This is a genomic window from Hydrogenophaga sp., from assembly GCF_041913525.1.
Taxonomy (GTDB): Bacteria; Pseudomonadota; Gammaproteobacteria; order Burkholderiales; family Burkholderiaceae_C; genus Hydrogenophaga.
The window spans coordinates 332,937-381,839 of the sequence record NZ_JAYSFD010000003.1; the positions used below are offsets into that span (position 1 = coordinate 332,937).

Here is a 48,903-nt window from a genome sequence, read left to right on the forward strand (position 1 = left end):
AGGAGCTCAAGGCCAACCTCGCCAACAGCAAGCCCTACAAGCAGTGGATCGAGAACCTGCGCATCCGCCTGGACGACGTCGAGCACCCGGTGGCCGGCGAAGACGCGCAAGAGCAGCCGGTGGCCAACACCGAACCGCAATCCTCTGGCTCTGAGAAGGTGTCGCCTGAGCTGCTGGACCTGCAGCAGGCTTTTGGCTTCACCCAGGAAGACATCAAGTTCCTGATGAGCCCGATGGCCGCCAATGGCGAAGAGGGCATCGGCTCCATGGGCAACGACAGCCCGCTGGCGGTGCTGTCCGACAAGAACAAGCCGCTCTACAACTACTTCAAGCAGCTGTTCGCCCAGGTGACCAACCCGCCGATCGACCCGATCCGCGAAGCGATCGTGATGTCGCTGGTGTCCTTCATCGGCCCCAAGCCCAACCTGCTGGACATCAACCAGGTCAACCCGCCGATGCGCCTCGAAGTGAGCCAGCCGGTGCTGGACTTCGCCGACATGGCCAAGCTGCGCAACATCGAGCAGGCCACCAAGGGCAAGTTCAAGAGCGCCACGCTGGACATCACCTACCCCGCCAACTGGGGCCGTGAGGGCGTGGAAGCCAAGCTGGCCTCGCTGTGCGCCGAAGCCGTGGACGCCATCAAGAGCGGCAGCAACATCCTCATCATCAGCGACCGCGCCGTGAGCGCCGAGCAGGTGGCCATCCCCGCGCTGCTGGCGCTGTCGGCCATCCACCAGCACCTGGTGCGTGAAGGCCTGCGCACCACCGCCGGCCTGGTGGTGGAGACCGGCTCCGCCCGCGAAGTGCACCACTTCGCCGTGTTGGCGGGTTACGGCGCCGAAGCCGTGCACCCCTACCTGGCCATGGAAACGCTGGCCGCCCTGCACAAGGACCTGGGCGCCGATTTGTCGGCCGAGAAGGCCATCTACAACTACGTCAAGGCCATCGGCAAGGGCCTGTCCAAGATCATGTCCAAGATGGGCGTGAGCACCTACATGTCGTACTGCGGCGCCCAGCTGTTCGAGGCCATCGGCCTGAACAGTGAGACCGTGGCCAAGTATTTCACCGGCACCGCCAGCCGCGTGGAGGGAATTGGCGTGTTCGACATCGCCGAAGAGGCCATCCGCATGCACAAGGCCGCCTTTGGCGATGACCCGGTGCTGGCCACCATGCTGGAAACCGGTGGCGAGTACGCCTGGCGCGCCCGAGGCGAAGAGCACATGTGGACGCCCGACGCCATCGCCAAGCTGCAGCACAGCACGCGCGCCAACAACTGGAACACCTACAAGGAATACGCGCAGATCATCAACGACCAGAACCGCCGCCACATGACGCTGCGCGGTCTGTTCGAGTTCAAGATCGACCCGTCCAAGGCCATCTCCATCGACGAGGTGGAGCCGGCAAAAGAGATCGTCAAGCGCTTCGCCACCGGCGCCATGTCGCTGGGCTCCATCTCCACCGAGGCCCACGCCACCCTGGCCGTGGCCATGAACCGCATTGGCGGCAAGAGCAACACCGGCGAAGGCGGCGAAGACGCGCTGCGCTACCGCAACGAACTCAAGGGCATTCCCATCAAGCAGGGCCAGACCATGTCCGACCTGCTGGGCAACATCTTTGAGGTGGACTACCCGCTGCAGGAAGGCGATTCGCTGCGCTCGCGCATCAAGCAGGTGGCCTCGGGCCGCTTCGGTGTGACCGCCGAGTACCTGTCCAGCGCCGACCAGATCCAGATCAAGATGGCCCAGGGCGCCAAGCCGGGTGAGGGCGGCCAGCTGCCGGGCGGCAAGGTGTCCGACTACATCGGCAAGCTGCGCCACAGCGTGCCTGGCGTGGGCCTGATCTCCCCGCCGCCGCACCACGACATCTACTCCATCGAAGACTTGGCGCAGCTCATCCACGACCTGAAGAACGTGGCCCCGCACAGCTCGATCTCGGTGAAGCTGGTGTCGGAAGTGGGCGTGGGCACCATTGCCGCTGGCGTGGCCAAGTGCAAGGCCGACCACGTGGTGATCGCTGGCCACGACGGTGGCACTGGCGCCTCGCCCTGGTCGTCCATCAAGCACGCCGGCTCGCCCTGGGAAATCGGCCTGGCCGAGACCCAGCAGACCCTGGTGCTCAACCGCCTGCGCAGCCGCATTCGTGTGCAGGCCGACGGCCAGATGAAGACCGGCCGCGACGTTGTCATCGGCGCGCTGCTGGGCGCCGATGAGTTCGGCTTCGCCACCGCACCGCTGGTGGTCGAGGGCTGCATCATGATGCGCAAGTGCCACCTCAACACCTGCCCGGTGGGCGTGGCGACGCAAGACCCCGAGCTGCGCAAGAAGTTCTCGGGCAAGCCCGAGCACGTCGTCAACTACTTCTTCTTCGTGGCCGAAGAGGCTCGCCAGATCATGGCGCAGCTGGGCATTCGCACCTTCGACGAGCTGATTGGCCGCGCCGACCTGCTCGACATGAAGCAAGGCATCGCGCACTGGAAGGCCCGTGGCCTGGACTTCAGCCGCCTGCTGGCCACCCCGGCCGTGCCGGCCGACGTGCCGCGCCTGCACACCCAGAACCAGGACCACGGTCTGGAGAAGTCGCTCGACAACGTGCTGATCGCCAAGTCGCGCCCCGCCATCGACAAGGGCGAGAAGGTGCAGTTCATCGAGCGCGCCCGCAACGTGAACCGCTCGGTGGGCGCCATGCTGTCCGGCGCGGTCACCAAGGTGCACCCCGAAGGCCTGCCCGACGACACCATCCGCATCCAGCTTGAGGGCACGGGCGGCCAATCGTTTGGCGCATTCCTGTGCAACGGCATCACGCTGTACCTGATTGGTGACGCCAACGACTACACCGGCAAGGGCCTGTCGGGCGGCCGCGTGGTGGTGCGCCCCAGCCTGGAGTTCCGTGGTGAGGCCGCGCGCAACATCATCGTGGGCAACACGGTGATGTACGGCGCCACCACGGGCGAGGCCTTCTTCAGCGGCGTGGCCGGTGAGCGCTTTGCCGTGCGCCTGTCGGGTGCCACCGCCGTGGTGGAAGGCACTGGCGACCACGGTTGCGAGTACATGACCGGCGGCACCGTGGTGGTGCTGGGCAAGACCGGGCGCAACTTTGCCGCTGGCATGAGCGGTGGCGTGGCCTACGTCTACGACGAAGACGGCCTGTTCGCCAAGCGCTGCAACACCGCCATGGTGTCCCTGGACAAGGTGCTGCCCGCGGCAGAGCAGGAAGCCACGGTTGACCGCGCCATCTGGCACCGTGACCAGACCGACGAGGCCCAGCTCAAGAAGCTGCTGGAAGACCACAACCGCTGGACCGGCAGCAAGCGTGCCCGCGAACTGCTCGACCACTGGGAAACCGCTCGCGCCAAGTTCGTGAAGGTGTTCCCCACCGAGTACAAGCGCGCCCTTGGCGAGATCAACGCTCGCAAGGCCGCCGCCGCGGCCACCAGCAAGGCCCAGGGCAGCGCCAAGAAGACCGCCGCCGCCAAGTAAGCAACCACGCCACGAAAGACACGCATCATGGGAAAAGTCACTGGCTTCATGGAATATGAGCGTCTCGAAGAGGGCTACAAGCCCGTCGCCGAGCGCGTGAAGCATTACAAGGAATTCGTCATCGGCCTCGATGACGCGCAGGCCAAGGTTCAGGCGGCGCGTTGCATGGACTGCGGCACCCCGTTCTGCAACAACGGCTGCCCGGTCAACAACATCATTCCTGACTTCAACGACCTCGTGTACCGCAGCGACTGGCGCAACGCCATCACTGTGCTGCACAGCACCAACAACTTCCCCGAGTTCACCGGCCGCATCTGCCCGGCGCCTTGCGAAGCCGCCTGCACGCTCAATGTGAACGACGACGCGGTGGGCATCAAGTCGATTGAGCACGCCATCATCGACAAGGCCTGGGAAAACGGTTGGGTCAAGCCGCAGCCCGCGCAGCACAAAACGGGAAAGAAGGTGGCGGTGGTCGGCTCTGGCCCGGCCGGCTTGGCCGCGGCCCAGCAGCTTGCCCGCGTCGGTCATGACGTGACCGTGTTCGAGAAGAACGACCGCGTCGGCGGCCTGCTGCGTTACGGCATTCCCGACTTCAAGATGGAGAAGTCGCACATCGACCGCCGCGTGGCGCAGATGGAGGCCGAAGGCGTGGTGTTCCGCACCGGCGTGCTGGTGGGCAACATGCCGGCCGACACCAAGGTGACGAACTGGGCCAAGGAAACCATCTCGGCCGAGCAGCTCAAGAGCGAATTCGACGCTGTGCTGCTGACCGGTGGCGCCGAGCAGAGCCGCGACCTGCCCGTGCCCGGCCGTGACCTCGACGGCGTGCACTTCGCCATGGAGTTCCTGCCGCAGCAGAACAAGGTGAACGCGGGTGACAAACTCAAGGGACAGATTCGCGCCGACGGCAAGCACGTCATCGTGATCGGCGGTGGCGACACCGGCTCCGACTGCGTGGGCACCAGCAACCGCCACGGCGCGGTCAGCGTCACCCAGTTTGAGGTCATGCCCCAGCCGCCCGAGCAGGAAAACAAGCCCCTGGTGTGGCCCTACTGGCCGCTGAAGTTGCGCACCAGCTCCAGCCACGAAGAAGGTTGCGTGCGCGAGTTCGCCATCTCCACCAAGGAGTTCGTGGGCAAGAACGGCAAGGTCACCGGTCTGAAGACGGTGCATGTCGAGTTCAAGGACGGCAAACTGGTCGAGATCCCTGGCACCGAGAAGGAGTACAAGGCCGACCTCGTGCTGCTGGCCATGGGCTTCGTGAACCCGGTGGCGTCGGTGCTGGACGCTTTTGGTGTGGACAAGGACGCCCGCGGCAACGCCAAGGCCTCGACCGAGTTCACCGGCGGCTACGCCACCAACGTGGCCAAGGTGTTCGCCGCTGGCGACATGCGCCGTGGCCAGTCGCTGGTGGTATGGGCCATTCGCGAAGGCCGCCAGGCCGCGCGGGCGGTGGACGAGTTCCTGATGGGCTTTTCCGACCTGCCGCGTTGACCTGTCGGGCCCACGGGCCCATTGGGATACCCGATGACTCGGGTTTCCCCGCATCCCTTATCATGAACAAGCCGGGTGAACTGCCCGGCTTTTCATTGATGCGCTCCAACCAATCCCCCTCTTTGGTGGAATTGCGCGGCGTCACCTTCGGGTACGGCCCTCGCGTGATTCTCGACAACATTTCGCTGACCGTGCCGCGAGGCAAGGTCACGGCGCTCATGGGCGCGTCTGGCGGGGGCAAGACCACGGTGCTGCGCCTGATTGGCGGGCAGATCCGCGCGCAAAGCGGCCAGACCCTGTTCGACGGTCATGACATCACGACCATGGGCCAGCATGAGCTGTACGCGGCGCGTCGCCGCATGGGCATGTTGTTCCAGTTTGGCGCGCTGTTCACCGACATGAGCGTGTTCGACAACGTGGCCTTCCCGCTGCGCGAACACACCCAGTTGCCCGAGGCCTTGGTGCGCGACATCGTGCTCATGAAGCTCAACGCGGTGGGGCTGCGCGGTGCGCGCAACCTCATGCCCAGTGAGCTGTCGGGCGGCATGGCTCGTCGGGTGGCCCTGGCGAGGGCCATCGCGCTTGACCCCGATCTGGTCATGTACGACGAGCCCTTTGCCGGCCTTGACCCCATTTCGCTGGGCACGGCCGCGCGCCTGATTCGCCAGTTGAATGACGCGATGGGGCTGACCAGCGTGGTGGTGTCGCACGACCTGGACGAGACCTTTCACATTGCCGATCAGGTGATCGTGCTGGCCAACGGCAAAATCGCCGCGCAGGGCACGCCCGACGAGGTGCGCCACAGCGAAGACCCGCTGGTGCAGCAGTTCGTGAATGCCTTACCCGACGGCCCGGTGCGTTTTCACCACCCAGCGCCCGATCTCGCCACCGATTTCGGCAACGGAGGCCACCTGTGAACGCCCTGCATCCCGCTCGCGTGGGCCGCGCCGTGCGTCAGCACATCACGGCCATCGGCTTTGCCACGCGCCTGTTCCTGCGCCTGGTGGCCTTGTTCGGCCCGGCCATGCGCCGTTTTGGCCTGGTGCGCGACCAGGTCCATTTCCTGGGGAACCACTCGCTGGCCATCATTGGCGTGTCGGGCTTGTTCGTGGGCTTTGTGCTTGGGCTGCAGGGTTATTACACGCTGCAGCGCTACGGTGCCACCGAAGCCTTGGGCTTGCTGGTCACCTTGTCGCTGGTGCGCGAGCTGGGGCCGGTGGTCAGCGCACTGCTGTTTGCCGGGCGGGCCGGCACGTCGCTCACGGCCGAGATCGGCCTGATGAAGGCCGGTGAGCAACTCAGTGCCATGGAGATGATGGCGGTGGACCCGGTGCGCCGTGTGCTGGCGCCGCGCTTCTGGGCCGGTGTCATCACCATGCCGCTGTTGGCAGCGGTGTTCAGCGCCGTGGGTGTGATCGGCGGTTGGGTGGTGGGCGTGCTGCTCATTGGCCTGGACGGGGGCGCCTTCTGGAGCCAGATGCAGGGCGGCGTGGACGTGTGGGACGACGTGGGCAACGGCGTCATCAAGAGTGTCGTGTTCGGTTTCACCGTCACCTTTATTGCTTTGCTGCAGGGCTACCTGGCCCAGCCCACGCCCGAGGGCGTGTCCCGCGCGACCACCCGCACGGTGGTGGTCGCCTCTCTGGCGGTGCTTGGACTCGACTTCGTCCTCACCGCCATGATGTTCAGCATCTGACCGCGGCAATTTGCGGAGTAAATGGCTATGCAATCTTCCAAAAACGACTTCTGGGTGGGCTTGTTCGTGCTGATCGGCGCGGCCGCTGTCCTGTTCCTGGCGCTGCAATCGGCCAACCTGCTGAGCCTGAATTTCGAGCCCACCTACCGGGTGACGGCTCGTTTCGACAACATCGGCGGTCTCAAGCCCAAGTCGGCCGTGCGCAGTGCCGGTGTGGTGGTGGGGCGGGTCGAGTCCATCGGCTTTGACGACAAAACGTTCCAGGCCAGCGTCACCCTCACGCTCGAATCGCGCTATGCCTTTCCCAAGGACAGCTCGCTGAAAATTCTCACCAGCGGCCTGCTGGGCGAGCAGTACATCGGCATCGAGCCCGGTGGTGACCCGGACAACTTTCAACCGGGAGCGGTCATTACCCAGACCCAGTCCGCCGTGGTGCTGGAAAACCTGATCGGCCAGTTCCTGTTCAACAAGGCCGCCGAAGGCGGCGACAAGGCCCCTGCCCAGTGATCGACGCTGGAGTGAATGCCATGAAATCCTCGACCCTGTCCCTCAAAGTCGCGCTGGCGGCGGCTACCCTGGCGCTGGCCAGCGGCTGCGCCACCGGCCCTGATGCCAACCCCCGTGACCCGCTGGAGCCGTTCAACCGCGGCGTGCAGCGCTTCAACGACGCGGTGGACGAGGCAGTGCTCAAGCCGGTGGCCACCACCTATGTGGACGTAACGCCCAGCCCCGTGCGCACGGGTGTGACCAACTTCTTCGGCAACCTGCGAGACCTGTGGTCGTCCGTCAATGCGGCGCTGCAGTTGCGCCCCCGCGAGAGCGCCGAGAACCTGATGCGCTTTGGCGTGAATACCACCTTCGGTCTGGCAGGTCTGCTGGACATCGCCACCGAGATGGGCATTCCGCGCACCCGCATTGATTTCGGCCAAACCCTGGGGCGCTGGGGCGTGGGCTCTGGCCCTTACCTGGTGCTGCCGTTCTTCGGGCCCTCGTCCTTCCGCGACACCGTCGGCCTGGTGGTGGATTCCAACGCCGACCTCGTGGGCGACGTGGACCGTGTGGCCAACCGCAACAGCCTGTACACGCTGCGGGTCATCGACACCCGTGCGGGCCTGCTGGGCGCGGGCAACGTGCTGGAAGGCGCGGCGCTGGACAAGTACAGCTTCACCCGCGATTTCTATTTGAACCGCCGGCAGAGCCAGATCGACGACATGATCGACAAGGGCATCGGCCTGGGCAACGGCGAGTGAGCCGGGATACGTCTCGCAACCAAATCGGTGGAACGCGACACACGCCCACGCCCTCACATCCCTACTATCGATACCTCGCCGGCGCCCGTGCCGGCGCCTGAAAGGAACCCCATGCTGCAACGCCGCCATTGGATCGCCGCCACCGCCATTTCCTTTGCCAGCCTGGCCCTGCCGGCCTTCGCTGCCGACGAGGCGCCGGACGCTCTGGTCAAGCGCATCTCGGGTGAGGTGCTGGCCACCATCAAGGCAGACCCCGCCATCCAGGCGGGTGACATGAACCGCATCGTCGCCCTGGTGGACGGCAAGATCATGCCCAACGTGAACTTCACGCGCATGACCGCCTCTGCCGTGGGCCGCTATTGGCGCCAGGCCACGCCCGAGCAGCAAAAGCAACTGCAAGACGAGTTCAAGACCTTGCTGGTGCGCACCTACTCGGGTGCCCTGGGCGAGGTGAAAGACCAGACCTTGCACTTCAAGCCCATGCGCATGCAGCCCACCGACACCGAGGTGGTGGTGCGTTCAGAGGTGCGCGGCAAGGGTGAGCCCATCCAGCTCGATTACCGCCTGGAAAAGACCCCCAGCGGCTGGAAGATCTATGACCTGAACGTGCTGGGTGTGTGGCTGGTGGAAACCTACCGCACCCAGTTCGCGCAGGAAATCGGGGCCAAGGGCATTGATGGCTTGATCGCCTCGCTGGCCCAGCGCAACAAAAGCAACAGCGCCAAGGCCAGTTGATCGACATGAGCACCGAAGCGGCCCAACTCCCTGAGCGCCTGACCCTGGAAGAGGCAGGCAAGACCCTGGCCGAGCTGGGCGCCACCCTGGCCCGGCAGGCAGGGCCAGAGGTTTCGCTGGACGCCGCCGGCCTGCGCGAATTCGATTCCTCGGCTGTGGCGGTGCTGCTGGAGTTACGCCGCCAGCTCAGCTCGCAGGGCAAATCGTTGCGGGTGGTGCGCTGGCCCCGGCGCTTGCAGGAACTGGTGGCCTTGTACGGTGTGCAGGAACTGCTGCCCGCCTGAGGCAGTGCTTTCCCCCGGGTCGTAAAATACCCGGTTCTCCGCGCCGCAGATGGTCTGCGAACCGCCGGGGACCCCAGCGGTTTCACCAGCGCATGTCAGCCGTCTCCTTCCAGAACGTTTCCAAAACCTACCGCACGTCGCGGGGCGATTTTCAGGCCCTGAGATCGGTGTCGTTCGACATCGAGCCGGGCGAATTCTTTGGTCTGCTTGGCCCCAACGGCGCGGGCAAGACCACGCTCATCAGCATCTTGGCGGGTTTGGCCAGCCCCACGTCGGGCCGGGTGACGGTGCTTGGGCACGATGTGCAATCTGATTACCGGGCCGCGCGCCGCCACCTGGGTGTGGTGCCGCAAGAGCTGGTGTTCGACCCCTTCTTCAACGTGCGCGAGGCGCTTCGAATCCAGTCGGGTTATTTCGGCATTCGCCACAACGACGATTGGATCGATGAGCTACTGGCGGGCCTGGGCTTGAGCGACAAGGCCAATGCCAACATGCGCCAGCTCTCGGGCGGCATGAAGCGGCGGGTGCTGATCGCGCAGGCCTTGGTGCACAAGCCGCCTGTGATCGTGCTCGACGAGCCCACCGCCGGCGTGGACGTGGAACTGCGCCAGACCTTGTGGCAGTTTGTCTCGGGCCTGAACAAACGCCTGGGCAGCACGGTGCTGCTCACCACCCATTACCTGGAAGAGGCCGAGGCCTTGTGTGGCCGCATCGCCATGCTCAAGCAAGGGCAGGTGGTGGCGCTGGAAAGCACGTCTTCCCTGCTGGCGCGGGCCTCGTCCAACGTGCTGCGCTTCAAGACCGATGGCGCCTTGCCGCCCGAGCTGGCCGCGCAGGCCCGCATCACCGGGCGCGTGGTGCAGCTGCCGGCGGGCGACGTGGCCACTGTCGAGCGCCTGCTGGCCCGCCTGCGCGAGGCTGGCGTGGTGGTGGAGGACATCGAGATTCGCAAGGCCGATCTGGAAGACGTGTTCCTTGACCTGACCGGCAGCCAGTCGGCGGCCAATGCAAGCCGTGAAGAGGTGAAGGCATGAGCGGTTGGCAAACCCTGTTCTACAAAGAGGTGTTGCGCTTCTGGAAGGTGGCCTTCCAGACCGTGGCGGCGCCCATCGTCACGGCCTTGCTCTACCTGATGATCTTCGGCCACGTGCTTGAAGACCGCGTGCAGGTGTACGACTCGGTGAACTACACCGCTTTTCTGCTGCCCGGCCTGGTGATGATGAGCGTGTTGCAGAACGCCTTCGCCAACAGCAGTTCGTCCCTGATCCAGAGCAAGATCATGGGCAACATCGTGTTTTTGCTGCTCACGCCCTTGTCACACCGGGCCTGGTTCGTGGCCTATGTGGGCTCGTCCATCGTGCGCGGCCTGGTGGTGGGCGCGGGGGTGATGGCCGTGGCCTGGTGGTTCGCCAAGCCCTCCCTGGTGGCGCCGCTGTGGATTCTGGTGTTCGCCTTCATGGGGGCGGCCTTGCTGGGCGGCCTGGGCCTGATTGCGGGGCTGTGGGCCGAGAAGTTCGACCAGATGGCCGCGTTTCAGAACTTCCTCATCATGCCCATGACCTTCCTCTCGGGCGTGTTCTATTCCATCCATTCCCTGCCAGCTTTCTGGCAGCAGGTGAGCCACCTCAACCCCTTCTTCTACATGATCGATGGCTTTCGCTACGGCTTCTTCGGCCAGAGCGACGTGTCGCCCTGGGTCAGCCTGGGGCTGGTGGGCGCTGCGCTGGCGGTGGTCAGTGCCATCGCCTTGCACCTGCTGAAGATCGGCTACAAGATTCGCCATTGAGAACCCGCATGACCGCCGAAGAACTGCAATCCATCATCGCTGCCGGCCTGGCGTGCGACCACATTGAAGTGGCGGGCGATGGCCGCCACTGGTCGGCCGTGATCGTCTCGCCCGAGTTCGAGGGCAAGCGGGCGATTCAGCGCCACCAGCGCGTGTACGCCACCTTGGGCGCGCGCATCCACACCGACGAGGTGCACGCCTTGTCAATGAAAACCTACACGCCCGCCGAATGGGCGGCACAAGGCTGAGCATGGACAAATTGCGCATTCGCGGCGGCCGCGTTCTCACGGGTGAAGTGCAGATTTCGGGCGCCAAGAACGCGGCGCTTCCCGAGTTGTGCGCGGCCCTGCTCACCGACGAGGCGGTCACGCTCAGCAACGTGCCTCGCCTGCGCGACGTGGCCACCATGCGCCACCTGCTCGACAACATGGGCGTGCAGACGCAAACCCTGGGTGAGCGTGGCGGCATGGTGCTGCGCGCCGCTGACCCCATCACCGCCGAAGCCCCTTACGACCTGGTGAAAACCATGCGGGCGTCGGTGCTGGTGCTCGGGCCCCTGCTGGCGCGTTTTGGCCATGCGCGTGTGTCGCTGCCTGGCGGCTGCGCCATCGGGTCGCGCCCGGTGGATCAGCACATCAAGGGCATGCAGGCCATGGGCGCCGAGATCGTGGTCGAGCATGGCTACATGGTGGCCCGGCTGCCGCAGGGGCGTTCGCGCCTGCACGGCGCCCGCATCGCCACCGACATGGTCACCGTCACCGGCACCGAGAACTTCCTGATGGCTGCGGCGCTGGCGCAGGGCGAAACCCTGCTGGAGAACGCCGCGCAAGAGCCCGAAATCACCGACCTGGCCGAGATGCTCATCGCCATGGGCGCCAAGATCGAAGGCCACGGCACCAGCCGCATTCACATTCAGGGCGTGGACCGCCTGAAGGGCTGCGAGCACCGCGTGGTGGCCGACCGCATTGAAGCCGGCACCTTTTTGTGCGCCGTGGCCGCGGCGGGTGGCGACGTGCTGCTGCGCCATGCCCGCTCTGACCACCTGGAGGCGGTCATCGAGAAGCTGGTGGCCGCGGGCGCCGAGATTGACGCCGGCTCAAACGCCGCTGGCCCATTCATTCGTGTGCGCTCCAACGGGCGCTTGAAGGCCCAGAGCTTCCGCACGACCGAATACCCTGGCTTTCCCACCGACATGCAGGCGCAATTCATGGCGATCAACTGCATCGCCGAAGGCGCCAGCAAGGTCACCGAGACCATCTTTGAAAACCGCTTCATGCACGTCAACGAGCTGGTGCGCCTGGGCGCCAACATCCAGACCGATGGCAAGGTGGCGGTGATCGAGGGCGTGCCCCGCCTCTCCGGCGCCACCGTGATGGCCACCGACCTGCGGGCCTCGGCCAGCCTGGTGATCGCTGGCCTCGTGGCCGATGGCGAGACCATCGTGGACCGCATCTACCACCTTGACCGCGGTTACGACCAGATGGAAGAGAAGCTGCGCGGCATTGGCGCGGACATCGAGCGCATCAAATGAACGACACCATCACCCTGGCCCTGTCCAAAGGCCGCATCTTTGACGAAACCCTGCCGCTACTGCGCGCCGCCGGCATTGAGGTGCTGGAAGACCCCGAGAAGTCGCGCAAGCTGATCCTGCCCACCAACCAACCCAATGTGCGCGTGGTGCTGGTGCGGGCCACCGACGTGCCCACCTACGTGGAGCACGGCGGCGCCGATCTGGGCGTGACCGGCAAGGACACCCTCATCGAACACGGTGGCCAGGGCCTGTACCAGCCGCTGGACCTGAACATTGCCCGCTGCCGCGTGAGCGTGGCCGTGCGCGCCGATTTCGACTACGCCAGTGCCGTGCGCCAGGGCTCTCGCCTGCGTGTGGCCACCAAGTACACCGCCATCGCCCGCGAGTTCTTCGCCAGCAAGGGGGTGCACGTTGACCTGATCAAGCTCTACGGCAGCATGGAACTGGCGCCCCTGACGGGCCTGGCCGATGCCATCGTTGACCTGGTGTCCACCGGCAACACGCTCAAGGCCAACCACCTCGTCGAGGTGGAGCGCATCATGGACATCAGTTCCCGCCTGGTGGTGAACCAGGCCGCCCTCAAGCTCAAGCAATCCCTCATTCGACCCCTCATTCGCACGTTCGCCGACGCTGTCGACAAGGCCACCTGACCATGAGCATTTCCGCCACGCCCCTTCGCCTGTCCACCCTCGACGCCGACTTCGAGACCCGCTTCGCGGCGCGTCTGCACTGGTCCAGCGAGACGGATCATGCGATCGAGCAGCGCGTGGCGGACATCCTGGCCGACGTGCAGGCGCGTGGTGACGCCGCTGTGCTGGAGTACACCGCCCGCTTCGATGGCTTGAACGCCAGCGAATTGCGTGCGTTGGAGTTGTCCCAGGCCGAACTCAAGGCGGCCTTCGACAGCCTGCCCATCGCGCAGAAGGCGGCCCTGGAGTCGGCCGCGCAGCGCGTGCGCCGCTACCACGAGGCCCAGAAAAAGGCCAACGGCGAGAGCTGGTCGTATCGCGACGAAGACGGCACCCTGCTGGGCCAGAAGGTCACGCCGCTGGACCGTGTGGGCATCTACGTGCCCGGCGGCAAGGCGGCCTACCCGTCCAGCGTGCTGATGAACGCCATCCCGGCCCACGTGGCCGGCGTGCCCGAAATCATCATGGTGGTGCCCACGCCGCGCGGTGAGAAGAACCCGCTCGTCTTGGCCGCGGCTTATGTGGCCGGCGTGAGCCGGGCCTTCACCATCGGTGGCGCTCAAGCCGTGGCCGCACTGGCCTACGGCACGGCCACCGTGCCCAAGGTGGACAAGATCACCGGCCCCGGCAACGCCTATGTGGCCAGTGCCAAGAAGCGCGTGTTTGGTCTGGTGGGCATCGACATGATTGCCGGCCCCAGCGAGATTCTGGTGCTGGCCGACGGCAGCACCCCGGCCGACTGGGTGGCCATGGACCTGTTCAGCCAGGCTGAGCACGACGAGCTGGCACAGAGCATTTTGCTGTGCCCTGATGCCGACTACATCGCCGAGGTGCAGGCCGCCATTGACCGCTTGCTGCCCAGCATGCCGCGCGCGTCCATCATCGCCAAGAGCCTGAACGACCGGGGCGCGCTGATCCACACCCGCGGCATGGAAGAGGCCTGCGCCATCAGCAACCGCATCGCGCCCGAGCACCTGGAGGTGTCCAGTGCCGAGCCGCACCGCTGGGAGCCGCTGCTGCGCCACGCTGGCGCCATCTTCCTGGGGGCCTACACCAGCGAAAGCCTGGGCGACTATTGCGCCGGCCCCAACCACGTGTTGCCCACCAGTGGCACCGCCCGCTTCAGTTCGCCGCTGGGCGTGTACGACTTTCAGAAACGCAGCAGCCTGATTGAGGTGAGCGCGGCTGGCGCTCAGGGCCTGGGCGTGGTCGCTGCAGAGCTGGCTTATGGCGAAGGCCTGCAGGCCCACGCCCGCGCGGCCGAGCTTCGCCTGACCGATGTGCCGCCGATGCGAGGCGCCCAATGAGCATGAACCCCTTGAAATCCATCCGCCAGGACGTGCAGTCCATGCACGCCTATGCCATCCAAGACTCGACCGGCATGGTCAAGCTCGACGCGATGGAAAACCCCTACAGCCTGTCGCCTGAGCTGCAGTCCGAACTGGGTGCTCGCCTGGGCGCGGTGGCCATCAACCGCTACCCCGGTGCGCGCATCGAAGACCTCAAGCTCGAGCTGGCCCATTACGTGGACCTGCCTCGCGGCCATGCCCTGATGCTGGGCAACGGCTCTGATGAGTTGATCTCCTTGCTGGCCATGGCTTGCGACCTGCCGGGCGCCACCATCCTCGCGCCGGAACCGGGCTTCGTGATGTACGCCATGAGCGCCCAGTTGCAGGGCTTGCGCTTTGTGGGTGTGCCGTTGGATGCCAACTTCGAGCTGGACGAGGCGGCCATGCTGGCGGCCATGCGCGAACACAAGCCCGCCATCACTTACCTGGCCTACCCGAACAACCCCACGGCCAACCTCTGGGACGCGGCGGTGATTCGCCGCCTGATCGCCGAAGCCGCCACCTTTGACGGCCTGGTGGTGATGGACGAGGCCTATCAACCCTTCTCCAGCGCCACCTGGCTGGACGAAATGCGCGCGCACCCGGCGGCCAACGCCAACGTGCTGCTCATGCGCACGCTCTCCAAGTTCGGCCTGGCTGGTGTGCGGCTGGGCTACATGATCGGCACGCAGACCCTGGTGCACGAGATCGACAAGCTGCGCCCGCCCTACAACGTGAGCGTGCTCAATGCGGAGTGCGCCCTGTTCGCGCTGGAACATGCCGATGTGTTCGCGGTGCAGGCGGCCGAGATTCGTGAGCAACGCGCTCAGCTCATCGACGCCCTGGCGCGCCTGCCGGGCGTTCAACCCTTCCCCAGCGACGGCAACATGGTGTTGGTTCGCGTGCCCGACGCGCATCGCGCGTTCGAGGGGCTCAAAGCCCAGGGGGTGCTGGTGAAGAATGTTTCTAAAATGCACCCCTTGCTGGCCCAGTGCCTGCGGCTGACAGTGGGCACGCCCGCGGAAAACGCCCAACTCCTTCGCGCTCTCCAGACTGCCCTATGACCAACCCGCCCACCTTTCCCACTCCGGGGCCCACCGACCGCGCGGCCGATGTGCAGCGCAACACCAACGAGACGCAGATCAGCCTGCGGGTCAACCTCGACGGCACCGGCGTGTCCATCCTGTCCACTGGCATCGGGTTCTTTGACCACATGCTTGACCAGATCGCGCGGCATGGCCTGATCGACCTGGAGATTCAGGCCAAGGGCGATTTGCACATCGACGGCCACCACACGGTGGAAGACGTGGGCATCACGTTGGGCCAGGCCTTTGCCAAGGCCGTGGGCGACAAGAAGGGCATCCGCCGCTATGGCCATGCCTACGTGCCGCTGGACGAAGCCCTCTCGCGCGTGGTGATCGACTTCTCCGGTCGCCCGGGTCTGCACATGCGCGTGCCCTTCAAGGCCGGCACCATCGGCGCCTTCGACACCCAGCTCACCTATGAGTTTTTCCAGGGCTTCGTGAACCACGCCGGCGTCACCCTGCACATCGACAACCTGCACGGCGAAAACGCCCACCACCAGGCCGAGACCGTGTTCAAGGCCTTTGCCCGTGCATTGCGCGCGGCCCTGGAGCGCGACCCCCGCATGGGCGACGTGATTCCTTCCACCAAGGGCTCGCTCTGAGCAGGCAGGCGCGATGACTTCCAAAACGGTGGCCGTGGTGGACTACGGCAGTGGCAACCTGCGCTCGGTCTCTCAGGCAGTGATCCATGCCGCGCAGGGCAGTGGGGTAGACGTGATCGTCACCCAGCGCCCACAAGACGTGATGGCGGCCGAACGCGTGGTGCTGCCTGGCCAAGGCCACATGGGCGACTGCATGCGCGAATTGGGTGCCTCTGGCCTGCTTGATGCGGTGTTGCACGCGGCCGCCCACAAACCCTTGTTCGGCGTGTGCGTGGGCATGCAGATGCTGCTGGACCGCAGCGAAGAAGGGCCCACCCAGGGCCTGGGCCTCATTCCCGGCGATGTGGTGCGCTTCCAGCTGGAAGGCCGCTTGCAGGCCGATGGCAGCCGCTTCAAGGTGCCCCAGATGGGGTGGAACCAGGTGTTCCACGAGTTGGGCCGTGGCCCGGCGCACCCTGTTTGGCGCGGCATTGACGAAGGCGCCTACTTCTATTTCGTTCACAGCTACTACGCGCGGCCGGCGTCGGCGCAGCACGTGGCAGGCGAGGCCGACTACGGCGGGCGCTTTGCGGCCGCCATCGCCCGGGATAATATTTTCGCCACCCAGTTTCACCCCGAGAAAAGCGCGGCCCAAGGCCTGGCGCTCTATCGCAACTTCCTCACCTGGAACCCCTGAGGCCTCCCCGGTCCTTAACCCATCATGCTGCTGATTCCCGCCATCGATCTGAAAGACGGCCAATGCGTTCGCCTCAAGCAGGGCGACATGGACCAATCCACGGTGTTCAGTGAGGACCCCGCGGCCATGGCGCGCAACTGGGTCAACAAAGGGGCCCGTCGCGTGCACCTGGTGGACCTCAACGGCGCGTTCGCGGGCAAGCCCAAGAACGAGCAGGCCATCAAGAGCATCCTCAAAGAGGTGGGCTCCGAGGTGGACGTGCAGCTCGGCGGCGGCATTCGTGACCTCGACACCATCGAGCGCTACCTGGACGCCGGCCTGCGCTACGTGATCATCGGCACGGCCGCGGTCAAGAACCCGGGTTTCCTGCAAGACGCCTGCACCGCCTTCGGCGGCCACATCATCGTGGGCCTGGACGCCAAGGATGGCAAGGTGGCCACCGATGGCTGGAGCAAGCTCACCGGGCACGAGGTGGTGGACCTGGCCAAGAAGTTCGAAGACTACGGCGTCGACTCCATCATCTACACCGACATCGGCCGCGACGGCATGCTGTCTGGCATCAACATCGAGGCCACGGTGAAGCTGGCCCAGGCCGTGAGCATTCCGGTCATCGCCTCGGGTGGTTTGTCCAACCTGGACGACATACGCCGCCTGTGCGCGGTGGAAGAAGAAGGCGTGGAAGGCGTGATCTGCGGTCGCTCCATCTACAGCGGTGACCTCGACTTCGAAGCCGCCCAGAAGCTCGCCGACGAGCTCAATGGCTGACGTCGCCCAGGCGGCTTGCCGCCCGGTGCACATCCAGGGCCTGGACGCCCTGCAACTGAGCTTGCCCAACGGCGATTGCGCCACAGTGGCCCTTCACGGGGCCCATGTGCTGTCTTGGGTGTCGGGCGGTGCCGAGCGCCTCTACCTCAGCCCCTTGGCGACCCTGGACGGATCGGCCGCGATTCGTGGCGGTGTGCCGGTGTGTTTCCCGCAGTTCAACCAGCGGGGCGGTCTGGTCAAGCACGGATTCGCGCGACTGTTGGCCTGGACCGCTGATGAGCCCTCCATTGAGAGCGATCGTGCTCGGCTGACCTTGCGCCTGCGGGCCAGCGAGCGCACACGATCGCAGTGGCCGCACGAGTTCGAGGCAACGCTCACCGTTGAGTTGTCTGCTGGTTGCCTGGCGCTCACCCTGGGGGTGCACAACACGGGCAAACAAGCATTCGCCTTCACCGGTGCTCTGCACAGCTATTTCCGGGTGCTTGACATTCATGTCGCGCACCTGGACGGGCTGGCCGAGCCGCTGCACATCCACGGCGAGCATGACCGCGTGTACGCCGCCGCCTCGCGCCCACTGCGCCTGAGCGGTGGCCCATCTCCTCTGCGCATCGAGCAAAGCCCGGAATGGGCCCACACGGTGGTGTGGAACCCGGGCCCGATGCTCTCGGCGGCCATGGCCGACTTGCCTGACGATGGCTTCCGCCACACGCTCTGCGTGGAGGCCGCGCAGGTGTTCGACCCCATTACCCTATCCCCCGGTGCCAGTTGGCAGGCCAGCCAGACCTGCACCGTGACCTGACCTCAGTGGAGCCCACATGCTCGCCAAACGCATCATCCCTTGCCTGGACGTGACCGGTGGTCGCGTCGTCAAAGGCGTGAACTTCGTCGAACTGCGCGATGCGGGCGACCCGGTCGAGATCGCCGCTCGCTACAACGAGCAAGGCGCTGACGAGCTCACCTTTCTGGACATCACCGCCACCAGTGACGGCCGAGACCTGATCCTGCCCATCATCGAGGCGGTGGCTTCTCAGGTCTTCATTCCGCTCACCGTGGGGGGCGGCGTTCGCACGGTAGAAGACGTGCGCCGCCTGCTGAACGCGGGTGCCGACAAGACCAGCTTCAACTCAGCCGCCATCGCCAACCCGCAGGTGATTCGCGAGGCCTCTGACAAGTACGGTTCGCAATGCATCGTGGTGGCCATCGACGCCAAGCGCCGTCAGGGCGACGACCTGGCTCAGCGAGGCGAGGGGTGGGATGTGTACAGCCATGGCGGACGCAAGAACACTGGCCTGGACGCCGTGCAATGGGCGCGCCGGATGGCAGAGCTGGGGGCAGGGGAGATCTTGCTGACCAGCATGGACCGTGACGGCACCAAATCGGGGTTTGACCTGGCGCTCACCCGCGCGGTGTCGGATGCGGTGGACGTGCCGGTGATCGCCTCCGGCGGCGTGGGCAACCTCGACCACCTGGCCGACGGTGTGCAACAAGGCGGCGCCGACGCGGTGCTGGCCGCCAGCATCTTCCACTACGGCGAGTACACCATCGCCCAGGCCAAGGCCCACATGGCCAGCCGAGGCATTCCGGTGCGCCTCTGACACCCGGGCCTCAGGCGCTCGGGGGTTTCTGCTGGCGCTCCAGTCGGTCCTCCAGCTCACCCAGGCTGGCCGCCAGTCCATTACCAGTCTGTTCCACCACCAGCTTCAGTTCCTGAAACTCCGTGCGCATGGATTGCTGCAGCGCGGTGAAGCGCGACGCTTCTGCCTGATCGGCCAGGCCGCGCTGCTCTGCCACGTCCTTCATGGCCCGGCGCAGCTCCATCAAGTGCGTGGTCTGCAGGTAGGCCAACGCCACCGCGAACACCAGCAGCGCCAGCGCCAGCAGGCTCAGCATCGCCAGGCCCAGCGGGGCCTGGATGGTGGCCAGCCCCAGGTTGAGGGAGGTGGGCTGCAGGATCTGTTCCAGGTTCAGGGCCACAAAGGCGACCACCAGGACCAGGAAGAGAACCAGCAGCAAGGAACGGATTTTCATGGGGCACCTCCACTCAAAACGCCATGGTATCGCCCACGCGCCTGGCGACCGCCGTCGTGTCGCGGGTGCGTGGTAGATTCCCAGAATGACTTGGCTTGACGATGTGAAGTGGGATGCGCAGGGCTTGGTGCCGGTGATTGCGCAAGAGGCAGCCTCGGGTGACGTGCTCATGTTTGCCTGGATGAACCGCGAGGCCCTGCAAAAAACGGCAGAACTGGGTCGAGCCGTGTACTTCAGCCGCTCGCGCGGCAAGCTCTGGTTCAAGGGCGAAGAGTCGGGGCACGTGCAGACCGTGCACGACATTCGCCTTGATTGCGACAACGACGTGGTGCTGCTCAAGGTCACCCAGCTGGGTCACGAGCCCGGCATCGCCTGCCACACGGGGCGCCACAGCTGCTTTTATCAGCGGCTGGAAGACGGTGGCTGGAAGGCCGTCGAGCCCGTCTTGAAAGACCCGGAATCCATCTACAAGTGAACGCCATGTCCCTCACCGATGACCTGGACCGCTTGGCGGCCGTGATCGAAAGCCGCAAGCCCGCCAATGGCGGCGACCCTCAAACCAGCTACGTGGCCAGGCTCCTGCACAAGGGGCCGGACGCTTTCCTGAAGAAAATCGGGGAAGAGGCCACCGAAGCCGTGATGGCCGCCAAAGACGCCGATCACGGTGGCGACACGCAGAAGCTGGTGAACGAGGTGGCCGACCTTTGGTTTCACAGCATGATCGCCCTGGCCCACCACGGCCGGGGTCCCGCCGACGTGGTGGCCGAATTGGTGCGCCGCGAAGGCCTCAGCGGCCTGGAAGAAAAGGCCCTGCGCAAGGCCCAGGCCCGCGAATCGGGAGAGTGACCATGAGCGATGTGATCGACGTCGAGGACGCGGATTCCCAAAAGGCCCAAGACCTGAAAAGCATCGGCTGGGTCAGCTACATCCTGCACCTCATCGTGGCCGTGGGTGCCGTCATCCCGGGCACGCAACCCGGGGTGGCGCTGCTCATCGTCGCGCTGGTCATCGATCTGGTGAAAAAGAGCGAAGCCGAAGGCACCTGGCAGGCCAGTCACTTCAGCTGGCGCATTCGCACCGTGATCTGGGCCGCCATCCTCTACCTGCTGACCGCACCGCTGTGGTTGGCCTTCCTGGTGCCCGGCATGATGGCCTGGATCGCCATTTCCATCTGGTTCCTCTACCGCATCGTTCGGGGCATGGTGGCCATGAACGCCAACCAAGCCCTGCCTCGCTGATTGTTGCCATGGCTGATCACGACCCCAACTGCATCTTCTGCAAGATCATCTCCGGCCAGATCCCTTCGCGCAAAGTGCACGAAGACGACGATCTGTACGCCTTTCACGACATCAATCCCTGGGCGCCGGTGCACTTTCTCATCGTGCCCAAGCGCCACATTGCCTCCATGGCCCACATCACGCCAGCGGACGAAAGCGTGATGGGGCGCATCATGACGCTGGCCCCTCGTTTGGCCCTGGAGCAGGGCTGCAACCCATACCCGCATGGCGGTTTCCGCATCGTTTGCAACACGGGCGCCGAGGGTGGGCAGGAGGTGCATCACCTGCACGTGCACGTGATGGGCGGCCCGCGCCCATGGGCCCGTGGCTGAGCACCGCCGGTCGGCATGGTCATCGCCTGGCAAGCCGGTCCAGAACCCTTCGCCCCGCTTAGAATCCCACCCCGTGCGCCTGAGCGCTTGACATCAATTTCTGGAGAATTCCATGGGTAGCTTTTCCATCTGGCACTGGCTCATCGTGCTGTTGATCGTGGTCATGGTGTTCGGCACCAAGAAACTCAAGAACCTGGGCTCTGACCTGGGGGGCGCGGTCAAGGGCTTCAAGGACGGCATGAAAGACGGGCAGGCAGACGCGCCCGCCCAGGCACCCGCCGGTCAGGTCACCCAGAGCAACACTGCCGACAAGACCACCATCGACGTCGAGGCCAAGCAGAAGAGCTGATGCCTCGGCGGCAACGCCAGGCCCTTGCTTGTTCCTAACCCGGGGTCGTTCGCGGCCCCGTTTGTCCCCAGGACGGCCAACAGATGATTGATCTGGGCATTTCGAAGCTCGCCCTTATCGGGGCGGTGGCGCTGGTTGTCATCGGGCCTGAAAAGCTGCCCCGCGTGGCCCGCACCGTGGGTGCCCTGTTGGGCAAGGCCCAGCGCTACGTGGCAGACGTGAAGGCAGAGGTCAACCGCTCCATGGAGCTTGATGAGCTCCGCAAAATGAAGGACTCGGTTGAGAGTGCCGCCCGTGAGGTGAAAACCTCGGTGGAAAGTGGCGCGCAAGATTTTGAGAAGTCCTGGTCCGAGGCCACCGCTGGCCTGGATGTGCACGAGCCCTTGAGCGAGCCTGGCACCTTGGATGCCCTGGGGGCCCTCGGCTCGCCAGCGCACCCCGTTTACCAACACCCCAAAAAGAACTGGCGCCTCAAGCAGAAAGCCATGCCCCAGTGGTACAAGGCTCGTGCTGGCGTGCGCACGAGGGTTCAGTCCGGTGCCGCCCGCGTGGCGCGCTTCCGGCCGCGCCCCACCTCCATCTCCCGCTGATGTCAGATTCCAAAGACCCCCAAGACGAGCTGGCCGGCTCGGAGCAGCCCTTTGTCCAGCACCTTATGGAGTTGCGTGACCGGCTGGTCTACGCCTTTATCGGTCTGGCGGTGTGCATGGCTGCCCTGGCCATTTGGCCCGGCCCGGGGGGGCTGATCGACCTGATTGCCGTGCCCATCAAGGCCCACATGCCGCCTGACGCCAAGCTCATCGCGGTGGGGGTGTTTTCGCCCTTTTTCGTGCCGCTGAAGGTGCTGGCCATGGCTGCCCTGCTGATGTCGCTGCCGTGGTGGATGTACCAGCTATGGGCCTTTGTGGCCCCTGGCCTCTACAGCCACGAAAAGCGCTTTGCCGTGCCTCTTATCGTGCTGGGCAGTGCGCTGGCCTACATTGGCATTGGGTTTGTTCAGTTTTTCGTGCTGGACAAGATGTTTGGCTTCATTCAGAAGTTCACGCCGGCCAGTGTGGCGGCCACGCCCGACATCGCGTCGTACGTGGAGGCGATCCTGTCGCTCTACCTTGCGTTTGGTCTGGCCTTCCAGGTGCCCATCGTGGTGGTGCTGCTGGTGAAGATGGGCCTGGTCACGATTCAGAAGCTCAAGGACTTCCGTGGCTATTTCATCGTGCTGGCTTTCGTGGTGGCGGCTGTGGTCACGCCGCCAGACGTGATTTCCCAGCTCGCGCTGGCGGTGCCCATGTGCCTGCTCTATGAAATGGGCATTTGGGGCGCTCGCTGGTTCGTGAAGAAACCCGCCGAAGAAGAAGAGGGCGAGTCGGCCGCTTGAAGCGAGCCGACCGGGGTCAGCGACTGCCGTTGGCTCGTGCGATGTTTCGGCGCCCCGCCGTCACCTGAATGGTGGTTTCACCTTCGCGGCGCAACACCCCCACTTGCGCGCTCTGGCCGGGTTTGAGTGCGGCCACCGTCGACAGCAAGGCAGGCACGCTGTTCACTGGCCGGTTGTCAATGGACACGATCACATCGCCCGGGCGCAGGCCCGCCTGGGCCGCGGGGCCGTTTTGCAGCACGCCTGAAATGATCACGCCGCGGCCTTTGGCCAAGCCGAAGCTTTCGGCCAGTTCGGGGCTCATCTCTTGAGGCTCCACCCCCAGCCAACCGCGCGTCACTTGACCATCTTTCACGATGGCCTCCATCACGCTGCGGGCTGTGGAGGTGGGAATGGCAAACCCAATGCCCATGGAGCCGCCCGATCGTGAGTAGATGGCCGTGTTGATGCCCATCAGGTGGCCATTGACGTCCACCAACGCGCCACCCGAATTGCCGGGGTTGATGGCGGCGTCGGTCTGAATGAAGTTCTCGAAGGTATTGATGCCCAACTGGGTGCGGCCGAGTGCGCTCACGATGCCGCCAGTGACCGTCTGGCCAACGCCGAAGGGGTTGCCGATGGCCAGCACCGAATCGCCGATTTCCAGCGCATCCGAGTCACCCAAGGTGATCACCGGCAGGTCGGGCAGGGCAATCTTCAGAATGGCGAGGTCGGTCTCAGGGTCGGTGCCGATCACCTGAGCGGGGGCCACGCGGCCATCGTTCAGGCTGACTTGAATCTCGTCGGCCTCTTCGATCACGTGGTTGTTGGTCAGGATGTAGCCGGCCGGGCTGACGATGACGCCGGAGCCCAGGCCGGTTTGTGGTTGTGTGGGTGCCTGATCACCGAAGAAAAAGCGGAACCAAGGATCGGCCGCCTGGGGGTTGTTGGCGGGCGCCTTGCTCGTCACGATGCTCACCACCGTGGGCGCGGCCTTGCGTGCGGCGCCTCGCAGTGACAGAGGGTTGCTGTCGTCAGTGCTGGCGCCAAGGCTCGGTGCCTCAAAGACGGGCACCACCGACGGCATCGAGGCCCGCCGGCCCAGCCACTGCGGCTGAAGCGTGGCGACCACGAAAAAAACCGCGAGCAGGACGGTCACGGTTTGGGCAAAAATGAGCCAGAGGCGTTTCATGGGAAATGGGTTTGCGGCGTGGAAACGGAATTCTCCCGCATATGGCGTCCGCTCTCGGGGGTTCAAGCTGCTTTGATGTGAATCAAGGCGCTTCCAGGTCTTGCAGGCTTCAATGACCGGTCAACCCACAACCCAGGAGGAACCCCATGAAGGCACTGGTGGACCTGTTCTCGACGGATTACGGCCTCTTCAGCATTGGCGTGATTGCGTTCACGATCGGCATGGCGATCTGGTTTTCGCGCTTTTTCAAGCGGAAGATGGCCGAGTCTGAGCGGGCCTCCAAGCAAGGGTGAGGCTGTCAGAATGCGGGGTTGACCCCTTGCGGCCCTGCAGATTCATGACCGATAGCTCCCCTGCCCCTGTTGTTTCGCGCCAAACCCTTTTGGATACCCTGGACGGCCTGCTGCAGCCCGGTCTTTTCCGCGACTACGGCCCCAATGGCCTTCAGGTGGAGGGGCGCGAGCCGGTTCGTAAGTTGGTCAGCGGTGTGACGGCCAGCCTGGCCCTGATTGATGCCGCCATCGCTGCCGGGGCAGACGCCATTCTTGTGCACCATGGTCTGTTCTGGCGCGGCCAGGACGGGCGGGTCACCGGCTGGATGAAACGGCGCCTGTCGCGCTTGCTGGCGAATGAGGTGAACTTGTTTGCCTATCACCTGCCGCTGGATGCGCACCCCTCGCTGGGCAACAACGCCGAACTGGCGCGCGTGCTCGACATTCGGCTGGACGAGGGTGATGCTAGCCGGTTTGGCGACCAGCGACTGGGTTTCATCGGTCAGCGCAGCATGCCGTCGGCGTCTGCTTTGGCGGACGACGTGTCGGCTCGCCTGGGGCGTCAGGTGACGCTGGTGGCCGAGCCTGAGCGGGCTGTGCGTCGCATTGGGCTGTGCACTGGCGGTGCTCAGGGCTATTTCGAGGCCGCGATTGCCGCCGGTGTCGACGTGTTCATCACTGGCGAAATTTCCGAACCGCAGGCGCATTACGCCCGCGAGTGCGGCGTGGCTTACATCGCCTGTGGGCACCACGCCTCCGAGCGCTTCGGCGTGGCAGCCGTGGGCGCGCACGTGGCTGCGCAACTGAGCCTTGAGCACGAATTCATCGACATTCCCAACCCGGCTTGAGGCCATGGCTCTTCCACTCCTTGTCACCATGGGCGATCCGGCTGGCATTGGCCCCGAGATCGTCGTCAAGTCCTTGCTGAGTCGTCCTGATTGGCGCTCCGACACTGTCGTGGTCGGTGACGCGGTCGTGCTCCAGCGGGCGATGGCGCTGGTCCGGCCTGACCGCGGGTCAGCGCTGGATGCCATGCCCTTGGTGGAGCTGTCCAGCCTTGCCGCTCTGCCGGCCGCGCCCCCTGGTGCGCTGGTGTTTGTGCAGGGTTGTGTGGCGGGGGCTTTGCCCGCCTGGGGCCGGGTGGACGGAGTGGCAGGTCGCATGGCGGCCGATTGCATCGAATGGGCGGCCCGGCAGGTGCTTCATGGGCACGCTCGTGCCATGGTCACGGCGCCTGTGCACAAGGAGGCCCTGGCAGCGGCGGGTGTGGAGCACCCGGGCCACACCGAAATGCTGCAGGCGCTGGCTGCCGAACAGGCGGGCGTGCCGGTCAGCGCCATGCCCGTGCGCATGATGTTGAGTGCGCCGGGTTTGGCCACGGTGCTGGTGAGCATCCACGTGGCGTTGCGAACCGCCATCGAGGCGGTGTCGATCGAATCGGTGTTCGAGACCATTCGCATTACCCACGAGCACTTTCGCCGTGCCGGGGTCGATCGGCCGCGTATTGCTGTGGCCGGTCTGAATCCACACGCAGGGGAGGGGGGGTTATTTGGGCGTGAGGAGGTGGACCACATCGCGCCAGCCATCGAGCGGGCGCTGGCCCTGGGCCTGGACGTCAGTGGGCCGCACCCGCCAGACACCGTGTTCATGCGCGCGCGCCAGGGGCACTTCGACGTGGTGGTGGCGATGTACCACGACCAGGGGCTGATTCCCGTGAAGCTGTTGGGTGTGGAGCACGGTGTGAACACCACCCTGGGGTTGCCGATGGTTCGCACCAGCCCAGACCATGGCACTGCCTTTGACATCGCAGGCACCGGGCGGGCCGGTGCCGATAGCCTGATGGCGGCCATCGAAGCCGCACGCACGGCCTCTCGCCATCAGGCGGGTCACTGACGTTTACTTTTTCAGGCTGTCGCGAATTTCTCGCAGCAGGACGATGTCCTCGGGGTCGGCTGCGGGCGGGGCGGGCGGCGGGGGCGGGGCTTCACGCTTGAGGCGGTTGATCTGCTTGACCATCATGAAAATGATGAAGGCCATGATCGTGAAGTTCAGTGCCACCGTGATGAAGCTGCCGTAGGCAAACACCGGCACTCCGGCGGCCTTCACCGCAGCCAGTGTGGGGGCTGTGCCCTCGGGCACCTTGCCCAGGGCGAGGAAGAGGTTGCTGAAATCCAGGCTGCCGAAGATGGCCCCGACGATTGGCATGATGATGTCCTCGACCATCGAGGTCACGATCTTGCCGAATGCGCCGCCGATGATCACGCCAACGGCCAGATCGATCACGTTGCCCTTGACGGCAAATTCCTTGAATTCTTTGAGCATGCTCATGGGTTCTTCTCCTCCGGATTGGGTGGCACCGCCCCGCGGTGCCCGTGGCCATTCTCACATACCCTCCAGGGGATTCGCGACAGCCACGGCGCGTCCCCTGATTGACACGAGCGCGGGCAAAAACTTCATTTCAACGCTCGGTCAATCGAAAATCAGCGCTAGGGGCTCCAGTACAATGCTGGGTTGTCCCTAATGTCCCGTCTGTTCCCTTGAAAGATCCTCATGAGTGAAGCTACCGCTAATGGCGCTGTGGACAACAGCCGCCGCACCTGGTTGATCACCTCCTGCGCCATGGGTGGCGTCGGGGCCGCCGCCGTCGCAGTGCCCTTCGTGAGCACCTTCCAGCCCTCCGAGCGCGCCAAGGCCGCCGGTGCTGCCGTCGAGGTCGATCTGTCGACCATCGCGCCGGGCGAGAAGAAGGTGGTCGAGTGGCGGGGCAAGCCGGTCTGGATTCTGCGCCGCACGCCTGAGCAGCTCGCGTCGCTGGAGAAGATCGAGGGCCAGTTGGCCGATCCGAACTCCGATCGCAAGGCCTATCCCACGCCGGAATACGCCAAGAACCGCCATCGCTCCATCAAGCCGGAATTTCTGGTGACCGTGGGCATCTGCACGCACCTGGGCTGCTCGCCCGGCGACAAGCTCACCCCCGGTCCGCAGCCTTCGCTGCCAGATGACTGGCAGGGCGGCTTCCTGTGCGCCTGCCACGGCTCCACCTTCGACGTGGCCGGCCGCGTGTTCAAGAACAAGCCTGCACCCGACAACCTCGAAGTGCCGCCTCACTACTACGTGTCGGACACCGTCCTGCTCGTGGGCGAGGAAAAGAAGGCCTGATCGTCGGCGCGTCGCCGTCACAAGACCCTGGAATCCTGAGGCAACCCCATGGCTGAATTCAAAGAGATCTCCCCCGACGCCCCGACGGGCCAGAAGCTGCTGAACTGGATCGACAACCGGTTCCCGCTCACCAAGCTCTACAACGAGCACCTGGCCGAGTACTACGCGCCGAAGAACTTCAACTTCTGGTACTTCTTTGGTTCGCTGGCACTGTTGGTGCTGGTGATCCAGATCGTCACCGGTATCTTCCTGGTGATGCACTACAAGCCCGATGCCAACGTGGCTTTCGCATCGGTCGAATACATCATGCGCGATGTGCCATGGGGCTGGTTGATCCGCTACATGCACTCCACTGGTGCTTCCGCCTTCTTTGTGGTGGTGTACCTGCACATGTTCCGTGGCCTGATCTACGGCAGCTACCGCAAGCCGCGTGAGTTGGTGTGGGTCTTTGGTTGCGCGATCTTCCTCTGCCTGATGGCCGAGGCCTTCATGGGCTACCTGCTGCCCTGGGGCCAGATGTCGTACTGGGGCGCCCAGGTGATCGTGAACCTGTTCTCCGCCATCCCCTTCATCGGCCCCGATCTGGCCCTGCTGATCCGTGGTGACTTCGTGGTGGGCGACGCCACGCTGAACCGCTTCTTCAGCTTCCACGTGATCGCCGTGCCGCTGGTGCTGCTGGGTCTGGTGGTGGCGCACATCATTGCGCTGCACGAAGTGGGTTCCAACAACCCCGACGGCGTGGAAATCAAGGCCAACAAAGACGCTTCCGGCAAGCCCTTGGATGGCATTCCCTTCCACCCGTACTACACCGTGCACGACGTGCTGGGCGTGTCCGTGTTCCTGATGGTGTTCTCCGCCATCGTGTTCTTCGCGCCTGAGTTCGGTGGCTACTTCCTCGAGTACAACAACTTCATTCCGGCCGACCCGCTGGTGACGCCGTTGCACATTGCCCCGGTCTGGTACTTCACGCCCTTCTACTCGATGCTGCGTGCCATCACCAGCGAAATGATGTACGCGCTGATCGCGTGCGTGCTGCTGGGTGCTGTGCTGGGTGTGGCCAAGGCCAAGGTCAGCGGCTTCCTGAAGGCCGTGATCGTGGGTGGTGCCGTGGTGGTGGTGGCCCTGATGCTGGCCATCGACGCCAAGTTCTGGGGTGTGGTCGCCATGGGTGGTGCCGTCATCATCCTGTTCTTCCTGCCTTGGCTGGACAACAGCCCGGTGAAGTCGATCCGCTACCGCCCGACCTGGAACAAGTGGCTGTACTTCGTGTTCGTGGTGAACTTCCTGATCCTCGGCTACCTGGGCGTGCTGCCTCCGTCGCCGATCGGTGAGCGGGTGTCGCAAGTGGGCACGTTGTTCTATTTCGGCTTCTTCCTCCTGATGCCTTGGTGGAGCCGTTTGGGTGAGTTCAAGCCGGTGCCCAACCGCGTCACCTTCCAGCCTCACTGATCCCAAGCGTCATTCGGAGCTTTCCCACATGAAAAAGATTCTCTTGGGCCTGGCGCTTTCCCTGGGTCTCATCACCGCGGCCACCGCTGCAGGGCCCGCCGTCACGCTGGACAAGGCCCCCAAGCGCACGAACGACATGGCAGCCCTGCAGAACGGCGCCAAGCTGTTCGTGAACTACTGCCTGAGCTGCCACTCGGCCGCCTTCATGCGCTACAACCGCCTGCGCGACATCGGCCTGACCGACAAGCAGATCGCCGAGAACCTGACCTTCACCACCGACAAGATCGGTGACACCATGAAGGCCTCGATCGATCCCAAGCAGGCCAAGGCCTGGTTCGGTGCCAACCCGCCTGACCTGACCCTGGTGGCCCGCTCGCGTTCGAGCTCGGCTGGTACGGGTGCCGACTACATCTACACCCTGCTGCGCACCTACTACCGCGATCCGCAGAAGCCCACCGGCTGGAACAACAAGACCTTCCCCAACATCGGCATGCCGCATCCGCTCTGGGAACTCCAGGGCGAGCAGCGCCCGGTGTACCAGAAGGTGGAGAGCCACGGCCATGAAGTCGAGGTGGTCAAGGGCTGGGAACAAGTGAAGCCCGGCAAGCTGAGCCAAGCCGAATACGACCAAAACGTGGGTGACTTGGTGGCCTATCTGCAGTGGATGGCCGAGCCAGCCCAGAACAGCCGCGTTCGCATCGGCGTTTGGGTGCTGATTTTCCTGGCGGCCTTCACCGTCGTGGCTTGGCGTTTGAACGCCGCCTATTGGAAAGACGTCAAGTAACCTCATCTGGCGCGGTGGCCTGATGGTCGCCGCCCCAGGCGCAGTGGATTGCTCTGCCCGAAAGGGTTTTGGCAATCCACTGTTTTTTGCTTTAAGGAGAGACTTCCCATGATGGTCCTGTACTCGGGCACCACCTGCCCCTATTCCCACCGTTGCCGTTTCGTTCTGTTCGAAAAGGGGATGGACTTCGAAATCCGGGATGTCGACCTGTACAACAAGCCTGAGGACATCAGCGTCATGAACCCGTATGGCCAGGTGCCCATCCTGGTCGAGCGCGACCTGATCCTGTACGAGTCCAACATCATCAATGAATACATTGACGAGCGCTTCCCCCATCCCCAGCTGATGCCTGGTGACCCGGTGGACCGCGCACGCGTGCGTCTCTTCCTGCTCAACTTTGAGAAGGAACTGTTCACCCACGTGTCCACGCTGGAGTCGCGCTCGAGCAAGGGCAACGAAAAGGCCCTGGAGAAGGCCCGCGCGCACATTCGTGATCGCCTCACCCAGCTCGCGCCCGTGTTCCTGAAGAACAAGTACATGCTGGGCGACAACTTCTCGATGCTCGACGTGGCGATCGCGCCCTTGCTCTGGCGTTTGGACTTCTACGGCATTGAACTGAGCAAGAACGCCGCGCCTTTGCTGAAGTACGCCGAGCGCATCTTCTCGCGCCCGGCCTACATTGAGGCGCTGACCCCGTCCGAAAAGGTCATGCGCAAGTAAGGTTGCCCATGAGTGCCACTGAGTCTGTCCCCTCCACCCGTCCCTACCTGATTCGTGCCCTGCACGAGTGGTGCAGCGACAACGGCTTTACGCCCTACATTGCGGTGCAGGTGGATGGCTCGGTGCAGGTGCCCATGGAGTTCGTCAAGAACGGTGAGATCGTGCTCAACGTGAGCATGGACGCCACCAGTGGCTTGCGCCTGGGCAACGACTACATCGAGTTCAAGGCCCGGTTTGGCGGTGTCGCTCGAGAAATTCTTGTGCCACTGACGCACGTGGTGGCCATCTATGCCCGGGAGAACGGGCAGGGCATGGCGTTCCCGCCACCGACCACCGCAGCGCAAGCGGCGCCGTCGCCAGCGGCGCTGGCCTCCGCGCCTGCTGAACGGACAGGGCCACGAAGTGTGGAAGACGGTTCGTCCGATGATGGGCCTAGCCCCGATCCCGGAGCGCCTCGCACAGGTGGTAGACCGCAGCTCAAACGGATCAAGTGACCGTAGAATCCTGGGCTTCGCCGCTTTAGCTCAGTTGGTAGAGCACTCGCCTTGTAAGCGATAGGTCGTCTGTTCGATTCAGACAAGCGGCACCAGCATTGATGTGAGCTTGGCCGGTCAGCGCCAAGTGGCACCTCCCTCAACGACCTGGCGTCTGCACCTTGATGCGAATGTGGCTCAGGGGTACCCCGCAGTCGCTCAGTCGTTGCAGGAATGACGGCAGCAATTGCCGCAACTTCGTCGAGGCGGCGGCGCTCTTCACCAGCAGGCACCACTCATCGTCCGTCAGCGGTCCGGCCGACACATGGGCGCGCATGGTGCTTGGAATGAGTGGGCGAATGTGTTGCAGGCAATCTTGCGACTGCCGGATGCGGGCCTGCAGCGCCGCCAAGGACGGGGCGGCGCCCGCTGCCTCATGAAGCGTGAAAACGGTGTTCGTGCGAACGGTGGGCGGCATGGCTGGTTGCGTCACTGAGTGTGTTCTGGATTATCGCGACTCCCGTCGCAGCAGAACCGTCGGCCCAGCGGCGCGCCCTTGAACTTGATGGAGGGGTTGCTGGGTGGCGTCTCCTTGTGAACCGAATGTCGCGAGGAACTCGTGACACGCCCCCACACCCAAAGAGCCGAGGCGCGGCCTGTCAAGGTCGCCGGCTAGAATCCGGGTTTCGCCTGGGCTTCCCGGATCAGCGGTGCCATTCGCCAGTTTGGTACCCGGGCCTTGGGGCCCAGCGCCTTTTGACCTCCCTACCGTCAGACCGGAACCCCTGGGGTGTCCGGCCCGTTTCCACCGTATGGCCATTCAACTTCTGACCAAGCTTTTCGGCAGCCGCAACGACCGCCTGCTCAAGCAGTACCGCAAGACGGTGGAGCGCATCAACGCCTTGGAGCCCTCGCTGGAGAGCCTCAGCGACGCCGATTTGCGCGCCAAGACCGACGAGTTCAAGCGCCGCATTGCCGATGGTGCCTCGCTCGACGATCTGCTGGTCGAAGCCTTTGCTGTGGTGCGCGAAGCCAGCAAGCGCGTCATGAAGATGCGCCACTTCGACGTGCAGATGCTCGGCGGCATCGCGCTGCACAACGGCAAAGTGGCCGAAATGCGCACGGGCGAGGGCAAGACGTTGACCGCTACCCTGCCGGTGTACCTCAACGCCTTGTCGGGCAAGGGCGTGCACGTGGTCACCGTGAACGACTACCTGGCCAGTCGCGACGCCCAGTGGATGGGCCGCCTCTACAACTTCCTGGGGCTCTCGGTGGGCGTCAACCTGCCTCAGGCGCCTCGCGAAGAAAAGCAGGCCGCCTATGGTGCCGACATCACCTACGGCACCAACAACGAATACGGCTTTGACTACCTCCGTGACAACATGGTCTACGAGGCAGTGGATCGTGTGCAGCGCGGACTGAACTTCGCCATCGTGGACGAGGTGGACTCCATCCTTATCGACGAAGCCCGCACGCCCCTGATCATCAGCGGCCAGGCCGACGACCAGACGCCGATGTACATCGCCATCAATCGCCTGGTGCCGCACCTCACGCGCCAGGAAGGCGAAGCCGACGTGCGCACGGGCGAGGGCGTCATCAAGCCCGGCGACTTCACGGTGGATGAGAAATCGCACCAGGTTCACCTCACCGAACAAGGCCACGAGAATGCCGAGCGCCTGCTCTCGCAGGCCGGTTTGCTGGCCGAGGGCGCGTCGCTGTACGACCCCGCCAACATCGCGCTGCTGCACCACCTCGTCACCTCGCTGAAGGCGCATCACCTGTACCATCGCGATCAGCACTACGTGAACCAGAACGGCGAGATCGTCATCGTCGATGAGTTCACCGGCCGTCTGATGTCGGGCCGGCGCTGGAGCGATGGCCTTCACCAGGCCGTCGAGGCAAAAGAAGGCGTGGCCATCCAGCCCGAGAACCAGACGCTGGCCTCAATCACCTTCCAAAACTACTTCCGCCTCTACAACAAGCTCTCGGGCATGACCGGTACGGCCGACACCGAGGCCTACGAGTTCCAAGAGATTTACGGACTGGAGACGGTGGTCATTCCGCCCAACCGTCCCAGCAAGCGCGACGACCAGCTCGACCGCGTTTATAAGACCACCCAGGAGAAGTACGCGGCGGCCATTGCCGATATCCGCGAGTGCCACGAGCGCGGCCAACCCGTGCTGGTGGGCACCTCGTCGATCGAAAACTCCGAAATCATTGCCCAGTTGCTGCAGGCCGCCAAGTTGCCGCACGAGGTGCTCAACGCCAAGCAGCACGCCCGCGAAGCGGACATCATTGCCCAGGCGGGCCGCCCGGGCGCCATCACCATCGCCACCAACATGGCCGGCCGTGGCACCGACATCGTGCTGGGTGGCAACTTGGAAAAGCTGCTCGATGCGCTGGAGCGGGACGAGTCCCTCGACGAGGCCACCAAGGCCCAGCGCGCCGAGGCCATCCGAGCGCAGTGGAAGGCCGACCATGAGCAGGTCAAGGGCTTGGGCGGATTGCGCATCATTGCCACCGAGCGCCACGAATCGCGCCGCATCGACAACCAGTTGCGCGGCCGCTCCGGCCGCCAGGGTGACCCGGGTTCTTCTCGCTTCTACCTGAGCCTGGACGATTCGCTCATGCGCATCTTCGCGGGTGACCGCGTGCGGGCCATCATGGACCGCCTGAAGATGCCGGAAGGCGAAGCCATTGAGGCCAGCATCGTCACCCGCAGCATCGAGAGCGCGCAGCGCAAGGTGGAGGCCCGCAACTTCGACATCCGCAAGCAGCTGCTGGAGTACGACGACGTGTCGAACGACCAGCGTAAAGTGATCTACCAGCAGCGCAATGACATTCTGGACGCCGCCTCGTTGCGCGCCCAGATCGATTCGCTGCGCGAGGGCTGCTTTGCCGATCTGGTGCGCCAATACGTGCCCGAAGGCAGTGTGGAAGAGCAGTGGAACCTGCCCGAGCTTGAGCGTGTGCTGCGCGAAGAGTGGGCGGTGGAGGCCTCGGTCACCTCATGGGTGTCCGACGCTGAGGCCATCGACGACAACGAAGTCGTGGAGCGTGTGCAAGCGGCTGCCAAGGCGGCGTTCGACGCCAAGGTGCAGTTGGTGGGTGAGGACAACTTCACCTCCTTTGAGCGCGTGGTGCTGCTGCAGACCATCGACAGCCAGTGGCGCGAGCACCTGGCCGCACTCGACTACTTGCGCCAGGGCATTCACCTGCGTGGCTATGCCCAGAAGCAGCCCAAGCAGGAATACAAGCGCGAAGCCTTCCAGCTCTTCGCTCAGTTGCTCGACAGCGTGAAGAACGAAGTCACCCGCATTTTGATGAACGTGCGCGTGCAGTCTGCCGAGCAGATTTCGCAGGCCGCCGAAACGCTGGAAGAGCGGGCCGAGAGCCTGAGCAACATCACCTACACCGCGCCGACCGAAACGGGCGAGGTGGAGACCATCACCGACGCCAACACCGCCCGCCAGCCAGCTGGCCAGTGGCCTCGCGTGGGCCGCAACGATCCGTGCCCTTGCGGCAGCGGCAAGAAGTACAAGCACTGCCACGGCAAGCTGGACTGATCTCGCTGTCCCTTGCGCCGGCCATCTGGTTCGATCTCGGAGCTTTTCCATGCCTGTTCAACTCAACGCCCCCGTGGTGGATGACCTCTTGCCCATCAAGGGCGTTCGCATTGGCGTGGCCCAGGCCGGCATCCGCAAGGCCAACCGCAAAGACCTCACCGTTTTTCTGCTGGACGAAGGCTGTGCGGTGGGGGCGGTGTTCACCCAGAACCGATACGCTGCCGCTCCAGTGCAGGTGTGTCGCGAGCACCTGGCGTCTGGCGCTGGCACTCGCGCCTTGGTGATCAACACCGGCAATGCCAACGCTGGCACAGGTGAGCCGGGCCTGGCTGACGCCCGTCAGACTTGTACGGCCTTGGCGCGTTGCCTGAACATCCCGCATGAGCAGGTGCTGCCGTTCTCCACGGGCGTGATCATGGAGCCGCTGCCCATGGACCGCCTGCTGGCTGGCTTACCCACCGCCTTGGCCGATGCGGCCCAGCCCCAGCATGACAGCGGGGCGCAGTGGCTGTCGGCGGCGCAGGGCATCATGACCACCGATACCCTGCCCAAGGCCGCCAGTGTGTCTTTCGATCTGGCGGGAAAGCCGATTCACGCCACCGGTATCGCCAAGGGCGCCGGCATGATCCGGCCCAACATGGCCACCATGTTGGGCTTTCTGGCCACCGACGCCGCCGTGGCGCCGGCGCTGATGGGGGACCTGGCCCGCCGCTTGGCCGATGTGTCCTTCAACCGCGTCACGGTGGACGGCGACACCAGCACCAACGACTCGTTCGTGGTGATCGCCACGGGACGCGCCGGCCAGCCGGTGGTCACCGATCTGGACTCGCCCGCAGGGCAGGCCCTGGTGGCGGCGCTGACGCCCCTGGCCCAGCGCCTGGCCCACGCCATCGTTCGTGATGGCGAGGGAGCCACCAAGTTCATCACCGTGCGGGTGGACGGCGGGCGCGACAGCCAGGAGTGCCTGCTGGCCGCCTATGCCATCGCCCATTCTCCGCTGGTCAAGACGGCCTTCTTCGCCAGTGACCCCAACCTGGGCCGCATCCTGGCCGCGGTCGGGTATGCCGGCATCAACGACCTCGATATCCGTGGCATCGATCTTCGCCTGGGCGACGTGCACGTGGTGAAGCAAGGCGGCCGCAACCCAGACTACCGCGAGGAAGATGGTGCGCGCGTGATGAAGGAGCCGGAGATTCTGGTGCACGTCTCGCTGGGTCGAGGCAGCGCCACTGAAACCGTGTGGACCTGCGACTTCAGCCACGACTATGTGACCATCAACGCCGACTACCGCTCTTGATCGGCCTAGCCAGGGAGTCAGACAGCATGAACGAATCCTTCGAGCGCCTGCTTCACCGAGCCGAAGCGCTGATCGATCGCATCGAATCCGTCCTGCCGCAACCCCTGGGCGAACCCGACTGGGAGGCCTCGGTGGCGTTCCGCTACCGCAAGCGCAGCAGTGGGCACGGGGCATTGGAGCCGGTGCGCCAGGTGGCGACGATCCAGCTCGCCGACTTGCAGGAAATCGACGACCAGAAGGACAAGATCCGCCGCAACACCGAGCAGTTCGTGAAAGGACTGCCGGCCAACAACGTGCTGCTGACCGGGGCACGGGGTACTGGCAAGTCGTCGCTGGTCAAGGCTTGCCTGAACGCCTACGCACCGCAAGGCCTGCGCCTGATCGAGGTTGACAAGGCCGATCTGGTGGATTTGCCAGATATCGTGGACGTCGTGGCCAACCGCCCAGAGAAATTCATCGTCTACTGCGACGACCTCAGCTTCGAGGACGGCGAACCGGGCTACAAGGCGCTCAAGTCCATCCTGGATGGCTCTGTGTCGGCCGCCAGCCCGAACGTGCTGATCTACGCCACCAGCAACCGCCGGCACCTGTTGCCTGAGTACATGAAGGAAAACCTTACCTACACGCACACCCCGGACGGTGAGGTGCACCCGGGTGAGGTGGTGGAGGAGAAGATTTCCCTGTCTGAACGCTTCGGGCTTTGGGTCAGCTTCTACCCCTTCAGTCAGGAGGAGTACCTCACCATCGTAGGCCAGTGGCTGGCCTCGCTGGGGGTGGCGTCGCATGCCATCGAGGCGGCACGGCCCAAGGCGTTGGTGTGGGCGCTTGAGCGCGGCTCGCGCAGCGGCCGGGTGGCTTACCAGTTTGCGCGCGACTACGCGGGCTCACACGAAACCGCCGCATGAGCGACGTGCTGGTCGTCGATGGCGATCCCACCCGAAGCGGTGCCGACCGCCCCGTGGTGGAGGTGGCGGTGGGTGTGTTGGTTGCTGCCGATGGTCGCTTTTTGCTCACCTCAAGGCCCGAGGGCAAGGTGTACGCCGGTTACTGGGAATTTCCGGGCGGCAAGCTGGAAGCGGGCGAGACGGTTGAGCAGGCATTGCGCCGCGAACTGGAAGAAGAGATCGGCGTCACCATCGGCAAAGCCCACCTGTGGCGCACGCAGTTGGTCGATTACCCCCATGCCCTGGTGCGCCTCAACTTCTGCAAGGTGTTCGACTGGACCGGTGAGTTGCACATGAGGGAAGGGCAGTCGTACGGGTGGCATTCCCTGCCCGTGGGTTGCGAACCGGTCTTGCCAGGCACCGTGCCTGTGCTCAAGTGGTTGGCCGATGAGGCGGCCAGTGCCCGCTGAACGGGCGAACTGACGGTCAGCTTTGCTCGAAGTGAGGGTCGCTCTGGCCTTCGCGCTCAGGTACGCTGAAGGATTCGCTCGCCCAGGCGCCAAGATCGATTTGTTTGCAGCGCTCGCTGCAGAAGGGGCGGAAGCGATTGCTGGGCGAATAGACGCTGTCGCCATCGCACGTGGGGCAGCGCACGATGCGCTCGGTTGTCTTGGGTTCGGGCGTCATCACGCGCACAGGGTGAGTTCAAATGCCGCGTCTTCTCCAGCGGCGTGCAGACGATCGTCCTCCCCCTGGCGCATCAGCCGAACTGAGAACATCAGTCGATTGCCACTGATCTCGGGGATGAGGCCGGATGCTGGGTCCAGCTTTAAACGAAGCAATTGGAAGGTACGGCCCTGGGGCAGGTTCTGCTGAAACTGACCGCCAGGCGCCACCACCTTTTGTGGCACACCGGAATCCCGCAACAGCTTCAGCAGCATGCCCACGCCCTGCGCCAGGGGGGCCAGCGACAAGGACCAGCGATCGAGGTCGGCCTGGCGCGCAGCGGGGTCTTTGTGTTGCCAGTGGTAATAGGAAGGCAGGTCAAACTCGCAGGTGCCGCCCGGGATGCTGATGCGGCTGCGGATGCTCATCAGCCAGTCATTCTCTGTCAGCCCTTGCCCGGTTTTGCCCGTGGCCTGTGTCAGTTGCTGGAAGCAATCGTCCAACTGTCCGATGACCGCATCCAGCGCCTTCTCCGAGATGGCCGGGTTGCCTCGGTAACCGTTGAGCTGCTGCTTGTGTCGTTCGATGTCTTTGAGGACGTCGGATTTCATGTCGGCCCGAGCGGCGACGTCCATGATTTCGAAGATGGTCTGGATCGCAAAATGGTGGTCCAGCGGATGGGCTCGTGGCACCAACTCCGCCATGCGATCGAACAAGTGTTCGAGGCGCAAGTAGGTGCGGATACGCTCGTTGAAGGGGTATTCGTACAGGATCACCGGCTTGAGGCGAAGGGTCGCCGCGCAGAAGGAAAAAAGATCATAGCCCGAACCGACGCACCAACTTCGCAACGTCGGCCTTCAGTGCTTCGAGATCATCGGAATCGTTGTACAGCACGGCGTCTGCCGCCTGCAGCCGCAGCGACCGGCTGGCTTGTTGCGAGATGATGCGCTCGATCATGTCAGGCGCCAGGCCGTTGCGTGCCTGTACCCGCCGAACCTGCGTCGATTCGTTGCAGTCAACCACGACCACGCGGTCTAACTGAGGCCGCCAGCGAGGCGACTCGACCAGCAGCGGAATGTCATACACCAGGCACGGCGAATGGCTTTTTGCTGTGGCCTCTTGAATGGCGAGGCCCACCATGGGGTGCACGATGGCCTCCAGCGCTTGCTTGGCTGCCGGTTCTCTGAACACCAGTTCGCGCATGCGCTGCCGATCCATCGCGCCTTCGGCGGTGACCATCTCGGCACCAAACCGCTCACGGATCGAGGGGATGGCCCGACCACCTGCCTCGGTGCATTGTCGCGCCAGGGCGTCGGCGTCGATCACGTCGGCCCCCATTTGCCGCATCAAGCCTGCCGCCGTGCTTTTACCGCTGCCAATGCCCCCGGTGATGCCCACCCGCCACATGGCGTTCAAAGCCCGATGGCCCGGAGAATGGCGTCGGGGCCGGCGATCATGGCGGTCAGACCGCCCAATGCCAGAAAGGGACCGAAGGGCACGTAACCGCCCTCGCGCAGGGCACCTTTGAACTTGATGGCAATGCCCACCACTGCACCGATCACCGAGGCCATCAAGATGATGGGTATCAGGGCCTGCCAGCCGAACCAAGCGCCCAGGGCAGCGAATAGCTTGAAGTCGCCATAACCCATGCCTTCCTTGCCAGTGGTCAGCTTGAAAGCCCAGAACACCAGCCACAGCGAGAGATAACCCGCCACTGCACCCCAGAGCGCATCGTTCAGCGTCAGCGGAAGCCAATCAAGGGCCGCGGCACAGAGACCCGCCCAGAGCAAAGGCAGTGTGATGTCGTCCGGCAGCAGTGTGGTGTCCCAGTCAATGCCTGCGAGACACACAACGGTGGCCGAAAAGCCCGCCCACAAGAGGGCCTGCTCCGAGAGTCCCCATTGCCAGCCGCACCAGGCAAACAGCAGACCAGTGGCCACTTCCACCAGGGGATAGCGGACGGAGATGCCAGTTTTGCAATCGCTGCAGCGACCCCGCAACCATAGGTAGCTCAGGACAGGAATGTTCTCGTGCCATGCGATAGGGTGACCGCAGTGCGGGCAGGCCGACCGAGGCACCATCAGGTTGACCTTGGCTGCATTCGGGGGCTCTTTGCCTTCGAACTCGGCGCACTCCTCGGCCCAACGTCGCTCCATCATTTTGGGCAGCCGGTGAATGACCACATTCAGAAAGCTGCCCACCAAAAGGCCGAGCACGCCCAACACGGCGGCGGCGGGCCACCCGCTCGGGAAATCCGCCATCAGACCACCTGCCCCAGCTTGAAGATGGGCAGGTACATGGACACCACGATACCGCCGATGATGGTGCCAAGCACCACGATGATGATGGGTTCCATGAGACTCGACAGGCCGGCGACCATATCGTCCACCTCTGCCTCATAGAAGTCGGCCGCCTTGCCCAGCATGTGGTCGATGGACCCAGATTCTTCGCCAATGGCACACATCTGCAAGACCATGGAGGGAAACAGGTTCGCATTGGTCATGGCCATCGTCAGGCTGGTGCCGGTGGACACCTCTTGCTGGATTTTTTCCGTGGCGATGGCATAGACCGAATTGCCGGAGGCGCCACCCACGGAGTCAAGGGCTTCGACCAGCGGCACACCTGCAGCGAACATCGTGGACAAAGTGCGTGTCCAACGGGCCACCACCGACTTTTCCACCAGCGCGCCAAAGACGGGTACCTTCAGCAGCAGGCGGTCCATGAACTGCTGGACGCGTTCATTGCGTTTCCACGCCTGCATGGCAAAGTAGGCGCCACCGCCCACCACGCCGAAGATCAGCCACCACCATTCCACGAAAAACTCGCTCATGCCGATCACGAACAGGGTTGGCGCAGGCAGGTCCGCTCCAAATGAGGTGAACACTTCCTTGAAGGAGGGGATCACGAAGATCATGATCAGCGACACCACCACGAAGGCCACGATCAGCACGGCGGTTGGGTACATGAGCGCCGACTTGATCTTGGATTTGATCGCCTCGGTCTTCTCCATGTAGGTGGCCAGGCGGTCGAGCAGGGATTCCAGAATACCGGCGGCCTCACCCGCTTCCACCAGGTTGCAGTAGAGACTGTCGAAGTAGAGAGGATGCTTGCGAAAGGCAGCGCTCAGCGAGGTGCCTGTTTCGACATCCGAGCGGATGTCGTTCAGCAGCTTGGTCACGCTGGCGTTGGCGTTGCCGCGCCCCACGATGTCAAACGACTGCAGCAGAGGCACGCCGGCTTTCATCATGGTGGCCAGTTGGCGGGTGAAGATGGCGATGTCCTTGGGCTTGATGCGTTTGCCTGAGGCCATTCGCCGCTTCTTGATCTTGCCCGGCACCACCCCTTGCCGGCGCAACATGGCCAGCACCTGGTTTTCACCTTGTGCCCGTGTTTCGCCTTTGACGGGCTTGCCGTTGCGGTCCTTGCCTTCCCATTCGAAGACGAACTCTTTGGCGTTTTTCGGTGCGGCTGTAGCCATGAATTTCCCTCGTCCGTTTGGGCGTCGTTGCTGAAGGCGTCTGCCTTCAGTCGTTCGTGACGCTGAGCACCTCGTCCAATGAGGTGACGCCTTGTTTGACCTTCAGCAAGCCCGACTCGCGCAGGGTCCGAACGCCCTCCAGGCTGGCCTGGTGGGCAATGTCCAGAGCGCTTCCACCGCGCAGGATGATGCGTTGAATTTCTTCTGAAATCGGCATGACCTGGTAAATGCCGACCCGGCCTTTGTAGCCGTTGTTGCACGCCGAGCACCCCACCGGCCGGTAGGGTGTCCAGGTGCCGTCGAGTTCCTCGGGTTGGTAGCCCGCCTCCAGCAGTGCCTTGCGAGGCACGTCCAGGGGTTGCTTGCAGGTGGCACACAGCCGGCGAGCCAGCCGCTGCGCAGTGATCAGGATCACGCTGGAAGCAATGTTGAACGTGGGGATGCCCATGTTCATCATTCGAGTCAGCGTGGTGGGGGCGTCGTTGGTGTGCAGCGTGGACAGCACCAAGTGACCGGTCTGGGCGGCCTTGATCGAGATGTCGGCCGTTTCAAGGTCACGAATTTCGCCCACCATGATCACGTCTGGATCCTGGCGCAGGAAAGCCTTGAGGGCCGCCGCGAACGTCAGCCCGGCTTTCTCGTTCACGTTGACCTGGTTGACGCCAGGTAGGTTGATTTCCGAGGGGTCTTCCGCCGTGGAGATGTTTACCCCCGGCTTGTTGAGCATGTTCAGGCAGGTGTAGAGCGACACCGTCTTGCCGGAGCCGGTGGGGCCAGTCACCAGCACCATGCCGTAGGGGCGGCCGATGGCGTTCAGCAGCCGTTCCTTCTCTTCAGGCTCATAGCCCAGCGCGTCGATGCCCAGCTTGGCGCTGCTCGGGTCAAGGATACGGATCACGATCTTTTCGCCGAACAGCGTGGGCAGGGTGCTGACGCGGAAATCGATCACCCGGTCAGGCCCCACCTTGAGCTTCATGCGCCCGTCCTGGGGCACGCGCTTCTCGGAAATGTCCATCCGAGAAATCACTTTGATCCGGGAGGCCAGCTTGTCCTTGATGGCCACTGGCGGCGATGCGATCTCGCGCAACTCGCCGTCAATGCGGAAGCGCACGCGGTAGTTGTGCTCGTAGGGCTCGAAATGCAGGTCGGATGCGCGCATGTTGAACGCATCCAGCAGCATCTTGTGCAGAAACTTGACCACCGGGGCATCATCGACTTCCGGTGATTTGTCGGTGGTCTCCGTGGTGGTAGCCTCGGCCGCCAGCTCATCGAACTCGATGTCGTTGCCGACGATGCTTTCCATCGTCTCATTGACGCTGGCGCTGCGCGATTCGACCAGCTTGCTCAACTTGTCGAACTCGGCGATCACCCAGTCCACCCCCATCTGGGTGGCGAACTTGATCTTCTCTGCCGCGTGGTGGTCTGCTGGATCGGCGGTGGCCACGATCAAGCGGTTGTTGCGCTTGCTCAGGACAACGATGCGGTTGTCCGCGCAGATCTTAGGGTCCAGCAGGTTGGTGGGCAGGCGCTGGAGGTCAATCGCATCAAGGTCCAGCAAGGGCGCACCAAACGCCGTGGACATCGTGTGGGCCAAGTCTGTGGCGGACACTGCGCCCGACTCGATCAGTTCGGCAATGAAACTGGTCCGTCCGCTCTGGGCTTTTCGGTAAAGCTCTTCGGCCGATCGCTGTTCCAGCTTCCCCGCTGCCACGAGCGCCCTGCCTAGGCCTGGCAGGGCCATTGAGGGGGGGTCGGTGGAGAAGGGTTCTTGGGAGGCCATATCCGCGTAATCTAACGTAAATCAACAACTTGGCCGCTGCCCTTGCGGTGTTTCGCCCGGCGAACGGGCAAATCCCGGGTGTCAACGTTGCATGTGTGCTGTGCCGGGCCAGGTCATCTTGCGTCAGGCGTTTGGTCGTCTACGTGTGACCTGAGGGAGCGGTGAGTGTCCTGGATCGGCGACCGAACGAACCCAATCGTGGCTCTTCGGAGCAACCCAGAAAGCCAAAAGCCCCTGGACGGGGCTTTTGTGTCTTGGATGACTGAGAAAAATCTGGTCGGGGTGAGAGGATTCGAACCTCCGGCCTCTACGTCCCGAATTTCATCCGGACGCCTTTTCGGGCCTCTTCTGAGCGAAGAATCAACATCTTAGCGCGGATTTGCATGGCGTTGCACGACGTTGCGCGAGGGTCATCTGGAGCAGATTTGGAGCAGCGCAGCTACGGTCTGCTCCAGAAAACCGTAGCCAGCTGGGTCGTATAGGAACCGGCTTATACGGGTGGTCAGAGGCTCCGGCAGGGGCGGCCCTTGGACCCCGCGCCGGCAGCGTCCAGCCAGGGGGTCAGAGGTACTCGTCCTTCCAGCGCGCCGCGTCGGCCACCAGCTGGGTCAGCCGGTCGGCCTGGCGGGCCACGAAGGCGGCGATGCCCTGCACGAAGGCCAGCTCGGCCTCGCCCTCGTAGTCGTCCGCCTGAGCCTGGGCTGCTGCTTCTGCTGTGGCCAACTTGGCCAGGCGCTGACCTTCGCGGCGCATCAGCTTGCGGTCAACGCCGCAGCGGGCAGCAAAGTCGGCCAAGGCAAAGGCCGAGACCTCGGCGTGGCTGAAGACGTCGCCGTAGGCCATGGCCAGCTCGGTGTCGAAGCCGTCGTACTGCAGCACGCTGACCAGGTCGTACCAGGGCGTCGGCTCCAGCAGGCCACCTGGGCGCACAAAGAAAGAGAAGTTCTTGCCGTGGGCGTCGCTGTTGCCAATCAAGAATTGGAAGAGCGCCCAGCGCAGCATGGCCAGCCGGGTGGCCGCCTTGTTGGCCGTGAGGTCGGCGCAGCCGAACAATCGTTCGAAGCTCACGCCGTCGCGGATGTGGCGCACCGCCTCGGCACTGCCCAGGTTGCGCTCGTACTTGTAGGCCACGGGCAGGTCGCAGGCTTGGGCAGCGTCGATGATGTGCCGGCGGTGAACCCGCGGCTGGCCGCCGACGGTCTCGACTTCGCGGTCGAAGCGGCGCACGACCAGCACCGGGCGGGGCGTGCGCAACAGGCTTACCTCAGCGGCCGGCAGCTTCATGCGGCGGGCCAGCGACATGCAGAAGTGCTCGTTGACCGCCAGGTGCGGCGTCTGCGGATTGCCGGTGTCGGGCTTGAGGATGTGGGTGGAGGCCAGTCGCTGTCCGTCCACCAAAAAGACTCGCCCGCCCTCCAGCAGTGGACGGTCAAGGTAGACCAGCAGCTTGTCTTGCAGGCCGGCCACTGACATGCGGACCTTGCCGTCCCACACCGTCAGCGGTACGTGCTCGCGTTCGGCGATGCGCTGGTCCAGCTCCTGGAGGGGGATTTCTCGCAGGATGGGTTCGGCGGTGGGTGGTGCCGGGTTCGCATCTCCAGTGAAGCGCAGGGCGCCCGCGGTTTCGGCACCAAGCGCCCAGATGAGGCCGAAGACGTTGGTCTTGGCCAGACCGTTGTAAGCCACGGCCACATCCAGCGCACGCCCCTCGGGCAGCAGGTGCTCGATGAAGCGCTTGATGGATGCGGACGCGTAGTCAGGCGCCGGGCGAACCAGGGGCAGTGCCGGAGACAGCGGGTAAGACTTGGCGTCGGCGACCCAGGGCTCGGCATAGCTCAGGCCCCAGCGGTCGTCGCGCCCTTCGTGCTCGATGGTGGCGACCTGAGCTTCGTCGGCCCAGACGTGCAGTGCGTGGGTCATGCTGACCGCCTCATGGCTTCGGGACGGCTTGAGGAACCGTCTGGCTACCTGAGCTGCCCAAGCCGCTTGATGAGGCCGCCTCTCGGGCCCACGGGTGCTCCTTGGGCAGCACCATGAGCGTCAGACCCAGGCCATCGAGCACGGCCAAGGCCTTGTCTAGGCGCACTGAGCCCTGGCCGTTCTCGAGTCGGGACATGAGGTCCACCGACACGCCGAGCAGGCCCGCCGCATCATCGATGCGCAGCGACTGCGACTTGCGGCGCTCACGCACGACCGGGCCCAGGTCAGGGGCTGACTGGAGCAGGGTCGGTCGGCGGGTGGCAGAGTCAGTCATTTCGGAATTTCAGTTGCAGGGCTTCTGGGTTGCGCTTCAAGCAAACAGTTTCTGTTATTCCGAAATCATAGGCGGTTCTGGGGGGCTCATCAACTAGAATTTCGGTAAATCAGAAACAGAAGAGCTCTCGATGCGCTGTCAGGTGGTATTTCTGATTTTCCGAAACATTGGCTGAGGTTGCAGAGGTCCGCCCGGCCCCGTACTTCCGCCATGGAACACTGACGCGATGACCGACCAACCCAGACCCCAAGGCCAGCTCGACGTCCAGCGTTGGCTGGGGCGGTGCATGCTGCGGTTGCAGCAGTACGAGCGGCTGATGAAGACGCTGCTGGCCCACCACGAACTCGCCGGGCCTGCCGACACGCTGGAGGCCCAGCGGGCCGCGAACTTGGAGAAGGTGTCGGACAAGACCTTGGGTACGCTGGTCAAGTCCCTCTTCGAGAGCTACGCGGTACCGGACGGATTCGAGCGCGAGTTGCTCCCGGAAGACAAGGTCCCGACCGACCGCATCTCCATGGCCATCAGCTACCGCATGACCATGGCTCCGGAGCGGCTCGCCGAGGTCAGAGCCCAGATTGAGGAACTGGTCGTGATGCGCAACGAGCTGGTGCATCACTTCATCGAGCGATTTGACCTCTGGAGCGACCTGGGCTGCGAGGCTGCTTTGCACCACCTCGAGCACTGCTACCAGCGTATCGACCACCACCACAACGAACTGGTCGGGTGGGCCAAGACCATGGACGAGGCACGAGCGCACATGGCGGCATTCGCCGAGACCGACGTCTTTCACGACATGGTGGTGAACGGCATCGCGCCCGACGGAACCTTTGATTGGACGCACACCGGCATCGTTCGAGTGCTGCGCGAGGCGTCCGAGGCCCTGTCCGAGGGGGGCTTGACCCGACTGGACCGGGCTCGCGACTGGATAGCCGCCCACCATCCGGACCAGACCCCGAGCAAGTACGGCTGCCGCACCTGGCCGCAGGTTCTCAGCGAGTCCAAGCTGTTCGAGCTGGTCTACAGGGTCGGGGATGACGGGAAGAGGGTGGGCTGGTTCCGCGAGCGCTTGGCCAGTTAGCTGCGGCTGCTCGCGAGCAGTTTGGACAGCACTCGCGCATGCAGTCAGACGGCTCAAAGAAGCACGGCTTCTAAAGTCGACTAAGGGTAGTCGCGTCGCCGAATTTAGAGCCGGGCGCAGGTTGCCTACACGGGTCTCCATCAACTCACTGGAGACCCATATGACCACCACCAAGAGCCGCCAATCGACTGATGACCACCTGACCGACGAAGTCCTGCAGAACGCTCACGCCCTGCTGCGGAACGCTTCGAGCGCAAACGCAACGCCAGCCAGCACGGTCCAGAAGCCGCTGTCCAGAAAAGACGTTTGTGGCCTGCTCGGCATCTCTGTGCGTACGACCCAATACTGGGTCGAGCAAGGACGCTTGCCGGAGCCCCTGTGCATTGGCCGTAAGCGGTACTGGCTACCCCATCAGCTTGAAAAGCTGCTGCAGCCTCAAGCCCAGGAGCTGTGTCTGCAGTCCCTGGAGGCCGCACAGCCGCCTGGTCTGCCCGTGACAGAAACCCAGGGGCCGACGGAAGGCACCCGGACTCGTAAGCGCCGCAAAAAGTCATCCGAGTCCATCCCATGTGCTGAGAGCGTTAAGACACGGACGCAATCCAAATGCGGAGAAATCAAGCGAAGGCTCAACCTGATTTCAGCTGATGCGACCGTCTGACGGGCACCCGGCCCGGTGAGGAATCGGCTCCGCCGACCAAGCTATCTGAGGTGCCTACACGTCATGCGCCTGCAACTGGGCGTGAAAGGACACGACGTGATGAATGAAGATGAACAGCAACTCGAGCAGCTGCGTGCCGTGGCGCATATGCGGGACAACGGCCAGTTCGCCGTGGCAACGCTGCTGCGCGAGACCGAGCACGGGCTCAGCGCCCCTCACGAGGCAGGCCCTGGCCTGATGGTCTTGCACGACATCGTGCCGGCCAAGTACTTGGAGCGGATGAAGCGCGGGCAGTGGAAACGCTGCACGGAGTTGATGACGACCTCGGACCTGTGTTCAGCGCTCGTGGCGGGCTTCGAGCTGGGGGATGTGCAGCTGCGGCTGGTTCTGCCGCTGCTCGGTCGTGAACTGCGAGAAGCGCTGGCAGGCCTGCCACCCGACGAGCCTCTTCGTCTCTACATGGTGGCTGAAGAGGACGGAAGGCAGCTGAATCTCAAGGTGCGCATGGGGCCTGACAGCTCTCAGGCCCTGGCCGCGATGGTCGAAGATGACAACGAGGACTCCGCCTTTACGCTGGGTGCGTTGCTTGAACTCTCCCGAGATGTGGCCGGCTGGAGAATGGGCGATCCGGATGGGCGTCAATGGCCGCCGCTCCGCCCCGATGTGGTGGTCATGACCGTGCTTCCGCCGTCGCTTGTGCGCGCAACGGCTGAGCTCAAGGCCTTGGCCCAGGAGATAGTGCATTGATTCTGAAGGGCTCGCGAAAGCTGGCCCTTCATTTTTTGGCGAACGGCAGCGGTCATCTGCGACAGCTTTGAGTTCTTTGTGGCTGAGTACTTCCGGTACTGGGATGCGGTCAGCGAGGTGATGGTCCGAACGCCCTACGACCAGCAGCCCTCTGAAGCGCAGCTTCGCGAGCTTCACGCCAGCTTGATGGACCAGTTGGCGCCCTATGTCGAAGCCGAAGACGAAATCCAATAAAGACGGCGCGACGGATGCCGCGCCGTATCGGTGTCTCCCGACGGGAATCAAATCAAGACTTCCTGTTTACATCTGGGGGCGACTGGGTCGTCCCCTTTTCTTTGTTCTGATGAATTTTCTGGAGCGTTGCACGAGACTCAATTTTTCGAGGTGCCCTGCAATCGTCGAGTAGCTGCCGGCCCCGAGCTCCAGTCTGAGATTCAGCAGGCTGGGTTGGCGGCGCTGCCTCATAAGCGAAACATAAGCCCGTACTACATCGGCGGCCAGGGCTTCCACGTGAGCTTCCATGGAGGCCATTTGGTCTTCTCTGCGCGCGGCCTCGAGCAGACGGAACTCTTCGTCGCCCTTCAAGCGGCGGTCTCGCTCGTTGAAGTAGCGTGGGCGCTTGACTCCCTCGAGAGGCGACAGGTCCATGTGGATGCGCCACCCCTTGCGCGCGCGGGTGTAGACGGACGAGAGCAGGTCGATTTGGCGGTCCACCGTGGAGCCTTCGACGTACTCCAGGCGGTCGGCGATGAAGTCCTCGATGTGCTCCGGCTTCACCTTGTGCAGCGGCAGGTGCAGCCACTCCAGCGACGTCATCGGCTGGCGGTTCGCGCCCAGTGGGGTCAATGCTTTGCCGAACTCCTTGATTTCGGCCTTGCGCTGCGCGATGCGCTTGCGCAGTTCGTGCGAACTGTCTTCCAGCATGGCACGCAGGATGATGATGTAGTTGTCACCGCCCTTCATGCCTGGGCAGTCCTCTTCCATGTAGCGGCGGATGAGGTCAGCGGTGGTGGTCTTGGCCGCTTGCGTGTAGTCGCGGAACAGGTCCACCTCGGCCTCTGCCTCGATGCGCTTCACGTAGGCCTCGGCTTCCCTGAGGCTGTGGAAGGTCTCGCATTGGGGTTCATGCCCAACGCGAACGACCTTGACCTGGAACGTCGTCTCGCCTTGGGTGATATCGGGTGTCAGGCCCTGCTCGATGAGCGCGCGCATGTACGCCTCGGCGTCCTTGAGCTTGCCGTAGGCGAACTTTCGGGTGTACTTGTTCTTGTCTTTGCCGCGGTAGCCGGGGACGGTCACGGTGAAGGCGGAACGGTTGACGATGGATGCCATGGGAGTCTCCAAAAGTTGATGAAGACCCGTGAAGCGAACGGAGTCGGCGCGTGGTGTTTAGAACCGCTTTAGGGACGTGCGAACGCGTGCATACACGTCACACACCCAGGTCACGCGCGGTGCACGGGGGTGTAGCAGCAGGGGCTCTAAGAGCCTCGTTGCGCGCAACACCGTGCAGCGAAACGCAAAGGCGCGCAGGGGCACGAAGCCTCCTACGCGACCGTTTCTGGAGCAGATTTGGAGCAGCTTGGCCGTTTTGCGCTGTTTTGCGCGTTGTCCGCGTTGCGCGGACTGACCTAAGTGCTTGATTTTGCTGAAGAATTCCTGGTCGGGGTGAGAGGATTCGAACCTCCGGCCTCTACGTCCCGAACGTAGCG

At 64.0% G+C, this 48,903-nt stretch carries 56 protein-coding genes and 1 tRNA gene (1 of these 57 cut by a window edge); 44 read left to right on the top strand and 13 right to left on the bottom strand.

Translation table 11 applies throughout. The annotated features are described in order from the left end of the window. The 20 genes from ACE3RQ_RS06525 to hisF all read left to right on the top strand — a co-directional run. Nucleotides 1–3,476: the 3' portion of a glutamate synthase-related protein gene (locus ACE3RQ_RS06525; RefSeq protein WP_374521096.1), read on the top strand. 1,297 nt of this gene lie to the left of the window's left edge; only the last 3,476 of its 4,773 coding nucleotides appear in the window; its start codon lies off the left edge, out of view; it ends in the stop codon at nt 3,474–3,476. 27 nt (nt 3,477–3,503) lie between these two features. After that, nucleotides 3,504–4,970: a glutamate synthase subunit beta gene (locus ACE3RQ_RS06530; RefSeq protein WP_374521097.1), complete on the top strand. Its 1,467-nt coding sequence runs from the start codon at nt 3,504–3,506 to the stop codon at nt 4,968–4,970. Between the two features lie 62 nt (nt 4,971–5,032). Next, nucleotides 5,033–5,887: an ABC transporter ATP-binding protein gene (locus ACE3RQ_RS06535; protein WP_374521099.1), complete on the top strand. Its 855-nt coding sequence runs from the start codon at nt 5,033–5,035 to the stop codon at nt 5,885–5,887. Next, nucleotides 5,884–6,666: a lipid asymmetry maintenance ABC transporter permease subunit MlaE gene (gene mlaE, locus ACE3RQ_RS06540; RefSeq protein ID WP_374521101.1), complete on the top strand. Its 783-nt coding sequence runs from the start codon at nt 5,884–5,886 to the stop codon at nt 6,664–6,666. Before ACE3RQ_RS06535 ends, mlaE begins: the two co-directional genes overlap by 4 nt. Before the next feature lie 27 nt (nt 6,667–6,693). Then, the gene (gene mlaD, locus ACE3RQ_RS06545; protein ID WP_374521103.1) at nt 6,694–7,173 is read left to right on the top strand and encodes an outer membrane lipid asymmetry maintenance protein MlaD; all 480 of its coding nucleotides are present in this window, start codon (nt 6,694–6,696) and stop codon (nt 7,171–7,173) included. Nucleotides 7,174–7,193: 20 nt separating this feature from the next. Continuing rightward, on the top strand, nt 7,194–7,916 hold the full coding sequence (locus ACE3RQ_RS06550; protein ID WP_374521105.1) for a VacJ family lipoprotein: 723 nt from the start codon (nt 7,194–7,196) through the stop codon (nt 7,914–7,916). 111 nt (nt 7,917–8,027) lie between these two features. Continuing rightward, the gene (locus ACE3RQ_RS06555; RefSeq protein ID WP_374521107.1) at nt 8,028–8,651 is read left to right on the top strand and encodes a phospholipid-binding protein MlaC; all 624 of its coding nucleotides are present in this window, start codon (nt 8,028–8,030) and stop codon (nt 8,649–8,651) included. 5 nt (nt 8,652–8,656) lie between these two features. Beyond that, nucleotides 8,657–8,935 (top strand): lipid asymmetry maintenance protein MlaB, encoded by a 279-nt coding sequence (locus ACE3RQ_RS06560; protein ID WP_374521109.1) that lies wholly within the window; start codon nt 8,657–8,659, stop codon nt 8,933–8,935. Nucleotides 8,936–9,027: 92 nt separating this feature from the next. Beyond that, on the top strand, nt 9,028–9,969 hold the full coding sequence (locus ACE3RQ_RS06565; protein ID WP_374521111.1) for an ABC transporter ATP-binding protein: 942 nt from the start codon (nt 9,028–9,030) through the stop codon (nt 9,967–9,969). Continuing rightward, nucleotides 9,966–10,721, top strand: coding sequence for an ABC transporter permease (locus ACE3RQ_RS06570; protein ID WP_374521113.1), 756 nt, complete (start codon nt 9,966–9,968; stop codon nt 10,719–10,721). The genes ACE3RQ_RS06565 and ACE3RQ_RS06570 overlap by 4 nt, the downstream gene beginning before the upstream one ends. Nucleotides 10,722–10,729: 8 nt before the next feature. After that, on the top strand, nt 10,730–10,969 hold the full coding sequence (locus tag ACE3RQ_RS06575; protein WP_374521115.1) for a BolA family protein: 240 nt from the start codon (nt 10,730–10,732) through the stop codon (nt 10,967–10,969). Nucleotides 10,970–10,971: 2 nt separating this feature from the next. Beyond that, nucleotides 10,972–12,252 carry a UDP-N-acetylglucosamine 1-carboxyvinyltransferase gene (murA, locus tag ACE3RQ_RS06580; RefSeq protein ID WP_374521117.1) on the top strand — a complete coding sequence of 427 codons (1,281 nt, stop codon included), beginning with the start codon at nt 10,972–10,974 and terminating at the stop codon, nt 12,250–12,252. Continuing rightward, nucleotides 12,249–12,902, top strand: a complete 654-nt coding sequence (gene hisG / locus ACE3RQ_RS06585; protein ID WP_374521118.1) for an ATP phosphoribosyltransferase — start codon at nt 12,249–12,251, stop codon at nt 12,900–12,902. The genes murA and hisG overlap by 4 nt, the downstream gene beginning before the upstream one ends. Nucleotides 12,903–12,904: 2 nt before the next feature. Then, entirely contained in the window at nt 12,905–14,248 is a 1,344-nt protein-coding gene (gene hisD / locus ACE3RQ_RS06590) for a histidinol dehydrogenase (protein WP_374521120.1), read from the top strand. Continuing rightward, a complete protein-coding gene (gene hisC / locus ACE3RQ_RS06595; RefSeq protein WP_374521122.1) occupies nt 14,245–15,333 on the top strand; it encodes a histidinol-phosphate transaminase in 1,089 nt (362 codons plus the stop codon). The genes hisD and hisC overlap by 4 nt, the downstream gene beginning before the upstream one ends. Next, complete coding sequence (gene hisB, locus ACE3RQ_RS06600; protein ID WP_374521124.1) at nt 15,330–15,956, top strand: imidazoleglycerol-phosphate dehydratase HisB; 627 nt, start codon at nt 15,330–15,332, stop codon at nt 15,954–15,956. Before hisC ends, hisB begins: the two co-directional genes overlap by 4 nt. 13 nt (nt 15,957–15,969) lie before the next feature. Beyond that, entirely contained in the window at nt 15,970–16,632 is a 663-nt protein-coding gene (hisH, locus tag ACE3RQ_RS06605) for an imidazole glycerol phosphate synthase subunit HisH (RefSeq protein ID WP_374521126.1), read from the top strand. A gap of 24 nt (nt 16,633–16,656) precedes the next feature. Further along, nucleotides 16,657–17,397, top strand: a complete 741-nt coding sequence (gene hisA / locus ACE3RQ_RS06610) for a 1-(5-phosphoribosyl)-5-[(5-phosphoribosylamino)methylideneamino]imidazole-4-carboxamide isomerase (RefSeq protein ID WP_374521128.1) — start codon at nt 16,657–16,659, stop codon at nt 17,395–17,397. After that, on the top strand, nt 17,390–18,196 hold the full coding sequence (locus ACE3RQ_RS06615) for a D-hexose-6-phosphate mutarotase (protein ID WP_374521130.1): 807 nt from the start codon (nt 17,390–17,392) through the stop codon (nt 18,194–18,196). The genes hisA and ACE3RQ_RS06615 overlap by 8 nt, the downstream gene beginning before the upstream one ends. Before the next feature lie 16 nt (nt 18,197–18,212). Further along, nucleotides 18,213–18,992, top strand: a complete 780-nt coding sequence (hisF, locus tag ACE3RQ_RS06620; RefSeq protein ID WP_374521132.1) for an imidazole glycerol phosphate synthase subunit HisF — start codon at nt 18,213–18,215, stop codon at nt 18,990–18,992. A gap of 10 nt (nt 18,993–19,002) precedes the next feature. Here the strand turns inward: hisF and ACE3RQ_RS06625 are convergent, their stop codons facing one another. Then, entirely contained in the window at nt 19,003–19,425 is a 423-nt protein-coding gene (locus tag ACE3RQ_RS06625; protein WP_374521134.1) for a LapA family protein, read from the bottom strand. Nucleotides 19,426–19,501: 76 nt separating this feature from the next. Between ACE3RQ_RS06625 and hisI the strand changes: the two genes are divergently transcribed. From hisI to tatC, 7 genes are all read left to right on the top strand, one after another. Then, nucleotides 19,502–19,900, top strand: a complete 399-nt coding sequence (gene hisI / locus ACE3RQ_RS06630; RefSeq protein ID WP_374521205.1) for a phosphoribosyl-AMP cyclohydrolase — start codon at nt 19,502–19,504, stop codon at nt 19,898–19,900. A 5-nt stretch (nt 19,901–19,905) separates the two neighbouring features. Beyond that, nucleotides 19,906–20,271 (top strand): phosphoribosyl-ATP diphosphatase, encoded by a 366-nt coding sequence (locus ACE3RQ_RS06635; protein ID WP_374521136.1) that lies wholly within the window; start codon nt 19,906–19,908, stop codon nt 20,269–20,271. Between the two features lie 2 nt (nt 20,272–20,273). Next, entirely contained in the window at nt 20,274–20,663 is a 390-nt protein-coding gene (locus tag ACE3RQ_RS06640; RefSeq protein ID WP_374521137.1) for a DUF4870 family protein, read from the top strand. An 8-nt stretch (nt 20,664–20,671) separates the two neighbouring features. Continuing rightward, nucleotides 20,672–21,034 carry a histidine triad nucleotide-binding protein gene (locus ACE3RQ_RS06645; protein WP_374521139.1) on the top strand — a complete coding sequence of 121 codons (363 nt, stop codon included), beginning with the start codon at nt 20,672–20,674 and terminating at the stop codon, nt 21,032–21,034. Nucleotides 21,035–21,146: 112 nt separating this feature from the next. After that, complete coding sequence (tatA, locus tag ACE3RQ_RS06650) at nt 21,147–21,383, top strand: Sec-independent protein translocase subunit TatA (protein WP_374521141.1); 237 nt, start codon at nt 21,147–21,149, stop codon at nt 21,381–21,383. A gap of 83 nt (nt 21,384–21,466) precedes the next feature. Beyond that, a complete protein-coding gene (tatB, locus tag ACE3RQ_RS06655; RefSeq protein ID WP_374521143.1) occupies nt 21,467–21,973 on the top strand; it encodes a Sec-independent protein translocase protein TatB in 507 nt (168 codons plus the stop codon). Beyond that, nucleotides 21,973–22,758 (top strand): twin-arginine translocase subunit TatC, encoded by a 786-nt coding sequence (tatC, locus tag ACE3RQ_RS06660; RefSeq protein ID WP_374521145.1) that lies wholly within the window; start codon nt 21,973–21,975, stop codon nt 22,756–22,758. Before tatB ends, tatC begins: the two co-directional genes overlap by 1 nt. A 16-nt stretch (nt 22,759–22,774) precedes the next feature. On the opposite strand, the gene ACE3RQ_RS06665 is transcribed toward tatC, so the two are convergent. Then, nucleotides 22,775–23,929, bottom strand: a complete 1,155-nt coding sequence (locus ACE3RQ_RS06665) for a Do family serine endopeptidase (RefSeq protein WP_374521146.1) — start codon at nt 23,927–23,929, stop codon at nt 22,775–22,777. A 146-nt stretch (nt 23,930–24,075) separates the two neighbouring features. Here ACE3RQ_RS06665 and ACE3RQ_RS06670 point away from each other — a divergent pair, with 146 nt between their 5' ends. Genes ACE3RQ_RS06670 through pdxA form a run of 3 tightly spaced genes read left to right on the top strand, consistent with a single transcriptional unit; the run spans nt 24,076 to nt 26,094 of the window. After that, a complete protein-coding gene (locus tag ACE3RQ_RS06670; RefSeq protein ID WP_374521148.1) occupies nt 24,076–24,222 on the top strand; it encodes a DUF3149 domain-containing protein in 147 nt (48 codons plus the stop codon). 44 nt (nt 24,223–24,266) lie between these two features. Next, nucleotides 24,267–25,049, top strand: coding sequence for a Nif3-like dinuclear metal center hexameric protein (locus ACE3RQ_RS06675; protein ID WP_374521150.1), 783 nt, complete (start codon nt 24,267–24,269; stop codon nt 25,047–25,049). 4 nt (nt 25,050–25,053) lie between these two features. Further along, nucleotides 25,054–26,094 carry a 4-hydroxythreonine-4-phosphate dehydrogenase PdxA gene (gene pdxA, locus ACE3RQ_RS06680; RefSeq protein WP_374521152.1) on the top strand — a complete coding sequence of 347 codons (1,041 nt, stop codon included), beginning with the start codon at nt 25,054–25,056 and terminating at the stop codon, nt 26,092–26,094. A 3-nt stretch (nt 26,095–26,097) separates the two neighbouring features. On the opposite strand, the gene mscL is transcribed toward pdxA, so the two are convergent. Continuing rightward, nucleotides 26,098–26,529: a large conductance mechanosensitive channel protein MscL gene (gene mscL / locus ACE3RQ_RS06685; RefSeq protein ID WP_374521154.1), complete on the bottom strand. Its 432-nt coding sequence runs from the start codon at nt 26,527–26,529 to the stop codon at nt 26,098–26,100. A 222-nt stretch (nt 26,530–26,751) separates the two neighbouring features. Here mscL and petA point away from each other — a divergent pair, with 222 nt between their 5' ends. The 6 genes from petA to ACE3RQ_RS06715 all read left to right on the top strand — a co-directional run bounded on the left by petA (nt 26,752) and on the right by ACE3RQ_RS06715 (nt 30,902). Continuing rightward, on the top strand, nt 26,752–27,360 hold the full coding sequence (petA, locus tag ACE3RQ_RS06690; protein WP_374521156.1) for a ubiquinol-cytochrome c reductase iron-sulfur subunit: 609 nt from the start codon (nt 26,752–26,754) through the stop codon (nt 27,358–27,360). 48 nt (nt 27,361–27,408) lie between these two features. Continuing rightward, the gene (locus tag ACE3RQ_RS06695) at nt 27,409–28,809 is read left to right on the top strand and encodes a cytochrome bc complex cytochrome b subunit (protein ID WP_374521158.1); all 1,401 of its coding nucleotides are present in this window, start codon (nt 27,409–27,411) and stop codon (nt 28,807–28,809) included. A gap of 28 nt (nt 28,810–28,837) precedes the next feature. Continuing rightward, nucleotides 28,838–29,593 carry a cytochrome c1 gene (locus ACE3RQ_RS06700; protein ID WP_374521160.1) on the top strand — a complete coding sequence of 252 codons (756 nt, stop codon included), beginning with the start codon at nt 28,838–28,840 and terminating at the stop codon, nt 29,591–29,593. 108 nt (nt 29,594–29,701) lie between these two features. Next, a complete protein-coding gene (locus ACE3RQ_RS06705; protein WP_374521162.1) occupies nt 29,702–30,313 on the top strand; it encodes a glutathione S-transferase N-terminal domain-containing protein in 612 nt (203 codons plus the stop codon). A gap of 8 nt (nt 30,314–30,321) precedes the next feature. Beyond that, nucleotides 30,322–30,807, top strand: a complete 486-nt coding sequence (locus tag ACE3RQ_RS06710) for a ClpXP protease specificity-enhancing factor (RefSeq protein WP_374521163.1) — start codon at nt 30,322–30,324, stop codon at nt 30,805–30,807. 19 nt (nt 30,808–30,826) lie between these two features. Beyond that, a tRNA-Thr gene (locus tag ACE3RQ_RS06715) sits at nt 30,827–30,902 on the top strand. A gap of 44 nt (nt 30,903–30,946) precedes the next feature. On the opposite strand, the gene ACE3RQ_RS06720 is transcribed toward ACE3RQ_RS06715, so the two are convergent. Further along, a complete protein-coding gene (locus ACE3RQ_RS06720) occupies nt 30,947–31,264 on the bottom strand; it encodes a hypothetical protein (RefSeq protein WP_374521165.1) in 318 nt (105 codons plus the stop codon). Between the two features lie 334 nt (nt 31,265–31,598). Between ACE3RQ_RS06720 and secA the strand changes: the two genes are divergently transcribed. From secA to ACE3RQ_RS06740, 4 genes are read left to right on the top strand one after another with little or no spacing between them, the layout of a single operon-like run. Beyond that, entirely contained in the window at nt 31,599–34,352 is a 2,754-nt protein-coding gene (gene secA, locus ACE3RQ_RS06725) for a preprotein translocase subunit SecA (protein WP_374521167.1), read from the top strand. 49 nt (nt 34,353–34,401) lie between these two features. Further along, nucleotides 34,402–35,649, top strand: a complete 1,248-nt coding sequence (gene argJ, locus ACE3RQ_RS06730; RefSeq protein ID WP_374521168.1) for a bifunctional glutamate N-acetyltransferase/amino-acid acetyltransferase ArgJ — start codon at nt 34,402–34,404, stop codon at nt 35,647–35,649. Between the two features lie 26 nt (nt 35,650–35,675). After that, nucleotides 35,676–36,554: an ATP-binding protein gene (locus ACE3RQ_RS06735; RefSeq protein ID WP_374521170.1), complete on the top strand. Its 879-nt coding sequence runs from the start codon at nt 35,676–35,678 to the stop codon at nt 36,552–36,554. Next, nucleotides 36,551–37,003: an NUDIX domain-containing protein gene (locus ACE3RQ_RS06740; RefSeq protein WP_374521172.1), complete on the top strand. Its 453-nt coding sequence runs from the start codon at nt 36,551–36,553 to the stop codon at nt 37,001–37,003. Before ACE3RQ_RS06735 ends, ACE3RQ_RS06740 begins: the two co-directional genes overlap by 4 nt. Nucleotides 37,004–37,019: 16 nt before the next feature. Here the strand turns inward: ACE3RQ_RS06740 and ACE3RQ_RS06745 are convergent, their stop codons facing one another. The 8 genes from ACE3RQ_RS06745 to ACE3RQ_RS06780 all read right to left on the bottom strand — a co-directional run bounded on the left by ACE3RQ_RS06745 (nt 37,020) and on the right by ACE3RQ_RS06780 (nt 44,711). After that, nucleotides 37,020–37,220, bottom strand: a complete 201-nt coding sequence (locus tag ACE3RQ_RS06745) for a DNA gyrase inhibitor YacG (protein ID WP_374521174.1) — start codon at nt 37,218–37,220, stop codon at nt 37,020–37,022. After that, on the bottom strand, nt 37,220–37,975 hold the full coding sequence (gene zapD / locus ACE3RQ_RS06750; RefSeq protein WP_374521176.1) for a cell division protein ZapD: 756 nt from the start codon (nt 37,973–37,975) through the stop codon (nt 37,220–37,222). Before zapD ends, ACE3RQ_RS06745 begins: the two co-directional genes overlap by 1 nt. A gap of 40 nt (nt 37,976–38,015) precedes the next feature. Next, the gene (gene coaE / locus ACE3RQ_RS06755; RefSeq protein ID WP_374521206.1) at nt 38,016–38,606 is read right to left on the bottom strand and encodes a dephospho-CoA kinase; all 591 of its coding nucleotides are present in this window, start codon (nt 38,604–38,606) and stop codon (nt 38,016–38,018) included. A 5-nt stretch (nt 38,607–38,611) separates the two neighbouring features. Further along, nucleotides 38,612–39,460 (bottom strand): A24 family peptidase, encoded by an 849-nt coding sequence (locus ACE3RQ_RS06760; protein WP_374521177.1) that lies wholly within the window; start codon nt 39,458–39,460, stop codon nt 38,612–38,614. Beyond that, entirely contained in the window at nt 39,460–40,677 is a 1,218-nt protein-coding gene (locus ACE3RQ_RS06765) for a type II secretion system F family protein (protein ID WP_374521179.1), read from the bottom strand. Before ACE3RQ_RS06765 ends, ACE3RQ_RS06760 begins: the two co-directional genes overlap by 1 nt. A gap of 46 nt (nt 40,678–40,723) precedes the next feature. Further along, nucleotides 40,724–42,457: a type IV-A pilus assembly ATPase PilB gene (gene pilB / locus ACE3RQ_RS06770; protein ID WP_374521181.1), complete on the bottom strand. Its 1,734-nt coding sequence runs from the start codon at nt 42,455–42,457 to the stop codon at nt 40,724–40,726. A 561-nt stretch (nt 42,458–43,018) separates the two neighbouring features. After that, nucleotides 43,019–44,377 carry a HipA domain-containing protein gene (locus tag ACE3RQ_RS06775; RefSeq protein WP_374521183.1) on the bottom strand — a complete coding sequence of 453 codons (1,359 nt, stop codon included), beginning with the start codon at nt 44,375–44,377 and terminating at the stop codon, nt 43,019–43,021. Between the two features lie 10 nt (nt 44,378–44,387). Then, complete coding sequence (locus tag ACE3RQ_RS06780) at nt 44,388–44,711, bottom strand: helix-turn-helix domain-containing protein (RefSeq protein WP_374521185.1); 324 nt, start codon at nt 44,709–44,711, stop codon at nt 44,388–44,390. A 226-nt stretch (nt 44,712–44,937) separates the two neighbouring features. Between ACE3RQ_RS06780 and ACE3RQ_RS06785 the strand changes: the two genes are divergently transcribed. The 4 genes from ACE3RQ_RS06785 (at nt 44,938) to ACE3RQ_RS06800 (ending at nt 47,428) form a co-directional block, all read left to right on the top strand. Continuing rightward, nucleotides 44,938–45,789 (top strand): OST-HTH/LOTUS domain-containing protein, encoded by an 852-nt coding sequence (locus ACE3RQ_RS06785; protein ID WP_374521186.1) that lies wholly within the window; start codon nt 44,938–44,940, stop codon nt 45,787–45,789. A gap of 160 nt (nt 45,790–45,949) precedes the next feature. Further along, nucleotides 45,950–46,447, top strand: a complete 498-nt coding sequence (locus tag ACE3RQ_RS06790; RefSeq protein ID WP_374521188.1) for a helix-turn-helix domain-containing protein — start codon at nt 45,950–45,952, stop codon at nt 46,445–46,447. 63 nt (nt 46,448–46,510) lie between these two features. Then, complete coding sequence (locus ACE3RQ_RS06795) at nt 46,511–47,194, top strand: hypothetical protein (protein WP_374521190.1); 684 nt, start codon at nt 46,511–46,513, stop codon at nt 47,192–47,194. Nucleotides 47,195–47,272: 78 nt separating this feature from the next. Next, nucleotides 47,273–47,428 carry a hypothetical protein gene (locus ACE3RQ_RS06800; RefSeq protein WP_374521192.1) on the top strand — a complete coding sequence of 52 codons (156 nt, stop codon included), beginning with the start codon at nt 47,273–47,275 and terminating at the stop codon, nt 47,426–47,428. 66 nt (nt 47,429–47,494) lie between these two features. On the opposite strand, the gene ACE3RQ_RS06805 is transcribed toward ACE3RQ_RS06800, so the two are convergent. Continuing rightward, nucleotides 47,495–48,526, bottom strand: a complete 1,032-nt coding sequence (locus ACE3RQ_RS06805; RefSeq protein ID WP_374521194.1) for a hypothetical protein — start codon at nt 48,524–48,526, stop codon at nt 47,495–47,497. Between the last annotated feature and the right edge of the window lie 377 nt (nt 48,527–48,903).

What these genes read in the sequence shown, in the direction of transcription:
- ACE3RQ_RS06530 (WP_374521097.1), top strand. Translation starts at nt 3,504, where the DNA reads ATGGGAAAAGTCACTGGCTTCATGGAATATGAGCGTCTCGAAGAGGGC.
- ACE3RQ_RS06535 (WP_374521099.1), top strand. Translation starts at nt 5,033, where the DNA reads ATGAACAAGCCGGGTGAACTGCCCGGCTTTTCATTGATGCGCTCCAAC.
- mlaD (WP_374521103.1), top strand. Translation starts at nt 6,694, where the DNA reads ATGCAATCTTCCAAAAACGACTTCTGGGTGGGCTTGTTCGTGCTGATC.
- ACE3RQ_RS06550 (WP_374521105.1), top strand. Translation starts at nt 7,194, where the DNA reads ATGAAATCCTCGACCCTGTCCCTCAAAGTCGCGCTGGCGGCGGCTACC.
- ACE3RQ_RS06555 (WP_374521107.1), top strand. Translation starts at nt 8,028, where the DNA reads ATGCTGCAACGCCGCCATTGGATCGCCGCCACCGCCATTTCCTTTGCC.
- ACE3RQ_RS06560 (WP_374521109.1), top strand. Translation starts at nt 8,657, where the DNA reads ATGAGCACCGAAGCGGCCCAACTCCCTGAGCGCCTGACCCTGGAAGAG.
- ACE3RQ_RS06565 (WP_374521111.1), top strand. Translation starts at nt 9,028, where the DNA reads ATGTCAGCCGTCTCCTTCCAGAACGTTTCCAAAACCTACCGCACGTCG.
- ACE3RQ_RS06570 (WP_374521113.1), top strand. Translation starts at nt 9,966, where the DNA reads ATGAGCGGTTGGCAAACCCTGTTCTACAAAGAGGTGTTGCGCTTCTGG.
- ACE3RQ_RS06575 (WP_374521115.1), top strand. Translation starts at nt 10,730, where the DNA reads ATGACCGCCGAAGAACTGCAATCCATCATCGCTGCCGGCCTGGCGTGC.
- murA (WP_374521117.1), top strand. Translation starts at nt 10,972, where the DNA reads ATGGACAAATTGCGCATTCGCGGCGGCCGCGTTCTCACGGGTGAAGTG.
- hisG (WP_374521118.1), top strand. Translation starts at nt 12,249, where the DNA reads ATGAACGACACCATCACCCTGGCCCTGTCCAAAGGCCGCATCTTTGAC.
- hisD (WP_374521120.1), top strand. Translation starts at nt 12,905, where the DNA reads ATGAGCATTTCCGCCACGCCCCTTCGCCTGTCCACCCTCGACGCCGAC.
- hisC (WP_374521122.1), top strand. Translation starts at nt 14,245, where the DNA reads ATGAGCATGAACCCCTTGAAATCCATCCGCCAGGACGTGCAGTCCATG.
- hisB (WP_374521124.1), top strand. Translation starts at nt 15,330, where the DNA reads ATGACCAACCCGCCCACCTTTCCCACTCCGGGGCCCACCGACCGCGCG.
- hisH (WP_374521126.1), top strand. Translation starts at nt 15,970, where the DNA reads ATGACTTCCAAAACGGTGGCCGTGGTGGACTACGGCAGTGGCAACCTG.
- hisA (WP_374521128.1), top strand. Translation starts at nt 16,657, where the DNA reads ATGCTGCTGATTCCCGCCATCGATCTGAAAGACGGCCAATGCGTTCGC.
- ACE3RQ_RS06615 (WP_374521130.1), top strand. Translation starts at nt 17,390, where the DNA reads ATGGCTGACGTCGCCCAGGCGGCTTGCCGCCCGGTGCACATCCAGGGC.
- hisF (WP_374521132.1), top strand. Translation starts at nt 18,213, where the DNA reads ATGCTCGCCAAACGCATCATCCCTTGCCTGGACGTGACCGGTGGTCGC.
- ACE3RQ_RS06625 (WP_374521134.1), bottom strand. Translation starts at nt 19,425, where the DNA reads ATGAAAATCCGTTCCTTGCTGCTGGTTCTCTTCCTGGTCCTGGTGGTC.
- ACE3RQ_RS06635 (WP_374521136.1), top strand. Translation starts at nt 19,906, where the DNA reads ATGTCCCTCACCGATGACCTGGACCGCTTGGCGGCCGTGATCGAAAGC.
- ACE3RQ_RS06640 (WP_374521137.1), top strand. Translation starts at nt 20,274, where the DNA reads ATGAGCGATGTGATCGACGTCGAGGACGCGGATTCCCAAAAGGCCCAA.
- ACE3RQ_RS06645 (WP_374521139.1), top strand. Translation starts at nt 20,672, where the DNA reads ATGGCTGATCACGACCCCAACTGCATCTTCTGCAAGATCATCTCCGGC.
- tatA (WP_374521141.1), top strand. Translation starts at nt 21,147, where the DNA reads ATGGGTAGCTTTTCCATCTGGCACTGGCTCATCGTGCTGTTGATCGTG.
- tatB (WP_374521143.1), top strand. Translation starts at nt 21,467, where the DNA reads ATGATTGATCTGGGCATTTCGAAGCTCGCCCTTATCGGGGCGGTGGCG.
- tatC (WP_374521145.1), top strand. Translation starts at nt 21,973, where the DNA reads ATGTCAGATTCCAAAGACCCCCAAGACGAGCTGGCCGGCTCGGAGCAG.
- ACE3RQ_RS06665 (WP_374521146.1), bottom strand. Translation starts at nt 23,929, where the DNA reads ATGAAACGCCTCTGGCTCATTTTTGCCCAAACCGTGACCGTCCTGCTC.
- ACE3RQ_RS06670 (WP_374521148.1), top strand. Translation starts at nt 24,076, where the DNA reads ATGAAGGCACTGGTGGACCTGTTCTCGACGGATTACGGCCTCTTCAGC.
- ACE3RQ_RS06675 (WP_374521150.1), top strand. Translation starts at nt 24,267, where the DNA reads ATGACCGATAGCTCCCCTGCCCCTGTTGTTTCGCGCCAAACCCTTTTG.
- pdxA (WP_374521152.1), top strand. Translation starts at nt 25,054, where the DNA reads ATGGCTCTTCCACTCCTTGTCACCATGGGCGATCCGGCTGGCATTGGC.
- mscL (WP_374521154.1), bottom strand. Translation starts at nt 26,529, where the DNA reads ATGAGCATGCTCAAAGAATTCAAGGAATTTGCCGTCAAGGGCAACGTG.
- petA (WP_374521156.1), top strand. Translation starts at nt 26,752, where the DNA reads ATGAGTGAAGCTACCGCTAATGGCGCTGTGGACAACAGCCGCCGCACC.
- ACE3RQ_RS06695 (WP_374521158.1), top strand. Translation starts at nt 27,409, where the DNA reads ATGGCTGAATTCAAAGAGATCTCCCCCGACGCCCCGACGGGCCAGAAG.
- ACE3RQ_RS06700 (WP_374521160.1), top strand. Translation starts at nt 28,838, where the DNA reads ATGAAAAAGATTCTCTTGGGCCTGGCGCTTTCCCTGGGTCTCATCACC.
- ACE3RQ_RS06705 (WP_374521162.1), top strand. Translation starts at nt 29,702, where the DNA reads ATGATGGTCCTGTACTCGGGCACCACCTGCCCCTATTCCCACCGTTGC.
- ACE3RQ_RS06710 (WP_374521163.1), top strand. Translation starts at nt 30,322, where the DNA reads ATGAGTGCCACTGAGTCTGTCCCCTCCACCCGTCCCTACCTGATTCGT.
- ACE3RQ_RS06720 (WP_374521165.1), bottom strand. Translation starts at nt 31,264, where the DNA reads ATGCCGCCCACCGTTCGCACGAACACCGTTTTCACGCTTCATGAGGCA.
- secA (WP_374521167.1), top strand. Translation starts at nt 31,599, where the DNA reads ATGGCCATTCAACTTCTGACCAAGCTTTTCGGCAGCCGCAACGACCGC.
- argJ (WP_374521168.1), top strand. Translation starts at nt 34,402, where the DNA reads ATGCCTGTTCAACTCAACGCCCCCGTGGTGGATGACCTCTTGCCCATC.
- ACE3RQ_RS06735 (WP_374521170.1), top strand. Translation starts at nt 35,676, where the DNA reads ATGAACGAATCCTTCGAGCGCCTGCTTCACCGAGCCGAAGCGCTGATC.
- ACE3RQ_RS06740 (WP_374521172.1), top strand. Translation starts at nt 36,551, where the DNA reads ATGAGCGACGTGCTGGTCGTCGATGGCGATCCCACCCGAAGCGGTGCC.
- ACE3RQ_RS06745 (WP_374521174.1), bottom strand. Translation starts at nt 37,220, where the DNA reads ATGACGCCCGAACCCAAGACAACCGAGCGCATCGTGCGCTGCCCCACG.
- coaE (WP_374521206.1), bottom strand. Translation starts at nt 38,606, where the DNA reads ATGTGGCGGGTGGGCATCACCGGGGGCATTGGCAGCGGTAAAAGCACG.
- ACE3RQ_RS06760 (WP_374521177.1), bottom strand. Translation starts at nt 39,460, where the DNA reads ATGGCGGATTTCCCGAGCGGGTGGCCCGCCGCCGCCGTGTTGGGCGTG.
- ACE3RQ_RS06765 (WP_374521179.1), bottom strand. Translation starts at nt 40,677, where the DNA reads ATGGCTACAGCCGCACCGAAAAACGCCAAAGAGTTCGTCTTCGAATGG.
- pilB (WP_374521181.1), bottom strand. Translation starts at nt 42,457, where the DNA reads ATGGCCTCCCAAGAACCCTTCTCCACCGACCCCCCCTCAATGGCCCTG.
- ACE3RQ_RS06775 (WP_374521183.1), bottom strand. Translation starts at nt 44,377, where the DNA reads ATGACCCACGCACTGCACGTCTGGGCCGACGAAGCTCAGGTCGCCACC.
- ACE3RQ_RS06780 (WP_374521185.1), bottom strand. Translation starts at nt 44,711, where the DNA reads ATGACTGACTCTGCCACCCGCCGACCGACCCTGCTCCAGTCAGCCCCT.
- ACE3RQ_RS06785 (WP_374521186.1), top strand. Translation starts at nt 44,938, where the DNA reads ATGACCGACCAACCCAGACCCCAAGGCCAGCTCGACGTCCAGCGTTGG.
- ACE3RQ_RS06790 (WP_374521188.1), top strand. Translation starts at nt 45,950, where the DNA reads ATGACCACCACCAAGAGCCGCCAATCGACTGATGACCACCTGACCGAC.
- ACE3RQ_RS06795 (WP_374521190.1), top strand. Translation starts at nt 46,511, where the DNA reads ATGCGCCTGCAACTGGGCGTGAAAGGACACGACGTGATGAATGAAGAT.
- ACE3RQ_RS06805 (WP_374521194.1), bottom strand. Translation starts at nt 48,526, where the DNA reads ATGGCATCCATCGTCAACCGTTCCGCCTTCACCGTGACCGTCCCCGGC.